Genomic DNA, 55,823 nt, shown 5'->3' on the forward strand with positions numbered 1-55,823 from the left:
GTCGGCGCAGTCTGCTGAAGACCTTGCCAGTGCCAACAGTATCAGTCTGTCTGTGGCCGAAGACAGGGCAGGCGTGAAGAGCCAGATCAAGGCGTTTGTCGATGCCTATAACAAGCTTAATGAAACTGTTGCCTCGCTGACCAATGTGACCAGCGTGGGCGGAGATTCCGGCAGGCCGGTCACTGGCGCTCTGGTCGGTGACGCTACCGTGCGTACCTTTATGTCTGGCTTGCGTAATCAGCTGGTTGCGCCAACTGCCGGAAGCGAGGGCGTCCGTATACTTGCAGACCTGGGTGTAACTACTCAGAAAGACGGTTCGCTGAAGATTGACGATGCCCGGTTGGACAAGGCGCTTGATGACAACTTTGCCCAGGTATCAGGCTTTTTGACGGGCGATCAGGGGCTGATGAGCCGGCTGGATAGCGTAGCCAAGCCACTTACTGAAACGGGTGGCGTGCTGGATTCGCGGACCAAAGCCCTGCAAACCACCCTGCGCGGTGTAGATCAGCAACGTGAAGATCTGGCGCGCCGGGTTACCCAGCTCGAGGCGCGTCTGTTTGCCCAGTTCAATGCCATGGACCAACTGGTCGGGCAACTCAGCCAGACCAGCCAGTACCTCGAAGGCCAGTTGGCCAATCTGCCCGGTGTGGTCAGACAAGACAGGAGGCGATAAACATGCCCAATCCGATTGATACCTATGCCAAGGTCAGTATTTCGCAGGAGGTATCGCAGTACCGTGCGGTGCAGTTGTTGCTGTCCGGTGCCATAGAGCGTGTGCGACTGGCACGGCTGGCCATGCAGACCGGTGATACCGAGCGGCGCGGCACGGCGGTTGGCAGCACCATCAGCATCGTCGGCGCCTTGCAGGCGGCACTCGATCGCGAGCAGGGCGGGGCTATTGCCGAGAATCTGGATTCGCTCTACGACTACATCACCCGCAAGCTGGCCGGGGTGGCGCTGGACGATACGCCGCGTTCGCTGGATGAGGTGGAAACGCTGCTGGTACAGATCAAGGAAGGCTGGGACGAGATAGCGCCGGCCGGCTGATAGCCCTCTTGTGCATTGGGAAGAACCCGCTGTGATTCAGGCTACAGCGGGTTTTTTATTGCCGGTCACAATCCCGGCCCGCAGCTGCGGATGCTGGCGCGTTGTAGCTGCTTGCCGGTCGCATCCTCCAGCCAAAGCTGCGGATCGCGGCCCAGACGGCGGGCGCGGATGTGGTAGTGGTTGCCGGCCTGCAGGCTGACTGGTGGCAGTTGCATGATACAGGTGCGCCAGTGGGATTCACCGAAGCCGCCGGAACGGCGCCAGCCGGGGATTTCATAGTGCATGCGCACTTCCAGCCGGTGCTCGCCGGCCTGTAATGGCGGGAAACGCAACTGGCGCTGCGCCTGACCGTTGATGCGCCAGGCGCGCAGCTCGATACCGGTACTGTTATGCAGTTGCAGGGTGACGTCGCTGCCCGGGCTGCTGGCCAGCGTTATGCTGCAGACCAGCAGCCCGAGCAGCAGTACGGTGATGCGGTATGTCAGGCAGAGGCGGTGCATGGCAGGCTCCGGAACCAAGGGCTGGGGCCAAGATGCCTGAAGGGGCATTGTTTGCGCAATGCCTCTGGATTTATTCCGGCTGGCTGGCCAGTTGCATGGCCTGCTCGATGCCCAGTCCGACAATCAGTACACCAATTACTTCTGCGGTGTCGGGGTCGCGCAGGCGGTTGCTGATGTGCACCTGAAAGTGCCGGGTGGACTCGTCATAGTCCAGTTGGCCAACTACCGGCTCGCCGTTCTCGGAAAAAAAGCTCATGGAAAACTTTTCCTCGTCACCCTGCCAGTAGTCGGTGGTGATTTCGCTGACGGCGGCATTCAGGCCGAAGCGGTCGGTCAGTATGATCTCGGTGACCAGTCCGTCACTGGCTTGCTGCTGTTCGACCAGCCAGTGCGAGGCGGGGTTGCTCAGCACCGAGGTGATCAGTGGGCGGCGCGGCTGGCTGCTTTCGAGTACCCATTGCTGGTCCAGCTCCAGTATGCGTTGCAACCCCATGCCGCGGTGCTGGCGGTTCTGCTCGCGTACGCGCTCGATCAGCAGCGGATGGCTGGCCCAGCCGGCAAAGCGGTTTTGGTAGAGCGTGCCAATCAGCAGGCGTTCAGCATCGTTGAGCTTTGGCTGTTCACGCAGGCAGCCGAAAATATGGTGATCGAAATTGTCGAGAAACCCCTGTCGGCGCTCCAGAAAGTGCTTGCCGAAATACACGCCTAGCGTGCTGTATTTGAGAAAGTGCTGGTGATCCGGGCGCAGATTGCCGGGTAGCTGCGTCATTTTCATACGCAAGGTGCGCTGGTCGGCAATAAAGGCGTCAATGCGCTCCAGTTGCAGCAGTTTCAGCAGTTGTTCGTGATTGCCCACCTGCGATACCACGTTATAGCCATTCTGCTCCAGCCAGACCTGCTGGTTGCTGCCGCGCAGTGCGCCGATGCGCAACCTCTGGCGGTTTTCCTGTAGCCCCGGAGCGGCAGGCTGGTTGCTGTACCAGTACCATTTTTCCAGCGCCAGGGGGGCGGAAAGGCGGGCGAAGCTGTCTATCTGGCTGATGCGGGTGGCAGAGAAAAAGCCGTCGGCGCGTTGCTGTTGTACATCGTGAATGGCCCGTTGCAGCGGTAACACGCGGATTTCGTAGGGTTGCTGCATGGCGCGAAAGATGCAGTCCAGCGCATTGACCGAGCTGCCGCCGAGCTGTTCGCCTTCGCGTACCTGATAGGGCGGCAGTATGTCGGTGTTCAGGCGCAGCACGTCGCTGGCGGTGGCAGCCGTTGCGAGAAGGCAGAGCAGGGCGGCTATCAGTCTGGTCAGCATGGTGATCCTCCGTGAGCATTGGCTGTTGTGTCATGACTATAGTTGCTGTGTGGATGATGTGCCCTGGCGTCAGAGCATAAGGCGAGCCGGGGTTGTCCGATCAGCCTGGCCGATAGCACTGGCGCCCGGGCGACGCTGCCGGCATGCTGGCGGGCGAATTGGCAGCGGCGTGCGCTGCCCGGTATTGATGATCAAGGGAGCAAATCCATGCGTGAACTGAACGGCAAGGTGGCGGCAATTACCGGTGGTGGCAGCGGTCTGGGGCGTGAGCTGGCGCTGTGCTGCGCGGCCCGCGGAATGAAGCTGGTGCTTGGTGATGTCGACGAGAAGGGCATGCAGGAAACCCTGCGGCTGGTCGAGCAGGCCCATCCGGGCACCGAGTCCGCCAGCATGCGCCTGGACGTTTCCAGCCTGGAACAGGTGCAGGCCTTTGCCGATCTGTGCAAGAGCCGCTTCGGCAGTGCGCATGTGGTGTTCAACAATGCCGGCGTCAGCGTCGGAGGCCCGGCCTGGGAAAACACCGTGGCTGACTGGGAATGGGTAATGGGCGTTAACCTGTATGGGGTGGCCTGGGGCGTCAAGGTGTTCACCCCGATGCTGATCGCCCAGGGTGAAGGGCATATCGTCAATACCGCCTCGGCGGCCGGCTGGCTGAATGGCCCGAGCATGGCCATTTACAACGTGACCAAGCATTCGGTGGTGGCGCTGTCGGAAACCCTGGCGCTGGATCTGCGTGATGCCGGGGCAAATGTCGGCGTGACCTGCCTGTGCCCGGCGTTCTTCCCCACGGCGATCCACGAGTCGGCGCGTAACCGTCCGGCGGACAAGGCCGAGACCGTGCAGTTGAGTGGTGAGAAGGCGGCGATGCGCTCGGAAATGATCAAGCAGGCGGTGGAGAAGGGCAAGATTTCCGCCGCCGAGATTGCCGAGATGACCATGAAGGCGGTGGAAGAAGATCGATTCTATGTGTTCCCGCATAACAAGATCCCGCACCTGATCAGGATGCGCGCCGACGCGGCTGCGCGTCAGGGCGAGGTGTTCGATTCGATGAACCCGCAGTAACGCCTGGCGCCGGGGTTGCGTTGGCGCCCCGGCAGCTGTTTGATCCCGGCTGGCCGTGTTGCTCTGCGGTTCAGCGGGGGTTTGGGTTACACTGCCTCCCTTTGCCCCAGGCGGTTCCCCCCATGGCTCTGCAAGCAACGCCCTACAAGGTCAATCTGAATCTCACCGACACCGATCGCGGTGTCTACGAAAACCTGCGCCTTACGGTGGCCCGGCATCCCTCTGAAAACGCCCAGCGGCTTTGTACCCGGCTGCTGGCCTATGCCCTGTGGTATGGCGAGGATCTGGCCTTCGGTCGCGGGTTGTCGGATGTCGACGAGCCCGCGCTGTGGCAGAAGAGTCTGGATGGGCGCGTGCTGCACTGGATCGAGGTCGGCCTGCCGGATGCCGAGCGGCTGACCTGGTGTTCGCGGCGCGCCGAGCGGGTGTCGCTGCTGGCCTATGGCAATAGCCGGGTGTGGGCCGGACGGGTGCTGCCGGCGGTATCCGGGCTGGCCAACCTGTCGGTTGCCGCGCTGCCATCCGAGGCGCTGGATGCGCTGGCACAGGATCTGCCGCGCACTATCGACTGGTCGGTGATGATCACTGACGGCGTGCTCTATGTCAGCGACCAGCGCGGACAGTGCGAGTTGCAGCCGGAGTGGCTGCAGGGCGGGCGCTGAGTCCATGTTACGGATTGTCAGTCGCCCGTTGCCCGGGCAGTTACCCGACCTGGGACCGATACCGCCACTGCTCACGCGCCTGTATGCGGCGCGCGGGGTGGCCTCGGTGCAGGAGCTGGACCGCAGCCTGAAGTCGCTGCTGCCGGTCGAGCTGTTCAAGGGCATGCCCGAGGCCACCGCGCTGCTGGTCGAGGCGCTGGAGCAGCAGCAGTCGATTCTGGTGGTCGGCGATTTCGATGCCGATGGTGCCACCGCCAGCAGTGTCGCGCTGCTCGGGCTGCGGGCGCTGGGCGCGGCGCAGGTCGACTATCTGGTCCCCAACCGCTTTGAATACGGCTACGGTCTGACCCCGGAGATTGTCGAGGTGGCGCTACAGCGCCACCCGGATCTGCTGATTACCGTGGACAACGGCATTTCCAGTGTCGATGGCGTGGCAGCGGCGCGGGCCGCCGGGTTGCGCGTGCTGGTTACCGATCACCATCTGCCCGGTGAGCAGTTGCCGGCGGCGGATGCCATCGTCAATCCCAATCAGCCTGGTTGCGGTTTTCCGAGCAAGGGCATTGCCGGGGTCGGGGTGATCTTCTATGTGCTGCTGGCGCTGCGTGCGGCGCTGCGCGAGCGGGGCTGGTTTGCCGGGCGCAGTGAGCCGAATCTGGGTGAGCTGCTGGATCTGGTGGCGCTGGGTACGGTGGCCGATGTGGTGCCGCTGGATGCCAATAACCGGATTCTGGTGCATCAGGGGCTGGCGCGCATTCGTGCCGGGCGCTGCCGGCCGGGTATCCGTGCGCTGCTGGAGGTGGCCGGGCGCGAGCCGCAGCGGCTGGTGGCGTCTGATCTGGGCTTTATTGTCGGCCCACGGCTGAATGCCGCCGGACGGCTGGATGACATGAGTCTGGGTATCGAGTGTCTGCTCAGCAATGATCCCGAGCAGGCGCTGGAGCTGGCCCGCGAACTGGACAGCATGAACCGCGAGCGTCAGCAGATCGAGCGCGAGATGCAGCAGCAGGCGCTGCAGACGCTGGCTGGCATGGCGCTGGAGCAGGAGCGCATGCCCTTTGGTCTGTGCCTGTTCGACGCCGACTGGCACCAGGGGGTGATCGGCATCCTCGCTTCCCGCCTGAAGGAGCGCTATCACCGTCCGGTGATTGCTTTTGCCGATGCCGGCAACGGCCAGATCAAGGGTTCGGCGCGCTCGATTCCGGGGCTGCATATCCGCGATGCGCTGGATGCGGTGGCGGCACACAATCCCGGGCTGATCAGCAAGTTTGGCGGGCATGCCATGGCCGCCGGGCTGTCGTTGCAGTGCGAGCAGTATCCGCGCTTTGCCGAGGCCTTTGATCAGGAGGTGCGCCGCCAGTTGAGTGCTGATGACCTCAGCGGGCGGCTGCTCACCGATGGCGAGCTGGCCGAGCATGAGTTCCGTCTGGAGCTGGCCAACAGCCTGCGCGAGGCCGGTCCCTGGGGCCAGCATTTCCCCGAACCGGTGTTCCATGGTGACTTTGAGTTGATCCAGCAGCGCATCGTTGGCGAGCGCCATCTGAAACTGGTGCTGCAGCCGCCCGGCAGTGGCCGCCTGCTGGATGCGATCGCCTTCAATATCGATCCGAAACAGTGGCCCAATCACCGTGCTGCGCGGGTACGACTGGCCTATGTGCTGGACGTCAACGAGTTTCGCGGGCGACAGAACCTGCAATTGCTGGTGCGTCACCTGGAGCCGCTGGCCGAGGCGCCGTGAGGCACCGCTCACGGTGACGAGCGGCGCCGGCTGCCATACAATGGGCGGCAATTTCCCTCCCCTGTCTCGATGGAATCAGCATGCGTGAAAAGGTGACCAATGCCCGCCGTTGGGTGGTGAAGATCGGCAGTGCCCTGTTGACCAGCGATGGTCGGGGGCTGGACCGCGAGTCGATGGCGGTGTGGGTCGAGCAACTGGTGGCGCTGCGCAAGAGCGGCGCCGATCTGGTGCTGGTGTCCTCCGGGGCGGTGGCGGCGGGCATGAGCCGGCTAGGCTGGAGCGAACGGCCAAAGACCATTCACCAGTTGCAGGCAGCGGCGGCGATTGGCCAGATGGGGCTGGTGCAGGCCTGGGAGTCGAGTTTTCAGGCGCACGGGCTGTCCACCGCCCAGGTGTTGCTGACCCATGATGACCTGTCCGACCGCAAGCGCTACCTGAATGCCCGCAGCACCCTGCGTGCACTGCTGGATCTGGGCGTGATTCCGGTGATCAACGAGAACGATACGGTGGTCACCGACGAGATCCGCTTCGGTGACAATGACACCCTCGGGGCGCTGGTGGCCAATCTGGTCGAGGCCGATCTGCTGGTGATCCTGACAGACCGTGATGGCCTGTTCACTGCCGATCCGCGCAGCAATCCGCAGGCCGAGCTGATCAGTCAGGCGATGGCCGATGATCCCAAGCTGGACGCCATGGCCGGCGGCAGTGCCGGCGCGCTGGGGCGTGGCGGCATGCTGACCAAGCTGCGTGCGGCGCGCCTGGCGGCCCGCTCCGGTGCCGGTACGGTGATCGTTGGCGGACGCATCGAACGGGTGATCGAACGCCTGCAGGGCGGCGAGGCGCTGGGCACCCTGTTGCTGCCGGAAAAGGGCATGCTGGCGGCACGCAAGCAATGGCTGGCCGGCCACCTGCAGACCCGTGGTCGGCTGCTGCTCGATCAGGGCGCGGTGAATGCCCTGACTGCCGGTCGTCGCAGCCTGCTGCCGGTTGGTGTGAAGGGCGTCGAGGGCAATTTCCGCCGTGGCGAGATGGTGGTCTGCGTGGCCCCGGACGGCACTGAAGTGGCCCGAGGCCTGGTTAACTACAGCGCCCAGGATGCGGTTCGCATCATCGGCCAGCCGACCGAGTCGATTGCGCGTATTCTTGGCTTTATCGACGATCCCGAGCTGATTCACCGCGACAATATGGTGCTGGTGTAGCGGGTTGCCCGGCGACAACCGAGCCGCCCCGTGCTGAACGGCCGGGGCGGTATTGTTGCAGGCAACATTGCAGACAACAAAAAACCGGCTGTAAGGCCGGTTTTTTGTGTGTCAACGCTGCGGCAAGGTTCAGGCGGCGGTGGCCATGTCCTTGATGTGCGCGTTCAGGCGGCTCTTGTGGCGAGCGGCCTTGTTCTTGCTGATGATGCCCTTGTCAGCCATGCGGTCGATGACCGGAACGGCTGCGGTGTAGGCAGTCTTGGCCTTGTCGAGGTCCTTGGCATCAATCGCCTTGACGACGTTCTTGATGTAGGTACGGACCATGGAGCGCAGGCTGGCATTGTGGCTGCGGCGCTTCTCGGCCTGCTTGGCGCGTTTCTTGGCTTGAGGTGAGTTGGCCACCGTCGTGCTCCTCAGAAAAAACAGATGAATTAGGTGCAAATAAGGTCGCGTACTATGCCGAGCGCTTGTCTGATTGTCAATAGCTGCATTGCGTCGGGTGACGGTGTTTTTGGCATCAGGCTGGTGGATGCGCAGACATGCCTTCGCGCAGGGTGCCGGTGGTATGATCGCGCTTTTCGCCGCGAAGCGCTGCCATGACCGATACCCCTACCCCCGCCACCCCTGAACCCAAGGCCCCCGGCCTGTTGCGCTCGGGCATGGTGGTCAGTGTGATGACCCTGCTGTCGCGGGTGCTGGGCCTGGTGCGTGATGTGGTGGTGGCCAGCTATTTCGGCTCGAAGTCCGAGGCGGATGCGTTTTTTATCGCCTTCAAGATCCCCAACTTCCTGCGCCGGCTGTTTGCCGAGGGTGCCTTTGCCCAGGCCTTTGTGCCGGTGCTGTCGGAGTACCGCGCGCGGCGCAGTCTGGCCGAGGTCAAGTTGCTGGTGGACAAGGTAGCCGGCACCCTGGGGCTGACGCTAGTGGCGATTACCGCGCTGGGGGTGGCTGGTGCGCCCTTGCTGATTACCCTGTTTGCTCCCGGCTTTCATGGTGATGACTACAAGCTGGGGTTGGCCGCTGACATGCTGCGGATTACCTTCCCTTACCTGTTGCTGATTTCCCTGACGGCCTTCTGCGGCTCAATCCTCAACAGTTACAACCGTTTTGCCGTGCCGGCCTTTACCCCGGTGCTGCTGAACCTCAGCATGATTGGCGCGACCCTGTGCCTGACGCCGTATTTTGATCAGCCGATCATGGCGCTGGCCTGGGGGGTATTTATTGCCGGGGTGGTGCAGTTGCTGTTCCAGTTGCCGTTTCTGGCGCAGATCCGTCTGTTGCCGGTGCCGCGCCCGGACCGCAAGCATGAGGGCGTCAAACGCATCATGACGCTGATGGTGCCAGCACTGTTCGGGGTGTCGGTCAGCCAGATCAATCTGCTGCTGGATACGGTGCTGGCGTCCTTTCTGCAAACCGGCAGCATTTCCTGGCTGTACTACGCTGACCGCCTGTCGGAGTTGCCCCTGGGGGCCTTCGGTATTGCCATTGGTACGGTGATTCTGCCGGCGTTGTCGCGCCAGCATGCCGGTGACAACCCGCAGGCGTTTTCCGCCACTCTGGACTGGGCGGTGCGCATGGTGCTGCTGATTGGTGTGCCGGCGGCGCTGGCGCTGTTGCTGCTGGCCGAGCCGCTGATTGCCACGCTGTTCCACTACGGGGCAATGACCGACCGCGATGTGCTGCAGGCGGCGGCGGCGCTGCGTGCCTACGCGCTGGGGGTGATGACCTTTATGCTGATCAAGGTGCTGGCCCCCGGCTATTTTGCCCGCCAGGACACCAAGACCCCGGTGAAGATCGCGGTGGTCTGCATGGTCGTCAATATGGGGCTGAACCTGATCCTGATCTGGCCGCTGGCGCACGTCGGCCTGGCGCTGGCTACCTCGTTGGCGGCGCTGTTGAATGCCGGGCTTCTGTGGTGGGGGCTGCGCAAGATCGGGGTATACCAGACACAGCCGGGCTGGGGGCTGTTCTGGCTGCGCCTGTTAGTGGCTTGCGCGGCGCTCTGTGCGGTGCTGCTGTGGCTGGCGTCGGATGTTGACAGCTGGCTGGCCTGGGGCTGGCAGCAGCGGGTCTGGCAGATGAGCCTGCTGGTTGGCGCTGGTATCCTTGCCTATCTGGCCAGTTTACTGGCTTGTGGTCTGCGCCTCAGGGATATCCGCCGCTGAGGCTTCAGATGCCGCGCGGCAGTTGTTCGAGGATGCCCGGGGCGTGGTATTCGCCTTCCGGCAACTGGGCGGTTTCTGCCAGCGGCTGGGTCACCCACTGCAGGATCTCGTGGTAGCGGCGGATGTTCTGCACATAGTGCACCGGCTCGTTGCCACGCGCATAACCGTAGCGGGTCTGGCTGTACCACTGTTTCTTTGACAGCAGTGGCAGGTGGTCCTTGACGTCGATCCAGCGGTTCGGGTCGCGGCCATTACCGCTGGTCAGCTTGCGCGCGTCGTCCAGATGGCCGAGGCCGACGTTGTAGGCGGCCAGGGCAAACCAGGTGCGGTCTGGCTCGGGGATCTCGGTGGACAACTGGTCGCGCACCCAGACCAGGTAGCGGGCGCCGCCAAAAATGCTCTGTTGCGGGTCGATGCGGTTGGTCACGCCGACAAATTTGGCGGTTGGCAGGGTCAGCATCATCAGCCCGCGCACGCCGGTGGGTGAGCGTGCATCCGGGTCCCATAGGGATTCCTGGTAGCCCATCGCGGCCAGCAGCCGCCAGTCCAGTCCGTACTGGTCGCCGGCCTGACGGAACCATTGCTCGTAACGTGGCAGGCGCTGTTGCATGTGCCGGGCGAAGGCGCGTGCGCCGACGTAATCGAGCACGTCGGAGTGCCCGTAGAAGCGCTCGATCAACTGATCCAGCGTACCGTCAGAGCGTACCTGCTGGAAAAAGTCGTTGACCGCCCGCAGCAGGCTGTCATCACGGGTGCCGGCCAGTGCCCAGGCCATCGGCCGGGGATTGCCCAGGTCGAAGCCGATGTGTACCGCCGGATAAAAGGCTTGGTTGACGCTGACTTCGTTGGAGTAGACCAGGGCATGGTCAATTTCGCCATCGTTGACCATGCGCAGCAGGTCGACTACTTCCAGTGAGTCGGACTCCTCGAACACCAGATCGGGATGCTCGGTCTGCAACTCGCGCAGCAATTCGGCCAGTGCGCTACCGCGCAGAACCAGAATGCGCTTGTCGTAGAGATCTTCCATTTGGCGTGGCTGACGATTGCCGCGGCGATAGACCACCTGCGGGGTGACTTCCAGGTAGGGGTCGGTATAGCGCAGTTGCTCTTCGCGCTGCGGGTTGACCGTCAGTCCGGCGGCGGCCAGATGGGGCCCCTGAGGGCTGCCCAGTTGCTGGTAGAGTTGGTCGAGTGTGTCGGCGGTACTCATGTCCAGGCGCACGCCCAGACTGTCGGCAAAACGCCGGCTCAGTTCGTACTCCAGACCGGTATGGCCGTGGCGGTCCTGGTAGAAGGTTGTCGGGGTGTTGCGGGTGATGACGCGCAATTCACCCTGGTCGCGAATCTGGCCGAGCTGGTCGGGTTGTTCGCAACCGCCAAGCAGCAGGGCCAGCAGCAGAGCCGGCAGGGGGCGGGGCAGTCGTTGGAATGCGTGCATGCCCGCAGTATAGGGAAAAGGCGCTGACGGCAATAGCGTTGCCGTGTCACTGATGCACGGCATGGCCCCGGGCGGCCGCTTGGGGTATTCTATGTGCCTTCAATTTCGCCCCGGGATGCCACGCGCATTCCCCCTTTCCGACCGAGGCCTTACCGACATGCATTGCCTGCGTGGAGCCCCCGCCCTTTCCGTTTTCCGTCGTGACAAGCTGCTGGCCAGACTGCAGGCCAGTGTGCCGGCGGTGACCGGCCTGTATGCCGAGTTCATGCACTTTGCCGAACTGGATGCCGAGCTGGATGATAGCCAGCAGGCGGTGCTTGAGCGCCTGTTGCGTTACGGCCCGTCGGTGCCGGTGGAGGAGCCGGCTGGCAAGCTGCTGCTGGTGGTGCCGCGTTTTGGCACTATCTCGCCCTGGTCGAGCAAGGCCACCGATATTGCGCGCAACTGCGGCCTGGGTATGATCCGCCGGCTGGAGCGCGGCATTGCCTACTACGTTGATGGCAAGCTCGGGCCCAAGCGGCTGGAGCAGGTGCGTGCGCTGCTGCACGACCGCATGACCGAACTGGTACTGGATTCGCTGGAGGCTGCCGGCCTGTTTGCGCATACCGAGCCGAAGCCGTTCAACCGCGTAGACATCCTCAAGGGTGGTCGCAAGGCACTGGTCAAGGCGAATGTCGAACTGGGCCTGGCGCTGGCCGATGACGAAATCGACTATCTGGTGAAGAGCTTCAAGGGTCTCAAGCGCAACCCCAGCGATGTTGAGTTGATGATGTTCGCCCAGGCCAACTCCGAGCACTGCCGGCACAAGATCTTCAATGCCAGCTGGGACATCGACGGTCAGGCGCAGGACAAGAGCCTGTTTGGCATGATCAAGAACACCTACCAGATGCACAGCGAAGGCGTGCTGTCGGCCTATAAGGATAACGCGGCGGTGATCGAGGGCAGCGTCGCCGGGCGTTTCTTCCCGCAGCCGGACAGCAACGAGTACCGCGCGGTTGAAGAGCCGGTACACATTCTGATGAAGGTCGAGACGCACAACCACCCGACCGCCATCGCGCCGTTCCCCGGCGCCTCCACCGGCTCCGGTGGCGAGATCCGCGACGAAGGCGCGACCGGTCGTGGCGGCAAGCCGAAGGCCGGCCTGACCGGCTTTACCGTGTCCAACCTGCGGATTCCCGGTTTCGAGCAGCCCTGGGAAGAGGACAACGGCAAGCCCGGCCGTATCGTCACCCCGCTGCAGATCATGATCGAAGGCCCGCTGGGTGGCGCGGCCTTCAACAACGAATTCGGTCGCCCCAACCTGACCGGCTATTTCCGTACCTTCGAGCAGACCCTGGCCTCGCCGCGCGGTCCGGAAGTGCGTGGCTACCACAAGCCGATCATGCTGGCGGGCGGTATGGGTAACATCCGCGCCGAGCACGTGGAAAAGAACGAGATTCCGGTCGGTGCGAAGCTGATCGTGCTCGGCGGCCCGGCCATGCTGATCGGTCTGGGTGGTGGTGCGGCCTCGTCGATGGCCACCGGTTCCAGTGCCGAGGACCTGGACTTTGCCTCGGTGCAGCGTGACAACCCGGAAATGGAACGGCGCTGTCAGGAAGTGATCGACCGTTGCTGGCAACTCGGTGAGAAGAACCCGATTGCCTTTATCCACGATGTCGGTGCCGGCGGCCTGTCGAATGCCTTCCCCGAACTGGTCAACGACGGCGAGCGTGGCGGACGTTTCGAGCTGCGCAATGTGCCGAATGACGAGCCGGGCATGAGCCCGCTGGAAATCTGGTCCAACGAATCCCAGGAGCGCTATGTGCTGGCAGTGGCGGAGCAGGACTTCGAGCGCTTCCAGGCCATCTGCGAGCGCGAGCGCTGCCCCTTTGCCGTGGTCGGCGAAGCTACCGAAGAGCGCCATCTGCTGCTGAATGACAGCCACTTCGACAACCAGCCGGTCGACATGCCGCTGTCGGTATTGCTCGGCAAACCGCCGCGCATGCACCGCAGTGTCACTCGTGAAGCTGAGCTGGGCGACGACTTCAGTGCCGACATGCCGCTGGAAGAGGCCGCCCTGCGCGTGCTGCGCCTGCCGGCAGTGGCCAGCAAGAGCTTTCTGATCACCATCGGTGACCGCTCGATTACCGGTCTGGTGGCGCGTGACCAGTTTGTCGGTCCCTGGCAGGTGCCGGTGGCTGATTGCGCAGTGACCGCTGCCAGCTTTGATGTCTACACCGGCGAAGCCATGGCGATGGGTGAACGCACCCCGCTGGCGCTGCTGGATGCGGCGGCCTCCGGGCGCATGGCGGTGGCTGAAACCGTCACCAACCTGGCCGCTGCGCGGATCGGCAAGCTGTCGGATATCCGCCTGTCAGCCAACTGGATGGCCGCCGCCGGCCACCCCGGTGAGGATGCACGGCTGTACGATGCGGTGCAGGCGGTGGGCATGGAGCTGTGCCCGCAGCTGGGCATCACCATCCCGGTGGGCAAGGACTCGATGTCGATGAAGACCCGCTGGAACGATGGGGGCAGCGAGAAGAGCGTTACCTCGCCGATGTCGCTGATCGTTACCGGTTTTGCCCCGGTGCAGGATGTGCGCGCTACCCTGACCCCGCAACTGCGCCTCGACCAGGGCGAGTCCGACCTGATCCTGATCGATCTGGGGCGTGGCCAGAACCGCCTTGGCGGCTCGGCGCTGGCCCAGGTCTACAACCGCATTGGCCAGACGGGTCCGGATCTGGATGACGCTGAAGACCTGAAGGCCTTCTTTGCGGTGATTCAGGGGCTGAACAACGATGCTCAGCTGCTGGCCTACCACGACCGCTCCGACGGCGGCCTGCTGGCAACCCTGGCAGAAATGGCCTTTGCCGGTCACTGTGGCCTGAGCGTCAGCCTTGACGTGCTGGCCGATAGCGACGCCGAGCTGCCCGCCGTACTGTTCAACGAGGAACTGGGTGCGGTGATTCAGGTGCGTCAGGCCGATACCGAAGCGGTTCTGGCCCAGCTGTCCGCCGCCGGCCTTGGCGACTGCAGCGCGGTGATCGGTCAGCCGCAGCGCGAGCAGTTGCTGGACTTCGGCTTCAATGGCAACAGTGTGCTGAGTGGCAGTCGTGCCAACTGGCAGCAAGTGTGGAGCGAAACCAGCTGGCAGATCCAGCGCCTGCGTGACAACGTCGAGTGCGCCGATCAGGAGTTTGAGATTCTGAGCGATGACGCCAACCCGGGCCTGAACGCGCTGCTCAGCTTCGACATCAACGAAGATGTGGCAGCGCCACTGATCAATACCGGCGTGCGCCCGCGGGTGGCGATCCTGCGCGAGCAGGGCGTCAACGGTCAGGTGGAAATGGCCGCCGCCTTTACCCGCGCCGGCTTTACCGCGATCGACGTGCACATGAGCGACATTCTGGCTGGTCGCGTGGATCTGGCTGAGTTCCGTGGACTGGTCGCCTGTGGCGGCTTCTCCTACGGTGACGTGCTGGGTGCCGGCGAAGGCTGGGCCAAGTCGATCCTGTTCAACGCCCAGGCCCGCGACGCCTTCAGCGCCTTCTTCCAGCGCCCGGATACCTTCGCCCTGGGTGTGTGCAACGGCTGCCAGATGCTCTCCAACCTGCGCGAGCTGATCCCCGGCAGCGACCACTGGCCGCGCTTTGTACGCAACCGCTCGGAGCAATTCGAGGCGCGTGTGGCGATGGTCGAAGTGCAGGCCTCGCCGTCGATCTTCCTCAGCGGCATGGTCGGCTCGCGTCTGCCGATCGCCATTGCCCACGGCGAAGGTCATGCCGAGTTTGCCGACAGCTGTGCGGTGGATGCCTGCGAGGCCAGCAACAGCGTGGCACTGCGTTACATCGATAACCGTGGCCGCATGACCGAGCGCTACCCGGCCAACCCCAACGGCTCACCGCGTGGCATTACTGGTCTGACTACCCGTGATGGTCGCGTGACCATCATGATGCCGCACCCCGAGCGGGTGTTCCGTGCCGTGCAGAACTCCTGGCACCCGGATGACTGGAGCGAGGACGGCGGCTGGATGCGCATGTTCCGCAACGCACGGGTCTGGGTCGGCTGAACAGGTTTTCAGGCATCCCCTTTACCCCGGCCCTGTGCCGGGGTATTTGTTTCTGCAACCGCACACGTATTCGAGGGCTGCTGATGAACAAGCTCAATCCGGCCAAGCTGGCCAACAGCAAGTGGACGGCACTGAAGCCGGTGAACCGGGAGAAGCATTTTCTGGTCACCGAGGTCGAGTATGACGAGGAGGGCGTAGTGCAGTCCTGCACGCTGGAGGCGGTGATTTCCCGGCGCGAATATCCGATCGACTGAACCGAGTTGAAAGACAGCGCTGTCTGGGGGCAGGGCTGGAAGTAGCCGCTCGGTCGCAGCCGCAGCTCAGTCATGGGGCAAGGCAGGCCTTACGACAAATTGCAGGACTCGATCAAACGGGAGGCCGGCATGAGAGCACTATTGCTGACGGGGTGTTTGCTGAGGCTGGGTCGAGGCGGCGAAGGTGCGTGGCTTTGACACTGAAAAGCTGATTATCGTAGGGCACTGAGGCGTTCAATCTGTATTTTTGTATTGTTTGGTTGCTTATTTGGCGATTGACGCAAAAAGATTTCCCTCGGCATTGTTGCGTTGTGCGCTGTCTGTCAGTTGGCCTTCAGTGGTGGCGGTCCGAGTATCCTGCTGGTCAGCTTCACATACCAGGCGGCCGCCTGAACCTGGACGATATAGGCCAGGGCAATCAGCAGCGCCGCGCTCAAAAACAGTTTGCCGATCAGGTAGCGCTGCGTCAGATTGCCCAGCAGCAAGGGCAGAAAGACGATAAGGACTATCTGCATAAAGACCGAGGTGAGGGGTATGTCGATCACTGTCCCCAGCAGGCCTTTCAGGTACAGCGGTGCCAGCAGAGAACCGGCCAGCAGGCCGGTCAGCAGCAGGGCCAGGCGCACAAAGGGCTGGTTGGGGAAGAACAGCAAGCCGGCAGCGTAGCCGATGGCGGACACCACTACAAAGTTGATCAGCTGGATAACCCACAACAACTTGCCACTGCCACGCCTGACCAGTTGCTGCATGGCGCGCTCCCTGATCAGACCCTGGAATGTGAATGACGTGAGGCAAGCCTACTACCAACAGGCGGCCCTGCTCAGTGACCTGGGTCACCAAGCAGATGCGGTTGCTGCAGGCTTCAGTTGACCGGTTTTTCCTGCTTGAGGCCGATTTTTTTCAACATGACCATCGCCGGACACCACTTGGTGAAAGCTGACTGGATCAGGTTGAGTGCGATAAAGCCGGTGAACAGCAGCCAGGCCGGGTTGACGAAGTGCGCCAGCAGGATGGAAATCAGGATAAACACGCCAGCCATCAGGCGAAGGCCTTCGTTGATTGTCATGGAAGTGACTCCTTCATGGGGGTTGTTCTTATACTCTACCCTGTATTTCAGGTTTTGCCATGATGCTGATCAGTTGGAGAGGTTTGAATTCATTTTGTTTGATGTTCGCGGGCTGGATTCGGCATTGTCAGGTTGCCGTGCCTTGCGGCGCCCGGACATAAATGACAAGGCCCCGGCCATTGCTGGTCGGGGCCTTGTGCATCACGCCTGCTGTATCAGTTCTTTTCGAACGGCACCGGACGCGGTGTGGCGTTGGTAGAAGGCGGCAGGATCGGCATGGCGAAGCTCGGCTGCTCACCGGTCAGGGTCTTGAGGAAGGCCGTGATATTGCCGATTTCCTCATCGCTCAGCTGGCGGCCAAGTTGCAGGCGGGCCATCACATCAACCGCCTTTTCCAGCTCCCAGTAGGCACCATCGTGGAAGTAGGGGTAGGTCAGTTCGACGTTGCGCAGGGTCGGTACCTTGAAGTTGAAGCGGTCGCGGTCATCACCGGTGACCGATACGCGGCCTTCTGCCGGGTTGTCAGTGACATAGGGCTCGACAACCCCCATGCGCTGGAACGAGGTGCCACCCGCTGCCGGGCCGTTGTGGCAGGCGGTGCAGCCGATTTCCTTGAACTTGTTATAGCCGGCCAGTTCCTGGGTATTCAGGGCGCTGTCATCCCCCTTGAGCCACAGGTCGAAGCGCGAGTTCGGGGTAACCAGGGTTTCCTCGAACACCGCGATGGCGTCGGTGACGTGGTCAATGGTGATATCTTCGGTGCCGTAGATGGCCGCAAATTCCTGGCGGTACTGCGGAATCGAGCGCAGTACATCAATCGCCAATACGTGGCTGGAGGCCATTTCCATCGGGTTGGCGATCGGACCACCGGCCTGCTCCTGCAGGTTGGCGGCGCGGCCATCCCAGAACTGCGCGACACTCAAGCTGGAGTTGAGTACGGTTGGCGAGTTGATCGGGCCTTCCTGCCAGTTGTGACCGATCGAGGTCGGCAGGTTGTCACTGCCACCCATGCTCAGGTTGTGGCAGGAGTTGCAGGAAATGAAGCCCGAGCGCGACAGGCGCGGATCAAAGAACAGCTTCTTGCCCAGTTCGGCTTTGGCCGGCTCGGTGATCACGGCGGGCTCAATGGGCTTGATCAGTTCGCTGGCAACACGGTCGGCCATGGCGGGCATGGCCATGCTGGCAGCGATGATGGCGGTAGCAATCAACGGATATTTCATGGGATCTCTCCTGGTCCTGGATAAGGCAAGTGTTCGCAGGGCGTTTTTGATTTTATTGTTCTGTTTGAGACAATTGTCACTAATAACAATGACCAAAACGTTGACTTTGGTCATGGAAACCCCTTGAAACGTACAAGTCCTTCCAGTTTGTATGGTTATGCATGTAACAAATTGTGTTGCTATCGCAGGCGCTGCCTGCCGATCTTGCAGCAGTGCCGAGGATTGGCTAGAGTTGTCGAAGATTTTCTGGAGATTCGCATGACCAACGCATCCACCCCGCTTGTATCGCCCCGGCACATGCTGCAGGCAAGCGCGGTTGTGTCTGTGGTTTCTGTGTTCTTCTTTGGGTACTGGTATCGCCACAGGCGCGCCTGAGTACCCGCAGGCGCCCGGATTCGAGGGTCGCCACCATGTTCATATAAACCCCGGTCGGCAACCCGACCGGGGTTTTTTATTGTCGATTGATTTGTTGTTTTCCAAGGAGCTTGCCATGTATCGCTACGTCACCCGCTGCTTTTCGTATGTCTGGTTGTCTGGCTGTTTTGCCCGGTTGTCCAGCGAGCGCTGTATCTGTCGAACCACCAGTTGATGCCGCAGCGTGTTGCGCGCGGCCGAGGATGATTGCCCATGAATGCTTCCGTTATGCCCTTGTCTGTTACCGTTGCCCGTCCAGTGCGGCAACGTACCCACAAATCCCTGCCGACACCTGCTGAAGTGCAGCAGCAACTCCCCGTGTCCGCGCCCCTGTCTGCGCGTATTGCTGCCCAGCGTGACCAGGTGAGGGCAGTGGTAGGCGGCCGTGACCCGCGCTTTTTGGTCGTGCTGGGGCCGTGCTCGCTGCACGACCCGCAGGCCGCACTGGTGTATGCCGAGCGGCTGTTGCACTTGCAGGAGAGGGTCAAGGATCAGTTGTTGTTGGTGATGCGTGCCTACGTGGAGAAGCCGCGCACTACGGTGGGTTGGAAGGGCATGCTGTACGATCCGCATCTGGATGGCAGCGATGATCTGGCTGAAGGCCTGCACCGCTCCCGTGCGCTCTGGCTGCAGTTGGCTGAACTGGGATTGCCGCTGGCTACCGAGTGGTTGCAGCCGTTGGTAGCCGGCTACCTGGATGACTTGCCAAGCTGGGCGGCTATAGGTGCGCGCACCAGCGAGTCGCAGGTGCATCGCGAACTGGTCAGTGGGCTGGATATGGCGGTGGGCTTCAAGAACGGCACCGATGGCAGCCTGGCAATAGCGTTGGATGCCATGCGCTCGGCCGCCCATCCCCACCGGCATTTCGGTATGGATGCGCAGGGCTGTCCGGCGTTGGTGAGCACGCTGGGTAACCGGCATACCCAGTTGGTATTGCGTGGCGGTCACTCGGGGCCGAACTTCCACGCAGGGGCTGTCAGCGCGGCACGTGAGGCCATGCAGGCACAGGGTCTGGAGCCCAGCATTATGGTCGATTGCAGTCATGCCAACAGCGCCAAACAGCCGGAACGTCAGCCACAGGTACTTGCGCAGGTGTTGCAGCAGCGCCGTGCCGGTGAGCGTGCTCTGCGCGGGGTAATGCTGGAGAGCCATTTGCAGGGCGGCAGTCAGGCGTTGTCGGAGAACCTGCAGTTTGGTGTATCCATTACCGATGCCTGTCTGGGCTGGGAGGTCAGCGCTGCCTGTGTGCTGGAGGCCGCCGAACAGTTGGCCGGGTGAGTCTGCGGTATTGCTCTGCTACGGGCTGTGCCTGCTATGCTTGATGCCCCCGACGCAGCAGGCCTGATTTGCCCTGCTACTGGATTTTCCGGCAACAAGGACCTTGCATGAGCGCAGCCCGGTTGGCACCCAAACGCGAGATTTTCGGCTGGGCGATGTTCGATTTCGCCAATCAGGGCTACACGCTGCTGATCATTACGGTGATCTTCGGCGATCTGTTTACCCGGGTGATTGTCGGTGATGCACCGGACTACCGGCTTGGCAACCTGTTGTGGAGTCTGGCACTGGCGGCCAGCTACCTGCTGGTGGTGGTGGCCAATCCGTTGTGCGGAGCCATCATGGATTACACCGCCAGCCGCAAGCGTTTCCTGTTTGCCAGTTACCTGCTGACGGTGGTGGCCACCGCGCTGCTGTATCTGGTGGAGCCGGGCTGGATTACCCTGGCCGTGGTGCTGCTGGTGATTTCCAATTTTGCCTATGCCATAGGTGAAGGCTTTATCGCCAGCTTTCTGCCTGACCTTGGTCCGCGCCGGGCGCTGGGCTGGATTTCCGGGCTGGGTTGGGGGCTGGGCTATATTGGCGGTCTGCTGGCGGCGGCCTTTGCCTTGCTGTTCCTGGGCGAGGTGTCGCTGGAGAACTATGACACCATCCGCTGGGTCGGCCCCTTTGCGGCGGTGTTCTTTCTGCTGGCAGCGATCCCGACCTTTTTCTGGTTGCGCGAGCGCGGTGAGCCGCGGCCCATGCCGACCGGTCAGAACCTGTTGCAGCTGGGGCTTGGGCGGCTGCTGACTACCTGGCGCGAGTCTGCGCGGTTTCAGGATCTGCGCTGGCTGCTATTGTCGGTGTTCTTTGCCATGGCGGGTGTGTACATCATCATCGCCTTTGCCTTTATCTACGGCGCCCAGGTGATCGGTTGGGATGAAAATGTACGGGTGCTGATGTTTATCACCGTGCAGATCACCGCGACCATCGGTGCCTTGGGCTTTGGCTGGCTGCAGAGCCGCATCGGCACCCGTACCACCTACCTGCTGACCCTCGGTCTGTGGCTGTTGGCGATTCTGGCGATCTGGCAGACCCAGGGGCTGACCGCACTGCTGGCCAGTTGGCTGGGCGTGAGCTGGGAAGCGCAGTATGTGTTTCTGGTGGCCGGGGTGCTGGCCGGTGCCAGTCTGGGTTCATCGCAGTCTGCCGGTCGTGCGCTGGTGGGGGTGTTGACACCGGCCGGTAAGCAGGCGGAGTTCTTCGGCCTGTGGGGCATGGCTTCGAAGCTGGCGGCGGTGTTCGGCATGTTCGGTCTGGGGCTGATCCAGTGGGGCATTGGCCTGGCCGATGCGATCCTGTTCTGCCTGCTGCTGTTCGGGCTGGCCATGCTTTGTGTGCTGCCGCTGGATGAACGGCGTGGCGAGGCGGTGGCAGAGAGCTGGCGGGATTGAGTGATGTGCTACTATTCATAACGATTAATTATGAATAACGCCTTCAGCAAGGCCGGTTTTTTGGCCTGCCTATCCCACGAAAGCCTGCTGCCGTTCGCAGCACAGGAGTAACCACTATGGCTGTCACCGGTAAAACCCGATCAGTTACTGCTCACGTCCCTGTCGAGCTGGCCGAACGTGTTGATGAGATTGCCGAGCGCCTGGAACGCTCGAAGAACTGGATCGTCAAGCAAGCCCTGTCGGCCTGGCTCGATCAGGAGGAAGAGCGCAGCCGCTTGACCCGCGAAGCGCTGGCCGATGTGGATGCCGGTCGCGTGATTGACCATCAGGCCGTGCAGGCCTGGGCTGAAAGCCTGAGCACTGATACGCCGCTACCGGTGCCGCACTGATGGAGTTGAAGTGGACGAGCAAGTCGCTGTCCGATCTGGCACGCCTCTATGAGTTCCTGGCGGCGGTGAACCAACCGGCTGCCGTGCGCACAGTGCAACAGCTCACGGCAGCGCCGATGACGCTGCTGACCAATCCGCGTCTGGGCGAGCGGCTGGAAGAGTTCGATCCGCGTGACGTGCGGCGGATTCTGGTCGGGCACTACGAGATGCGCTACGAAATCGCTGACGCCACTATTTACCTGCTGCGCCTGTGGCACACCCGCCAGGATCGCTGACATCCCACCAGCCAGCCTCCTCAAATTAAAATTATTCTGCACAGCAATGCGCGCAGGCTCTGCGCATTGATCAGCGCTTGCGATTACGCAGCTGCTGCACCAGCGCCTTGGGCGGGTGGCGGATCACCAGGGCGTCGTCGCCTTCATCGTATTCCACACGTTCGCCGAGCAGGTGTGCTTCAAAGCTGATCGACAGGCCGTCGGCCTTGCCGTAGAAACGCATAAAGTTGTTCACCGTCTTGCGATCCGGCGGGATCTCCGGGGACAGTCCGTAATCCTTGTGGCGGATGTAGTCGAAGAAGGCGCGCGGGTGCTCCTCGTCGATCAGCCCGGACAACTCCTCCAGCGCGACCTGCTCACCCTGGCGGGCCTGACTGCTGACGTAGCCGCTCAGCGCCTTGGTCTTCTGCTTTAGCGCATCGGGTTCCAGCTCGGCCTCGCCGACATAGTCACTGAAGGCCTGCAGTAGGGTGGTGGTGTCTTCTTCCGGATTGGAGCCTTCGATACAACCGATAAAGTCGCGGAAGTAGTCGGACACCCGCTTGCCGCTGCGCCCGCGAATAAATGAAATGTAATTCTGTGCCGTCGCGTTCTGCTTCCACTCGGTCAGGTTGATGCGTGCGGCCATGTTCAGGTTGGCCAGATCCAGATGCCGCGCCGAGGCGACTTCCAGCTGGTCGGTGACGGTGACACCCTCGGTGTGGTGCAGCAGGGCAATCACCAGAAAGGCGGTCATGCCCTGGCGGTAGCGGATAAACAGCACATGCCCGCCCATCGCCAGGTTGGAGCTTTCCATCAGGCTTTTCAGCTGTTCGCTGGCCCTGGCGGAAAAGCCGACAAAATCCAGCTCGCCATCCACCAGTTGTTGCAGCCAGCCGCTGAACGGGTAGGCACCGCTTTCCGGGTGGAAGTGGCCCCAGGCCTTGTTCGGCTTGCTGTTGTATACGTCGATCAGCCCGGCCAGCAGTTGCTCCAGCGCCTCATTGGCGGGCAGCTCGGCATCGCGCAGGCTGAGGCTGGCCGGCTGGCCATCGGGCTTCTTGTGGATCTGGTGAACGATGCTGTTGTCGATTGGCATGGCGGGCGTCCGTGGTCAAAGCGGAGCAGAACGTTAAAGCAGATGGTGATTTAGCGCAAATGAACCGCTGGTTATTTGTTCGCAGATTGGTTCAAGAACAGCGGACATCGTGGCCAGGTTGCCGGCGCCCGGTTCCGGACCGTGCCCAGCCAGGGAAGGCTGGGCGCGAGCCTACAGGGATGTACTTGCGGCGTGTCCGGAACCGGGTGCCGGCAATCAGGCTGGCACATGGGATGTCTGGTTTTGGTAAACCATCAAACCACGAACATCAGCATATAAGTCCCGGCACCCGACAGATAACCGATCAGCGCCAGCCAGCTGATCTTTTTCAGGTACCAGATAAAGTTGATGCGTTCCATGCCCATGGCGGCAACGCCGGCGGCCGAGCCGATGATCAGGCAGCTGCCGCCGGTGCCGGCGCAATAGGCCAGCAGTTCCCAGAACTCGCCGTTGACCACGAACTTCGACAGCCAGTCGCTGTTGGCACCGGCAGCGGCGAGAACGTCGGCACTGACCAGCGGATACATCTTCATCGCACCGGCGACCAGCGGCACGTTGTCGACCACCGAGGACAGCAGACCAATGGCCAGGTTGATTGCATAGATATTGCCGAGACCATCCTTCAGCCAGGTGGCGACCTGCACCAGATGCCCGGCGGTGGAGAGACTGGACACCGCCAGCAGGATGCCAAGGAAGAACAGCACGCTGGGCGTGTCGACCCGGCGCAGTACGCCGATCACCGACAGCGGGTGCTTGTCCTCCTCGTTCTTGCTGCGGTGCAGAATTTCCGTCACCACCCAGAGGATACCGAGGCCGAGGAAGATGCCCATAAAGGGCGGCAGGTGGGTCAGGGTCTTGAATACCGGCACAAACAGCAGGGCGCTGATGCCGAGGATAAAGACCAGGTTGCGCTCGAAGGCGGTGGTCGGGTCCTTGCGCTCGGACTTGCTCTGCGTTTGCTTTGGCCGCTCGAATTCGCCCTTCATCGACAGGCTGAGGACCGCCAGCGGAACCAGCAGGCAGACCAGGCTGGGGATGAACAGCTGGGTGACAATGCCGCTGGCGGTAATCTGGTTGCCGATCCACAGCATGGTGGTGGTGACGTCACCGATCGGTGACCAGGCGCCGCCGGCATTCGCCGCGATTACCACAATGCCGGCATAGAACCAGCGCTCATGCTGTTCGCGGACCAGCTGGCGCAGCAGCGAGACCATTACGATGGTGGTGGTCAGGTTGTCCAGCGCGGCGGACAGGAAGAAGGTGATCAGGCCAACCATCCACAGCAATTGCAGGCGCTTGGTGGTCCGGATGCGGTCGGTGATGACCTTGAAGCCCTCATGGGCGTCGATCAGCTCGACAATGGTCATGGCACCGAGCAGGAAGAACAGGATCTCGGAGATTTCGCCGAGGTGGTGGCGCAGTTCGGTGTTGATGTCATGCCCGCCGGCTTCATGCACAGCCGGCAGAATGCTGTCGGCGCCAATCACCAGCAGGGTCCAGCAGGCCACCGCCGTGAGGATCGCCGAGGCGGCCTTGTCGATTTTCAGTGGGTGTTCAAGGGCAATACTCAGATAGCCGATGGCAAATACCACGGCCATAAGGGCGTAGGCATACATGGATGCAGTGCTCCATAAGTAGGGGGGTGGGAGGTTTGAAATATTTGGAAAAATTTTACCTAGAATGCGCCTGCGACAGTCTGTCGCGCAATGGGGTGGACTGTAAAAATTTGTAGGTATGGACCTGCAGCTGAAAGGCTGGCTGCCGCTGTTCCAGGCGGGCGATGCGCGGCGAAGTTTTTGATATCAGAGCGGGAACAGCAGCGGCACCAGCACAATGCTGACCAGCAGTATCAGCAAGGTAAAGGGCACGCCAATGCGCAGGAAGTCGGTGAACCGGTAGCCGCCGGGATCCAGTACCAGTGTGTTGACCGGAGAGGAAACCGGGGTCATGAAGGCTGCCGAGGCGGCCAGGGCCACGACCATGGCAAAGGGGTAGGGGGAGGCACCCACCGCCTGCGCAGTCGCTACCGCCACCGGCGCCATCAATACGGCGGTGGCGGTGTTGGAAATGAACAGGCCGATCAGTGCGGTGGCGATAAACAAGGCGGCCAGCAGCGCACGCGGGCCAGCCTCGCCGAAGCTGTCCAGCAACAGGCCTACTGCCAGATCGATACCGCCGGTTTCCTCAAGCGCCAGGGCAAAGGGCAGCATGCCGATGATCAACAGCAGACTGGGTCAGTGGATCGCCTTGTAGGCTGAATCCATGCTGATACAGCCGAACAGGCCCATCAGCAGACAGCCGATCAGTACGGCCATCAGGTTGGGTACCAGTCCGCTGACCATCAGGGCGACCATCACGCCCAGACTGAGCAGGGCAAAGGGTGCCCGGTCCCTGGCAGGCGCCACCTCATCGATTTCTGCCGGCAGGTTGAACAGCATGAAGTCGCGACTTTGCCCATACAGCTTGTTGATATTTTCCCAGCTGCCGGCCACCAGCAGGGTGTCGGCGGCCTTCAGCGGCTCGTCCACCAGCAGGCCGGGCAAGGCTTTGCCCTGACGCCGCAGGCCGACCACATTGAGACGGTAGCGGCTACGAAAGCCGAGCTCCTGAATGGTCTTGCCGGGCAGGGTGGACTCCGGTGGCAGGGCTACCTCGGCCAGGCCCATCTGCGGGGCATGAATGCGGTAATAGGAAATCGGTAACGGGCGTTGTTCCAGTCCCAGCTCCTGATAGGCGCCCGCCAGAGCAATGGCCGGGCTGGCCAGGTCAACCAGCAGGGTGTCTCCGGCGCGTATCTGGCTGTGACGGGTGGCCAGCTCCAGCACCCGGCGAAACTTGCGTGGCCGCTCAATGGCAATCACGTTAATGCCGTATTGCTGACGCAACGCCAGTTCGTCCAGTGGGCGGTTGGCAACCGGGGAATGGGGCAGTACCAGCAGGCGGCGCTCGCGGTCGGTCAGTCCGTAGGCGTCGGCCAGCTCCGACAGGCTGTTGCGGGTAGTATCCTGGTTGGCTTGCTTGTTACCGCCCAGCCAGCGGCGTACCAGCAGCATGTAGATGATTCCCAGTGCCAGTAGCAACAGGCCAATCGGGGTGAAGCTGAAAAAGCCGAAGCCCTGCAGACCATTGCGAACCAGTTCGGCGCTGACGACCAGATTGGGTGGTGTGGCAACCAGCGTCAGGGTGCCGCCGATCAACGCAGCAAAGCTCAGCGGCATCAGCAGGGTGGCCGGTGAGATTTTCAGGCGCTTGGCGATGGTCAGTACGATGGGGATGAAGATGGCGACCACACCGGTAGAACTCATGATCGAGCTGAGCAGAGCGACTGACACCATGAGAAATACCAGCAGGCGTACTTCGCTGGTGGCCGCGTGCTTGACGATCAGATCGCCCAGTTGATAGGCAATGCCGGTGCGGACCAGGCCATGGCCGATGACGAACAGGCTGGCGATCAGCAATACGGCGGGGTTGCTGAAGCCGGCGACACTCTGTTCCAGGCTGAGGATGCCGGCCAGTGGCAGGCCAATGATCACCAGCAGGGCAACCACATCCATACGTGGTCGCCCCCAGATAAACAGGCCCATGCTGACAGCCAGCATGAGCAGCACAAGCGCCAGTTCCGGGTTCATGCGCGCAGTCTAGCGCAGATTGCCTAGAGTCCGGCGATATGTGCGCGCTGCTCGCTGAGCTGTGTCAGGGCTTTCTCGGCCTCGTCCAGCTTGGCGCGTTCCTTGTCGATCACCGCTGGCGGGGCCTTGTCGACAAAGCCGGGGTTGCCGAGCTTGCCGCCAATGCGCTGGACTTCGCCTTGCAGACGGGCAATTTCCTTGTCCAGACGCGCCAGCTCGGCGGTCTTGTCGATCAGCCCGGCCATCGGCACCAGCACCTCCAGCTCACCGACCAGCGCAGTGGCGGCCAGCGGCGCTTCCTCGCCGTCGGCTAGCACGCGGATGCTGTCGAGCTTGGCCAGTTTCTTCAGGAACGCCTCATTGTCCTGCAGACGGCGCTGATCCTCGCTGCCGGCCTTGCGCAGCAATACCTCCAGCGCCTTGCCCGGCGCGACGTTCATCTCGCCACGGATATTGCGCACGCCCAGAATCATCGCCTTGAGCCACTCGATATCACCTTCGGCAGCGGCATCGATACGGCTGTCATCGGTTTCCGGCCACGGCTGCAGCATGATGGTCGGGCCGCTCTTGCCAGCCAGCGGAGCGATCTTCTGCCAGATTTCCTCGGTGATAAAGGGCATGAAGGGATGCGCCAGACGCAGCGCCGCTTCCAGTACCCGCACCAAGGTGCGGCGGGTGCCGCGCTGGCGCTCGGCCGGTGCGTTGTCGTCCCACAGCACCGGTTTGGACAGCTCCAGATACCAGTCGCAGTACTGGTTCCAGATAAACTCGTAGAGTGCGGTGGCGGCCAGGTCAAAGCGGAACTGATCCAGTTGGCGGGTCACTTCGGCCTCGGTGCGCTGCAACTGCGAGATGATCCAGCGATCGGCCAGCGTCAGCTCCACCTGCTCTCCGGCTGTACCACAGTCCTTGTCCTCGCACTGCATCATCACATAGCGCGCGGCGTTCCAGATCTTGTTGCAGAAGTTGCGGTAGCCCTCAACCCGGCCCATATCGAACTTGATATCGCGTCCGGTGGAGGCCAGCGAGCAGTTGGTAAAGCGCAGCGCGTCGGTGCCGTAGGCGGCGATGCCGTCGGGGAATTCGGCGCGGGTCTGCTTTTCGATCTTTTCTGCCAGCTTGGGCTGCATCATGCCGCTGGTGCGTTTCTGTACCAGGGATTCCAGATCGATACCGTCGATGATATCCAGCGGGTCGAGCACGTTGCCCTTGGACTTGGACATCTTCTGGCCCTGGCCATCGCGCACCAGACCGTGCACATAGACGGTCTTGAACGGAATCTGCGCGCTGCCATCGTCATGCTTCATCAGGTGCATGGTCAGCATGATCATGCGCGCGACCCAGAAGAAGATGATGTCGAAGCCGGTAACCAGCACATCGGTGGGGTGGAAGGTTTTCAACGCTTCAGTCTGTTCCGGCCAGCCGAGGGTGGAGAAGGTCCACAGGCCGGAGCTGAACCAGGTATCCAGCACATCGTCGTCCTGGCGCAGGGGGGCATCGCCCAGACTGTGCCTGGCACGGACTTCCGCCTCGTCACGGCCGACGTAGACATTGCCGGCTTCGTCATACCAGGCCGGAATGCGGTGGCCCCACCAGAGCTGGCGCGAGATGCACCAGTCCTGAATGTCGCGCATCCAGCTGAAATACATGTTTTCGTACTGCTTGGGTACGAACTGGATACGGCCGTCTTCCACGGCGGCAATCGCCTGTTCGGCCAGCGGTTTGGTCGAGACGTACCACTGGTCGGTCAGCCAGGGCTCGATCACCACGCCGGAGCGGTCGCCCTTGGGTACCTTGAGTGCGTGGGGTTCGATCTTTTCCAGCAGGCCGGCGGCCTCGAAGTCGGCGACGATCTGCTTGCGCGCCGCGAAGCGGTCCAGCCCGGCATAGGTGGCCGGCAGGCTGGTGTCCAGCTCGCTGTTGACGCTGCCGTCGATATTGAATACCTGGGCGCTGGCGAGAATCGCGGCGTCCTTGTCCAGCACGTTGATCAGCGGCAGGGCGTGGCGCTTGCCGACCTCGTAGTCATTGAAGTCATGCGCCGGGGTGATCTTCACGCAGCCGGTACCGAACTCCGGATCACAGTAGTCATCAGCGATGATCGGGATGCGCCGACCGACCAGCGGCAGCTCAACAAACTTGCCGATCAGCGCCTGATAGCGCTCGTCGTTCGGGTTCACCGCCACGGCGCTGTCGCCCAGCATGGTTTCCGGACGGGTGGTGGCGACCACCAGGTAGTCCTTGCCCTCGGCGGTGGTGGCGCCGTCGGCCAGCGGGTAGCGCAGGTTCCACAGCGAGCCGGTCTCGTCGTGGTTTTCCACTTCCAGGTCGGAGATCGCCGTGTGCAGTTTCGGGTCCCAGTTGACCAGTCGCTTGCCACGATAGATCAGACCGTCTTCGTGCAGGCGCACGAAGGCTTCCTTGACCGCTTCGGACAGGCCCTCGTCCATGGTGAAGCGCTCGCGGCTCCAGTCCACCGAGCTGCCCAGGCGGCGGATCTGCCGGGTGATGGTGCCGCCGGATTCTTCCTTCCATTCCCAGACTTTCTGCAGGAACTTCTCGCGGCCCAGATCATGGCGGCTGACACCCTGCGCACCCAGTTGGCGCTCTACCACCATCTGGGTGGCGATGCCGGCGTGGTCGGTGCCCGGCTGCCACAGGGTGTTGCGACCCTGCATGCGGCGAAAGCGGATCAGCGCATCCATGATCGCATTGTTGAAACCATGGCCCATGTGCAGGCTGCCGGTGACGTTCGGCGGCGGCAGGGCAATGGTGTAGGACGCGCCCGCGCCCTGGGGGGCAAAATAGTTGTTTTGCTCCCAGGTCTGGTACCAGGAGGTTTCAATGGCGTGCGGCTGGTAGGTCTTGTCCATGGGTGTCTGGTGTTCCGAATGGGATGACGGCAGCCATAGCTGCGCAGGAAAACGGGCATTATAACGGTCTGACGGGCTACCGGCACCCGTTGGCAGTGACTGGAGTGTCAGTCGCGTTGCTGGTCGATTTGCTGGTCAATCAGCTGGTCGAGCCGGGTTTTCAGTCGCTGGCGCAGGGCCGCCTCAAGGCTGGGCATCAGTTCGTCAATGACTTCCTGCAGTACCAGTTCGGCTTCATCGCGCAGGCGTCGGCGGATAACACCGCTGCGCAGTTTGACCGGTTCTTCGACCGGGACGGGTTCGTTGCGTGAAGGCGGTGGCGGGGCTATGGGGCCGAGCAGCTGTTCCAGCTGGTGGCGTTCCTCGGCCAGGCGGGCCAGTGAGGCATAGGGCAGGAAGGGGTTTCGTGCTTCCTCGGTGGTGATTCTGGGGTCTGGTGATGGCAGTTGCTCGTCGGCAATCACATCGCGCAGCAAGGGAATGGCTTTGCCCTCCGCTTCATCGAGCAATGAGCGAATGGATTCGAGATCTTCCAGCAGTTGGGACGGGTTTTCCGGGTCCTGGGAATCCATGGGCGTGTCTGTCAGTCGATGGCGTGCTTTTGCGGATCATAGCCTTGTTTGCGGTACTGGCGAAACCGTTCCCGACCGGGGGCCAGGGTGTCTTCATGGTTGTGCAGTATTTCCGCCAGGCTGGCGTAGTCAGCGGCGTTGAACGCCATGCTGTCGGTCAGGTTGATCAGCAGGTCGCAACGCCCGGCGGTCGGCACATTCCAGCCGCAGATGACGTTTTCCTGCTGCACCTGGTCCTCGCGGGCGTTCGGCATGAACGCGTTCGGCAAGTCCCATAGTTGCTGGTTCAGGGTATGCGCCTGAGCCTGATCCCGGCACAACAGCCAGACCCGCAGGCCCTGTCGCCAGGCCTTCAGCGCCAGACGGCAGGCAAAGGCCTCCCGCGCCTCGGCGGCGGGGGAGGACAGCGTGTAGAAGATGATGCGTGGCATCAGCCTGCCTGATCCAGCAGGTACTGCACCAGCATGGGTACCGGACGGCCGGTGGCGCCCTTGTCCTTTCCTCCACTTACCCAGGCGGTGCCGGCAATATCCAGGTGCGCCCAGGGGTAGGCCTTGGCAAAGCGCGACAGGAAGCAACCGGCGGTAATGGTGCCGGCCTTGGGGCCACCAATGTTGGCCATGTCGGCAAACGGGCTGTCGAGCTGCTCCTGATACTCATCGAACAGTGGCAGTTGCCAGGCACGGTCATCGGCCTGCTTGCCAGCAGCCAGCAGCTTGCCGATCAGTTCCTCGTTGTTGCCCATCAGGCCGGAGACATTGCTGCCCAGCGCCACAATGCAGGCGCCGGTGAGGGTGGCGATATCGACCACGCTGGCCGGCTTGAAGCGCTCGGCGTAGGTCAGCGCGTCACACAGCACCAGACGGCCCTCGGCGTCGGTGTTGAGGATTTCGATGGTCTGGCCGGACATGCTGGTAACAATGTCGCCCGGTTTGGTGGCGGTGCCGCTGGGCATGTTCTCGGCGGCGGCGATCAGCCCGACCAGATTGATCGGCAGCTTCAGGCTGACCACCGCCTTGATCACACCGAATACGGTGGCCGCGCCGCACATGTCGTATTTCATTTCGTCCATGTTCAGGCCGGGCTTGAGGCTGATGCCGCCGGTATCGAAGGTGATGCCCTTGCCGACCAGTACATGCGGCTTGTCCTTGGCCTTGCCGCCCTTGTAGCTGAAGCGGATCAGTTTCGCCGGTTCGGCACTGCCGGCACTGACCGACAACAGCGAGCCCATGCCGAGCTCCTTCATGGCCTTCTCGTCCAGCACTTCCACGTCGAGCTCCGGGTGTGCCTTGGCCAGTGCGCGGGCTTCCTTGGCCAGATAGCTTGGGGTGCAGATATTGCCTGGCAGGTTGCCCAGGTCGCGGGTCAGGCTCATGCCGCTGCTGATGGCGCTGCCGTGGCTGATGGCATGTTCGAGGCTGGTGGTATCGGCCTTGTCGACGCTCCATAACAGGCATTTTTTCAGTTTCGGCGCGTCGGCTTTCTTGCTCTTGAACTGGTCGAAGCGGTACAGGCTGTCGAGCAGGGTTTCCACCAGCAGGCGGCTGCGTGCATACAGGTCGCGGTCCTTGACCGGCAGCTCCGGCAGGGTCAGCAGGGCGTCGCTGGCGGCGCCATCTTTCAGGCAACTGGCGGCTTTTTGTACCAGCTTGCGGAAGGCGCGGTTATCCAATTCGTCGAGCTTGCCACAGCCGAGCAGCAATACCCGCTGCGCGCTGATGCCCGGCAGGCCCAGCAGCAGCAGGCTCTGGCCGGCCTTGCCGGTAATGTCGCCATGTTTGATGGCGGCGGCGATCTGCCCGCCACAGGCCTTGTCCAGTGCGGCTGCGGCACCGCTGAGTTTGCGCGATTCGTCGATCGCTACGACCAGGCAGCCGCTCTTGATGGTTTCCAGTGTGCCGTGCTTGACGTTGAACTCCATGGTACTCCCCAAGACAAATCAGGTGGTTTGGCCGATAATGGCGCCCATCACTCTGCCCGTGGCGACGGGCAGTCTCAATTGCTGCATTCTGGCCCATCTGCGGGGCGGGAGCCAAGGACACACGCGTGATTGTTTTCCGTTATCTGAGCCGTCAGGTGTTATTGACGCTGGCTGCGGTCAGCGGCGTGCTGCTGCTGATCATCATGAGCGGCCGCTTTATCAAATATCTGGCGCAGGCGGCGGCGGGCCAGCTGGATCCGTCGGTGCTGTTTTTGATCATGGGCTACCGGTTGCCGGGCTTCATGTTGCTGATCGTGCCGCTGGGCCTGTTCCTCGGGATTCTGCTGGCCTACGGGCGCATGTACCTTGAGAGTGAAATGACTGTGCTGAGTGCCACCGGCATGAGTGACCGGCGCCTGTTGCTATATACCCAGGGGCCGGCGTTGCTGGTGATGGTGCTGGTGGCCGCTTTGAGTTTCTGGCTGGCCCCCTTGGGTGTGTACCAGACCCAGCAGTTGTTCAATCAGCAGGACGCTGTGACCGAATTCGATACGCTGGCGGCAGGCCGCTTCCAGTCGGTAGGGCGCAGTGCCAGCCGGGTGACCTATGCCGGTGGTTTGTCAGAGGATCGCTCGGAGTTGCATGATGTGTTTATTGCCGAGCGCAGCAATGCGCGCGCCCAGGCCAGTATCGGGGTGCTGCTGGCCGAAGGTGGCCGCCAGCAGATGAATGCCGACGGCAGTCGCTATCTGGTGCTCTACAACGGTTACCGCTACGACGGTCATCCCGGTCATGCCGACTTTCGCCTGGTGCGCTACGACACCTATGGTGTGCTGTTGCCGCAGCCGGAGGCAGCAACCGAAGTGACCGATCGCGAGGCAATGCCAACGCGTGAACTCTTTGGTCAGTCCGACCCGCGCCTGCGTGCCGAGCTGCAGTGGCGGATTGCAATTCCTTTGCTGGTACCCATTGTGGCCTTCTTTGCCGTGCCCCTGGCGCGGGTCAATCCGCGCCAGGGGCGCTTCCTCAAGTTGTTGCCGGCGATTCTGCTGTATATGAGCTATCTGGCCATGCTGATTACCGCGCGCGGCTGGCTCGAGTCAGGGCGCCAGCCGGACTGGCTTGGATTGTGGTGGGTGCATGCCGTGTTCCTGATGGCCGGTGTGCTGCTCAATTGGCAGGCGCTCAGGCCTCTGCGTCTGCGGGAGGTGCAGCATGCGTCTGCTTGACGGATACATTGGGCGCAGTGTGCTGCTGACCATCGTGGTGGTGGCACTGATCATTCTTGGCCTGGATCTGCTGTTTGCCTTTATCAACGAGCTGGACGGGCTCAAGGGGCAGTATGGAGCCCAGCAGGCGCTGCAATATGTTCTGCTGACGGCGCCGCGCCGCTTCTACGACATGCTGCCGCTGTCGGCGCTGGTGGGTTGTCTGATCGGCCTGGGCGCGCTGGCCAGCCATTCCGAGCTGACCATCATGCGGGCTGCCGGTGTATCCATCCGGCGGATTATCTGGGCGGTAATGAAGCCTTTGCTGGTGCTGATGCTGTGTGGCGGTCTGGTTGGTGAATACCTTGCGCCCTACACTGAAAACATGGCCGAAAGCCGGCGGGCGCTGGCCCAGGGCAGTGGCGAGGCAATCAAGGCTCGGGGTTTGTGGCATCGTGAGGGTAATGATTTTATCCATATCAACGCCATTCAGCCCAATGGTGTGCTGCACGGGGTAACCCGTTACCGGTTCAATGAGCAGCGGCACTTGCTGGAAGCATCCTTTGCCCGCCGGGCTACCGTGCTTGAGTCAGGGTGGGTGGTAGAGGATGTGCAGACCTCGGTGATCGAGGATATGCGCACGGCGCGGGTCGACGAGCACGTGCAACAGCACTGGGATGTCGGGCTGTCTACCGATTTGCTGCGGGTGGTACAGCTGGATCCGGACGTGCTGCCATTGAGCGGGCTATGGCATTACCAGGATTACCTGCAACAGCAGGGGCTGAACAACAGTCTGTACCGGCTGGCATTCTGGAAGAAACTGCTGCAGCCGGCCGCCACAGCGGCGCTGGTGTTTGTGGCGATCTCCTTTATCTTTGGCCCGCTGCGTTCGGTGACCCTGGGTCAGCGGGTGTTTACCGGGGTGCTGGTCGGTTTCGGTTTCCGTATCCTGCAGGACCTGCTGGGCCCCTCCAGTCTGGTGTTCGGTTTTTCTCCGTTGATTGCTGTGCTGGCTCCCTTGCTGGTGTTGCTGGTCATGGGGAGCTGGCTGCTGCGCCGGGCCGGATGACGCCTGTTATCGGTAGTTGCGCTGCCAGACATCGTCGCCCATGGCACTGATCTGATCGTTGATCAGTGCTTCGAATGGGCGTAACAGCCGTTCCCGCTCAAATCCAGGCTCCAGCGTCGCCAGTGCCTCGGCCGCTGCCTCAATGGTCGAGAGTGCGCCTGCTTCGCTGGCCTTGCGCAGCCGGTAACGGCTGGTTGGCGGGTTGTCCAGCAGCACCGCCGGTAATTGCTGCAGCAGCGGATTCACATGCAGCAACTTGCGCGCCTTGCGCCAGGTGCCATCGAGCAGTACCAGCCGTAGTGGGGCCGGGCAACTGCGGCTGTCCAGCGGCTGTGCATCGGGGCGGGGAAACAACAGTCGTGTTTGCCAGTGCGGATCTGTCAGCCACGCCTGCCATTCTGGCGGCAGCTCCTCGCATACCAGCAATTGGGCGTTGTCCAGCCCCAGTGTCAGCAGGCGCGCCGTGTTCAGGGCATGGCGGCTTTCATCGGGGTGCTGGATCACCAGCAGTTGGGTGGCGCTTGGCTGCGGGCTGATCAGTGGGCACAGGCAGTGGCTTGTAGGGCGGTTGCAGTCAGGGCAGCGCGGACGGGGTGTGTTTGCCTGCATCGGCTCAGGGGCGGATTTCAATCAGGGTTCCATCCGGCACCAGCTTCCACAGCTCGCGCATGTCGTCGTTTTGCAACGCGATACAGCCGTTGGTCCAGTCCAGCCCCTTGAAATACCACTCGGGGAATTCCTCATCAATTGGCGTGCCGTGGATCATGATCATGCTGCCGGGGTCGACGCCGCGCTGCATGGCGCTGATGCGGTCCTTCAGATTGGGGTAGTCGATATGGATGCTCAGGTTGAACTGCTCGCTGTGCTGGCGCCAGTCCAGGGTATAAATGCCCTCCGGGGTGCGCTGGTCACCGCGTTGCTGCTTGTGGCCGATCGGTTGACGGCCCAGCGCGATGCGGTAGCTGCGCACCACCTGATCGCCACTGAGTAGTTCCAGCCGCCGTTCGTGCTTGTGTACCAGCACCTTGTCTACCGTCGGCCCGGCAGCTAGTGGCAGGCTGGCAAGCAGTAGCAGAATCAATACCAGTCGGCGGATCATTGCGGCCTCCGTGGTTGCCAGAGAATATCCTGCATGCGTACCGGAAAGGCCTGCTGCTGACGGTCGCTGAAGTAGTGGCGCAGGGTCTTGCCGATGGTCGGGAAGGCCAGCTGCTCCCAGGGGATTTCCTCCTCGTCAAACAGCCGCACTTCCAGGCTTTCCTCGCCGGGACCGAAGTCCAGGTCGCACAGCTCGGCGCGGAAGAACATATAGACCTGATTGATGTGCGGCAGATTGAACAGTGTATAGAGCTGCTGCTCGCGCACCCGTGCCTGGGCCTCTTCCCAGGTTTCACGCAGGGCGGCCTGCTCGATGGTCTCACCATTCTCCATAAAGCCCGCTGGCAGGGTCCAGAAGCCCTGGCGTGGCTCGATCGCGCGGCGGCACAGCAGCACCTGCTGGCGGTACACCGGCAGGCAGCCGGCAACAATGCGCGGGTTCTGGTAGTGCACGGTGTTGCATTGGTCGCAAACGAAACGCGGGCGGTCGTCGCCGACGGGAATGCGCTCGCTGACCGGATGACCGCAGTGGCTGCAGAACTTCATGGGGAAACCTGTGGCTGAATTCCTGCCGGCTATCTTGGTTGGCTTTGCCGGCGACGGCAAGCCTGTAGCCTGTGAACTTCAGATAGGCAGCCAGAGCAGGCAAACAAGGCACTGGGCGCATATACAACGGATCATAAATGCGTCAGGTGTTTCGATAGAATATTGACGCTTGCTCTGTCATATATCTGTCTATGTCAAAAAAGCATTGAGCGTCAAGTGATATTTAATTAATATGTGCGCGCTTATTTAATTGGCGTTAATTTGTCAAACAATAAATATTATCCGATGTCAATTGGTAGGTTGCAGGAATTGTGACGCACTTCACATTCAGGCAATAAAGTTTATTTCGGCATATGGCTGTCAAGCGATATGGCACTGGATTGCATTGAATATTCGTGCCCGGCTGTCATCACGCAAGGCACGGTCAATTGTTGAGGTTTTCCTGGTTTTAAAAGGATCCCGGATCTGATCCCGGAGCAACTGCAAATGGAGCGAAATGCCATGAAATTCCCCAAACCAACACTGCTTGCAACCATTATCAGTACCACTGTCATGAGCGGCATGCTGCACGCAGCCTCTTCGCTGGATATGGTGGTCGTCATTGATGAATCCGGCTCGATGTCCGGTGAGCACAATGCATTTATCGGTACCTACGTACAGAATCTGGACAGACTGCTGAACGAGCAGAATGTCACCCTTAACCAATATGGCCTTGTCGGTTTTGGTGCCAGTACCTGGGGTTCACCCGCTGCCAATGAAGCGGGGCGTGAAAATGGCACTGACCTGTACCGGCATTTCTACCTCGGGCTCGATCCGGATCGGGTTTGGGGTTCCGCCGATGAGTTCCATGCGGTGACGCCGCAGCTTGAAGTCTCTGGCGGCTTCGAGGATGGTTATCGGGCGATTGATTACACGTTCCGCAATTATGATTTTCGCGCTACGGCGGGCTCGGCAATCATGCTGATTACCGACGAAGACCGCGACAATGATACCCGCAACCTGGTAACAGACCATTTGCCTGCTGGCATGTCCTCCATCACCAAGGAGTACATCCAGGACCAACTGGCCCTGCACAAGACAGTAGTGCATGCGGTGGTCCAGCAGCGATTCACTGACAAGGATGGCAATAACGCAATTGCCGTGGTTGGTGCTGATCCGGATACCGGTTTTGCCTATGTGCGTGACGCCAATGGTGTGATCACCAAGGTGCAGGGCTATGTGCTGCAGCCAACCTGGGATACCACCCAGGCTGACTACACCGAGCTGGCACTGGCCAGTGGTGGTACCGCAATGGATATCGACGGGCTGCGCAGCGTCTATACCGATGCGGCCGCCCTCGCGGCACTGAGTGGCGAACTGGCCAAGCTGGTGGCCGATATTGCAGTGGGCCAGGTGCCGGTAATCGGCATTGATTGTGGCGTCGCCCAGGGTGTAGCAGCACAGATCTGCTCGGCCATTGCGTCGTCGAACAATGCAGGCTTGCAACAGATTGGCCAGCAGATCAACTCGCCGGCCCAGTACGGTCAACTGACCCAGTATCAGGTCAATCAGATGCTGCAGAGCGCAGTGTCCAATACCCGCAATGTGCGTCGTGTGGTATTGAACCGTCTGGCGGATATGCGCCGTGCCGGGTTTGCCTCGAATGACATCAATCTGGTGAATTTTGCCAATGCCAATGTCTCCCTGTCACCGGAAATGGTTGAGGCCATGCGCATTGCACGGGGCGGTGCGGCCTCGGCTGATCAGGGTGATGCCGGCTTCTTTATCCGTGGTATCTATACCCGTGGTGACTACGACTCCACCGCTGTCGCCAATGGCTATGAAAGCACCACCTATACCTTTGTTGCCGGTATCGACAAGTACCTGAGTGACGCAGCCCAGGTTGGTGCGGCAATCAGTTATGCGACTACCGATTCGGATTTCTCCCGGGTTGCAGGCGGTACCGAAGCCAAGACCTATGGTCTGACCGCATACGGTTCCTACCAGTTGGCACCTGAGTTGTTCCTGGAAGGTAGTGCCGGCTACAGCCGCGCCGATTTTGATACCAGCCGCGACACTGGCTTTGGCATTGTCAAGGGCGATACCAAGGGCGATATCTGGAATGTCTCAGTGGGCGCTCTGAAAAATATCCAGGCCGGTAGTGTGTTGCTGCAACCCTTTGCCTACTTGCATTACACCGATGTAACCATCAATGGCTTCACCGAACAGGGCGGCGCTGCCGCGCTGCGCGTTGGCTCCAGCAATATGGACTCGCTGGTCTCCGAGCTGGGTGTAACTAGCGCCATACAACTGACCGACAGCCTGACCGCTGACCTGCGTCTGGCCTGGGAGCATGAGTTCAACAACTCAGGAACATCCATTGCTTCCTCCTTCGTCAGTGCCCCCGGCAACGTGTTCCGCAGCCGGACGCCTTCGCAAACCGCTGACTACGGACGTGTCGGACTGGGCCTGACCAAGGGTCTGGGTCAAAACAGAAGCCTGGCGCTGCGCGGCGAAACCCTGGTCGGACACAACCGCTATGACGAGTACTCGCTGGAAATCCGCTATCGCCAGGCCTTCTGAGTGATAGCTGTCAATCACGCCTGATGTACAGGAAATTGACGCTGACCTGCGGGTCATCAGCCAGTCTGGTGACTCGCAGCATTGTTGCAATCGGCATGCTTGTCATGCTCGGTTGTGCCAGTGGTACGCAATCCCTTGCGCAACGAATAGACGATGACGTTACCGGCGCTGTCGCCCTGACATTGCCGGCCGGCGACTTTGTCCTGCAGGCGGTTGAGCGTTCCGGAGCCGGTGAGGAAGCCTGGGTATTTATTGAAGGTGATGGCCGCCCCTGGCGTGCTGGCGGGCAAGTCATTGCCGAAAACCCGACGCCGCAGAAAACCCCGATGCTGGACTGGATGCTGCAGACACAGGGTCCATCACTGTATCTGGGGCGCCCCTGTTACCACCAGCCGCGCATTGAGAAGCCATGTAATCCACTGCTGTGGACCTACCTTCGCTATTCCGAGACGGTGGTCGCGGCGATGCAAACAGCCTTGTCAGCCTGGCTGGAGAGCCAGCCGCAGGTGAGCAGGGTCACGCTGGTTGGCCATTCCGGGGGAGGGGTGCTGGCGTTGCTGCTGGCGGAGCGCATGCCGAGCGCACACAGGGTTATAGCCATGGCTGCGCCGCTGGACATTGACCGCTGGGCTGACTTGCATGGCTATGGCCGCCTGGTTGGCTCAATCAACCCCGCGCAGCTGAATCAGTGGCGCGGCGATACAAGGCGTTATCTGTTGTTCGGACAGGATGATGCACAGGTGCCTGCCTCCGCATTTCAGCAGGTGGCCAGGGATATTCCGGGTGCCCGGGTAATGCTGCTTGAGGGCGCTCGACATGATTGTTGCACAGCCTATATCTGTGCGCTTTTGGGACCAGGAAAGGGAAATGATCCGACCAGTATTGATAGCGGGATGTCTGCTGTGCTTCAGCACTATTCAGGTGCATGCCCAGGCGTTGCCCGGTGACAGGGACCTGATACGAGAGCGTCAGGAGCGCGTGCTGGAGGAGCAAAGGCGGCGATTGCAAGAATTGCAACAACTGCCCGGCGAGTCGCCGGCCCTGCCATTACAGGAAAGTGAGGCTGAGGCGCGTTGCTTTGATATTCAGCGTATCAGCCTGACCGGCGCCAGTCTGATAGCCCAGGAAGATCAGGACAGATTGCTGGCCCCCTTTGTCGGTCGCTGCCTTGGCAGCGCCGACCTGAACAACGTGCTCAAGACGATTACAGGCTTTTATCTGGATCGTGGCTATGTGACCTCGCGCGCCTACCTGCCACAGCAGGATATCAGTGACGGCGACCTCGAAGTGCTGGTTATTGAAGGATACCTTGAGGGTCTCGACAGTTCTGAACTGGCCACTGACAGAGAGCTGGGCATGAGCTTTCCCGGACGGGAAGGTGCGCTTCTGAGTCTCCGTGAGCTTGAGCAACTGGTAGATCAACTGGGACGTTTGCCGTCCCGCCAGGTCCAGCTTGAATTGTTGCCGGGCGAACAGCCCGGAGGCAGCCGGGTACGCCTGCAAGGGCAGCGCAGCAAGGCCTGGCGGGCATCGCTTGCCCGGCACAATGACGGTCAGCAGAGCACCGGCGAACAACAGTGGGGCGTCGGTCTGGACTGGGACAGCCCGCTGGGACTGGCAGATCAGTTGCGCTTGCGCGCAAACAAGGATGCCGTCAGTGATCATTGGCGGCATTCCGCAAGCCAGAGCCTGAACTATGGCATTCCATTCGGCTGGTGGAACCTGGGATACAGCTACAGCCAGAGTTACTACCGTACCCGGGCCAGCACGGCAGGCCTGACGTATCACAGTAACGGTGAGAGCAAGCGCCATCAGCTTGATGCCGAGCGAGTCCTGCACCGGGACAGTCTGGGCAAAACGGCAGTCAAGTTGGGACTGGGGCACTTACGCACACGCAATTATCTGGAAAATGTATTGCTTGGCAGCTCGAGTCATCGACTCAGTGAGTTTCAGCTGGGTGCTAACCATGGGCGCAGAATAGGCAACGCCTTCGCCAATATCGATTTTGGCTGGCAACGGGGCATCGGGGCCTTTGATGCCCAAACGAATGGCAGTCCACAGGGTAGCCAGCCGGTTGCCCGTTACGACAAATACAGCCTGACGGCCAGTTATCTACAGCCATTCACCCTGGGTAATCAGCAATTCAGTCTGGATAGTCTGGTCAGTGGGCAGCACAGTGATGATGTGCTGTTCGGGCCGCAGCGCATTAGCTTGGGTGGTCTTGCCTCAATAAGGGGGTTCAAGGATCAGTCGTTGAGCGGTGACAGCGGCTTCTATTGGCGTAGCAACCTGCGCTGGCGCAAGGCCGTCAGCAACCCATGGCTGCACGAGCTGGGTATTGCCCTGGGTTATGACATCGGCGCTATCAGCGGAACCCGCTACAACGCCAGCCAGCATGGTCGCATGAGTGGCAATGCTTTGGAATTCTCAGCCCGAGGACGACATGCAGCGGCCAGTGTCACTCTGGCCCGATCCCTGTCGCGACCGGATGTGATTGACCGTGGTGAAAGCCCGGTTTACTTCCGTTTTGACCTGTTTTTCTGATTTGTGACCAAGGAATGAAGACCATGGATGTGCACAGCCCCCTGTTCAAGAACATCGCCACCCTGTTGATTGGTGTACTGACGCTCAACCCGCTGGTCAGCCTGGCGGCGGATCTGGCTGTAGATGGCGCAGCCGCAGGTAATACAGGCTTGGGGCAGGCCGGAAACGGTGTACCGGTGATCAATATTGCCACGCCAAACGCCGGTGGTTTGTCGCACAACCGCTTCATTGAATACAACGTAGGTCAGCAAGGCCTGATTCTCAACAATGCCAGAGATGTTCAGGCTACGCAGCTGGGGGGGTATATCCACGCCAACCCGAACCTGGCTGGCAGTGCCGCAGGGCTTATTCTGAATGAGGTGACAGGCAGCAACCCCAGTCAACTCAAAGGCTATACCGAGGTTGCCGGGCAGCGTGCCGGTGTGATCGTGGCCAACCCCCACGGCATAACCTGTGACGGTTGCGGCTTCATCAATACCCCCCGTGCTGTTTTGAGTACCGGTAAACCCGTCATTGAAGATGGGCAGTTGCGCCGTTTTGATGTGGATCAGGGCGAGATTGTCATTGATGGCGCTGGAATCAATGCCACCAACGTTGATCAGTTCGACCTGATTACCCGCAGTGCCAAAATCAATGCAGAACTGCACGCCAACCAGTTGAACGTCGTTGCCGGACGCAACGAGGTGGATGCTGACACGCTGGTTGCGACACCCAAGGCTGCAGATGGTAGCGACAAGCCGTTGTTGGCTGTTGATAGTTCGGCACTTGGCGGCATGTATGCAGGCAGCATTCGCCTGGTGGGAACCGAGCATGGTGTGGGCGTGCGGTTGGCCGGCGATATGGCCGCCAGCGCAGGCGATATGCACATCGATGCCAATGGCCAGTTGAGTCTTGGCCGCCTGGCCACCCTGGGCGATCTGCATCTGAGTGGGCAGGCTATCAACCTGGCTCAGGGGTATGCCGAGGGCAAGGCAGAACTGCATGCCAGCGAACAAGTTAATGTCACGGGAAGTCTTGTCAGTGGCGCTGGACTGCTTGTTCAGGCTGACCAGCTGTACAACCATGGAGTGATCGAGACCGGCATCGCCCTGGACGGCAGTCGCCAGCCGCAGGCGGACATGGAAATTAAAACGCAACACCTTGGCAATGCCGGGCTGATGATGGCCTCTGGCACGCTGGATGTTGAAACGCAGACGCTGGACAACCGCAGTGCCACCATGGCCTCTGTCTCGGCATTACGGATTACCACCGAACAGCTGGATAACCATGACGGGCAATTGATATCCGAGGCAGGACTGAGCCTGCAGGCAACAGCAGCAAGCAATGCGGAAGGCCTGGTCAGTGCCGGTCAGGATGCGCGATTGGTTGTTGTCGATGCGTTTGACAACCGCGAAGGGCTGATCGTCAGCAATGCACAGGTAGATGTCCAGGCCGACAAGCTGGACAACCGGGGCGGCCAGATTGGTGCCGCCCAGCAGCTGAACGTCAGCGCCACCCGGCTGGACAACAGCAACCTGGGAACACTCTCTAGCCAGGGCGCAATGGCACTGAACGTCACTGGCCGGCTGGCTAACCATGATCAGGGAGCTTTGATCAGCACGACTGACATGCAGGTACGCGCCGGGCAACTGGACAACAGTGAAGACGGCGTTGTGGTTGCCAGTGGCAGCCTTGAATTGCAGATTGGCAACGATATCGACAACCGTAACGGCACCCTCGTGGCCAGTCACGACCTGAAGTTGCAGGCGGCGGAACTGGACAATCGCGATGGCGATCTGAGTGCGGGTAATACCTTGCAAGCCAAGGTGTCGAGTCAGCTGGATAACCGCCAAGGCATGCTCGCCAGTAGCGGTTTGCTTGATCTGGAAGTCGGCAGTCTCGACAACACCAGCCAGGGACAGCTTGTCAGCCAGGGCGATATCACGCTGCGCGCGGACCAGCTTGATAATGCCGATGGCGTGCTCTATGCGCAGGGCAATGCCGTATTACGAGTCCAGAACCAACTGGACAATCGTGGTGGCGTACTTCTGGCCGACGCAGGCCTGACTCTCAATGCGGGCGAACTGCTCAATCATCAGGGAACAGTCCAGGCCACCAGTGGCGCGCTGGTGCTGGGGCTGGATGGCAGCCTGGATAACACCGATGGATTGCTGCTGGCCGGCGATGGCCTGCTTGAGGTCAATGCAGACCGAATAAGCAACCAGGGTGGTGTGATTACCAGCCTGAAAGGGATGGTCAGCAGTGTCAGTCGCCTGTTCAGCAACCTCACCGGCGTGGTGCAGGCGGATGATGTCACTCTGCAAGTCGCCGAGACGCTGAATAACGATCTTGGGCACATAGCGGCGGTCAATGGCAATCTTCAGGTCGACACGCAACGGCTCAGCAATATGCACGGCGCCTTATTCGCCCGAGAGTTGCTGAGCATCAATGCCGAACAGCTGAATAACAACGACAGCCTGCTGGAGCTGTTCACCAGCATGGACAGCACCTATAGCCAGCAGGAGTGGATAGACTTTTATCGGCAGATGATCCAGACCAATTGGGATGGGTTTGTTGCGGATGCCATAGCCCAGGGGCTGGAGCCCTTTCTGGGGGATACCGGGGTAACCCGCAAGCAGGAGCTTCTGGCGCTGCTGGATGCTATCGAGCAGGATCCGCAGGCCTTGCAGCAAGGCAGCCTGATCCACGCCAAGCGCATCAACCTGGATGTCGACAGGCTCAGCCAAACGGTTACCAGCCAGATTCTTGCTGAGCAGCAACTTGCCGGAACCGGGCAGGACTGGACCAACCATGGTTTTATGGCCAGTGATGGCACCCTTGATCTACATCTGACCGGGCATTACGGCAGCTACGGCACACTGGCCAGTGTCGGCCAACTGGATTTGCATGCGGGCAGTCTTGGGCTTGAGCTGGGTAATGAGGACATTGGCGGGATACTGGGCGGCAGCGACGTATCCGTGTCAGTGGATGGACAGCTCAGCAACTCCGGGCAACTGACCGCCATGGGGGATCTCCAGGTTGAGGCGACGGATATTGCCAATCTGGGGGTGCTCGGCGCCGCTGATCAACTGCAGATAACCAGCGCCAAACTCTATAACCACCTTGGGCTGGTTTTCAGTGGGAATAACATGTTCCTGCAAATTGACCAGTTGGCCAACCATGACGCGGATATCTACAGCCTGGCAGGGCTGCGCCTGACCGGACAGGATCCGGCCCGGCGGGCTCAGCAACTGGATAATATTTCAGGCACTATCGAATCGGCCGGCAACATGCAGTTGAATGTTGATCAGTTGAACAACCGCAAGGAGGTCTTTCGAGAGGAGCAGGTGCAGCTTGAGGGTGCGATGACAGTTCGTTGCTATGACTGCAGCGGTGATCATCACAATGTTGACTATATTGGCCGCGAAGTATTCGAGAGCCGGGTGCTCGAGGACTCGCCAGCAGCCTTGCTGCACAGTGGTGGCCAGCTGAGTATTCAGGCAACCGATATTGCCAACCGGTTCAGCACCCTGTCCGCCAGTGGCGACCTGCTGATTCAGGCAGACAATTTGCAGAACCTTGGTGCAGTTGGTGCCCGCACCGAACGCACACGCACCTGGAACACCGGGCGCACCACGGATGGAACTGATTCGCGATTCCGCAGGGACTACATCAACCCCTACAACCTCGCCGCGCTACCCAAGCAGCTGCCGCTCGAGGCCCTGGCTCGCTATCGCGAAGTCAGCGACGTTTCCATAGTCACGCCACTTGATGCCAACGCCCCGGCGGTCATTCAGGCCGGCGGCAACCTGATCATTGAAGCCCGGCAGCAACTCGAAAACAGCCGGGTTGTCGGCAATGACCTGCCAGCCTGGCATGATGATCCTACGCGCAATGACATTGCTGCAGCCCTGCAGGACATCATCAAGGTACAGGTCAATGCACAACTACCGCCGGACCTGCAGCAGCAACAGGTAAACCCGCTTGGGTTGCCTGCCTTCAGTTTGCCAAGTGGCCAGCAAGGGCTGTTCCGCCTGGTGCAAACCCCCGCCGGCAGTGCGCCTGGCCCAGTGCTGCCGGGCAGCGTCAATGCCCCAACGCCTGGCGGCCATCGGTATTTGATCGAAACCAACCCGGCCCTGACCAATTTGGGTCAGTTCCTTGGTTCGGAGTACCTGCTGGGTCAGCTTGGTCTTGATCCGAATCAGACGCTCAAGCGTCTGGGCGACGGACTCTATGAACAGCACCTGATCCGTCAGGCGGTCACAGCACGAACCGGTGCGCGCTACCTGGCTGGGTTGACCAGTGATGAGGCGATGTATCGCTACCTGATGGACAATGCGCTGGCCAGCAAGGATGCCCTTGGCCTGACCCTTGGTGTCACCCTGACAGCCGAGCAGGTGGCCGCCCTGACCCACGACATTGTCTGGCTGGAAGAGCATGAGGTGATGGGCGAGCGGGTGCTGGTGCCGGTACTCTATCTTGCCCAGGCTGAAGGCAGGTTGGCCCCCAGCGGCGCCTTGCTGCAGGGCCAGGATGTAGTGCTGATCAGTGGCGCTGACCTGCGCAACCAGGGCACCCTGCGGGCCGCTGCCAATCTCGGGATCATCGCCGAGAACATTGACAACAGCGGCTTGCTGCAGGCGCATGAACGCGTCCAGTTGATTGCCCAGGACAGCATTCGCAATGCCCAGGGCGGCATCATCACGGGCCGGGATGTGTCCCTGAACGCGGGCGGCGATATCATCAATGAGCGCACAGCAACCTACTATGAAAGCAGCAGTCAGCCGGCTGGGCTGTCTGGCATCAAAGCACTGGCCGGCATATCCAGTCTGCTTCGTGGAATAGGCGGCAGCGCCAGCGACAGTGGTACGGTGCTGGACAATGCCGCGCGCATTGAAGCCACCAATGACCTGGACATGCACGCGGGTGGCAACCTGATCAATCAGGGTGCCGTACTACAGGCCGACGGGGATGCCCGCCTCAGCGCCGGACAGGATCTGGTGATAGGCGCGGTTGAAGAAACCAGCAGCTCGCTGCGCAAGGATCGCCGTCACCACTGGGAAAGCAGCCAGACCACCCAGCACGGCAGTGAAGTGACGGTTGGCGGGGATCTGCAGGCGCAGGCGGGTAACGATCTGGCCGTGATTGCCAGCCGCATCGACGTCGGCGGCGACGCAAGCTTGAATGCCGCAGGCGATGTCACACTCATCAGCGCAGCCAACGAACAGCACAACGTTTATCGCTACCGCCGCAGTGACAAGAAAGTCACCCGCGAGAACAGCCTGGTTGAGCAGCAGGGTGCTGAGGTGTTGGCGGGAGGTGATGTTGTTGTGGCCTCTGGACAAGATATGACACTGGTAGCCAGCCGCATTCAGGCTGCAGGTGATGTTGGTCTGTATGCTGACGGTGACATCAACCTGTTGTCCGGGTTGGACGAGCAATCGTCCTACTACATGAAGCAGGAAAAGAAATCCTTCGGCCGCAGTTCTGCCCGCCAATCTGAAAGCTATACCAGCACCAACGTCGCAACCCAGGTCGAGGCTGGCGGTAATCTGCTGGTGAATGTCAGTCTGGAAGATCAGGGCAGGGTCATTCTCGAAGGTGGGCAAAACGTCACTATCATTGGCAGTCAGCTTACTGCAGGTGAGGACCTGGCGGTTGGAGCGCTTGGCAACGTCACTGTCTTGTCCGGTGTTGAGGAACATGGCAGTTATTCCAAGAAAAGCGATTCCGGTTTCCTCGGTTTGTCCAGGAGCGGCAGAAGTGAATTGCGGACACAGGCGACCCAGGTTGCCAGCGAACTGCAGGCTGATAATGATGTGCTGGTACTGGCGGGCAACGATGTGCGGTTGCGGGCCAGTAACCTGACTGCAGGCAACGACTCGGAGATTCGCGCAGGCCTGATTACCGAAATCGGGGACATCAATCTGGTCTCCGCTCAGGACCAGGCCTACAGTCTGCGTGAGTCCTATCGCAGCAAGGTTGGGCTTTCCAGTTCGGGCAGCAGCATTTCGGTTGCATCCGCACGCAAGGCAGGCGATGAGGCAATCAGCAGTACCGCTGTAGGCAGTCAGGTACTGGCTGAACAAGATGCCCTGCTGGTTGCAGAACGCGATATCAATCTTGAAGGCAGTCGTATTGCCGCCGGTCGAAACGTCTCGCTGGATGCGGGTCGTGACGTGACTATTCTTGCGGCCAATAACCAAAGCGGAGACCGAGCCTGGGAGCAAAAAAGCCAAGTGGGCCTGAGCTGGGCAAGCGACGATAACTCAGTCAGCGTCTTTGCGGGCAAGGAATCCGAGCAGTCTCGCCAACTGCAAACCACCAGCACGGCGGCGGGTAGTCAGGTTGTGGCCGGGCAGGATGTGATGATTGATGCAGGGCGGGCTATCAATCAGGTTGGGTCAGGCGTGTTTGGATCACGTGACGTGGACCTTCAAGCCGGGCGCAATATCAAGATTGATGCTGCTCAAGATACGCTCTCACAGGAACAGCATTATTCGGAGTCACGGCAGGGACTCGGGGTAAGTGTGAATCATAACTTCGGTCAAACCAAGGATGCGCTCGGCAACGCGGGGAGCGGTGATAACAGTGCAAGCCAAGGGTCAAGCATCTTAAGAGCCGTAGATAGTACTAGCCAGTTCTTCGCTGGCCCCTCATCTGACGTTAGATTGGGCAGTTCCAGTGCAAGTTTTTCTCAGCAGTATACGGCTGAGACAAATCGATCATCCACTTTGGGCGCAGGGAATAATCTCACCTTAACCGCGAACAATGATTTGAGTGTTAATGGTTCCTATCTCGACGCCGGGCGTGATATCAGCCTTAAAGGCCAGGATGTGACTCTCGGCACAGCTCAAGGCAGTTATAGCGATAGCTATCAGCAGAGCCAGAGCTGGGGGGGCGTTCATGGCGGCACCAGTGGAGGTATTAAAGCAGGCATCGGTGGTAATCGAGGTGTTTCCGATGGAGAGGGTACAGAGGGCACGATTTCAGCAACCCATTTGAACGCGGGGCGCAACATCAATCTGGAAGCAAGCAATAATCTGAGCCTGATCAGCACCCAGGCCCAGGCAAGCAACAACATTGATTTAAGGGCCGGTAATGACATCGAAATTCGTGCATCACAGACATCAAGCAGCAGCGATAGTGATAGACGGAGCGCGGGTGGCGGTGTTGGTTTGGCGCTGGGCTCCGAGGGTGTTGGCGTCTACTTCAATGTAAACGTTGGTATAGGTAACCAGCAGAGGGAGGGTATCCAGCATCAGGAGGCCTACCTGTATGCCGGAAACCAGCTCAATTTCAGCAGCGGCCGTGATACCGTCATAGCTGGCGCGCAACTTCGCGGTGAGAATGTGACAGGCCGTGTTGGTCGTGATTTGCTGGTCAGCTCCGTAGTTGATACCGGTAGTGTAAGCGGTGAGGAGTTCGATCTGAGTGCCACGGTAGTTATAGGCCCTGGTTCAAGTGTCAGCGGTGCGGTGGGTGCGGGTCGCTCCAGCGGTGAGACAAACTGGGTACAACAACAGACCAGCATCACTTCAGCAGATCAAATGGATATTCGTACGGAAAACCACACCCAGCTTGATGCTGCATTGATCGCGTCTGACACAGGTAACCTCAAATTGGATACCGGTACGCTCGGGTTCAGTGACATTCACGGCCGGGATAAAGAGGATTCTTATTACCTCAACATAGGCGGCTCCTATGGCCTTTCCAATGGAAGCACCCAGCAGGATTCAAGCCAGGTAGGTAAGGGCGATGAAGGTGTCAGTGGGTGGAGTCTGGAAGGCCACGAATATACAAGGGACCGTGAGCAAATCGTCCGCGCCACTGTTGGTGAAGGTGAAGTCCTTGTACGCAACGATGCAGGAACCGGCGAGGACTCCACCGCTGGACTGAACAGGGATGTAAGCAGGGCCTTTGAGATTACAAAGGATGAGGAAGAGCGCACTGATCTTTATGTGACCAAGTCCTCGGTGGAAGCCGTTGCCAGTCCGCGGGAGACGATGAGAACCTGGCAGGAAAATGCTGAGAACTATGGTCGTCACTCAGTCGAGGCTTTCACCAATCTGGAGATATTAAAAACTGCGGCACAATCGGAAGCAGAGCATAACCAGTTGGTTGCAGCGCTGGCCTGGGCGCCAGCACTCTTGGTAGATGCCATGGATGCCATGGATACTGCAACATTGTCTTTAGGCGTTTTCCCGGGCGTAGCGAACCATGGCGGGCTGATAACTCAATTACCGGTAATGGTAACAGGCGACTTGCGGCCAATGCGTGTAACGGGAACGTTCAAGACAGATGAAGACGGTCAGTTGGTACTGGTTGAAGGGAAACCGGTGCTTGAGGACGGCGCGACAGTGGAATATTTCACAGGCTTTAGCGAAGAAGTAGACAAGATTTTTACCAACGGCATCATGAACAGCATGGAAGAAGCTGTGGTCAATGGTTTGATGCAAACAGGTCACAACAACGGTGAGTTCAGTTTTGTACTGGCCTACAACCCGACGCATGGGTTGATAGGTGATGCGATTGAGACAATGTTTGATAACAATATGCAGGGGGCGGTTCTGTCAGGGACTGCAAGAAATCTCAATAGCCTGTATCGGAGCGCCTTGGATGCAGGCCCCAATACGCTGCATATTTATGGGCATAGTCAGGGTGCTGTGTTGACCTGGGTAGCTATCAAAGGCTTGGATTTTTCTCAGGATGGGCGCATAGATGTTTCGCTTAATACTATCCAGCTTTCGGGGGCGCCAATTGATGCGATGCAATTTCATAGAGATGCGGATAAGGCAGGCTTTAAGGATGAAGAAAATAGGGTGTTCCAGGTTAATCGCCCGGATGAGACAGTGTTCTTCGGCCTTTTACCCAAGACCGATACGGTTTCGGATCTGCCCCTGTATTTAGGCGGTAATGCGCAATATTCGGATGATCCGCTGGCTCGTACGCTTGGCGCATTGTTTACTATAACCAGTCTGTTTGGCGAAGGCAGTCCGCATAGCAATTACTCCTGCGTAACCTGCGGCCTCCCAGTACCCGGTAGCGTGAATTCACAGGTTCGCGAGATAGTAATCAAACCGACTTTGATTGATAGCCAAGGAAATGCTGGGAGACTGGAATGAACAGGTCTCTGTTCGCCGCTTTTATAGCGTTGGTTTTTCTGGGAGGCTGTGCGAGCCATAAAATGGAATATGGCGTAGTGGAAAGGGGGAGTGTTTTCTACCCTTTGTGTGAAAAAGCTCAGCAGCGCATTACCGATATGCAGCGTATCAGTTTCGAATTGCCACCCTTGTTCAAGCAGGCGCCTTGCCGAAACTGGCCGGACTATAGCTATGATCTGCGATCTGATCGTCTCAATGTGGTAATTCCTGGCGTTATAGCTAATGAATCGCAGATGTCAGTGGGCGGCGTCCATTCCATGTCCTTTTTTGCAGGGCTGCGCAGGGAGTACTTTTTATCCCCCGAAGGTTTTTTTGAGGATTACAGCGACTATCTGAGTGAGCGCAGGGAGATTGCCGCGCTGGTGACGGCCAGTTGGGTTGACTGGTCGGGCGGGCGTTGTGCGCGCTTTTACTCGGAAGCTGATACTGGCATTTTTCTGCGCCGGATACTCGAGTACACCTGCTGGGAGTCCGTCAGTGGCTCAAGCTTTCCTATCCATATAAAGGCCAATGAAAATCTACCTTACGGCTACACCCCAACGAATCTTGATAGAGAGATGATCGAGCCGGTGCTGACCAGTTTGCAGATCCACCCTGTACCGGCTGAGCGTTTGGCCTTCTGGGCCGGTGAAAAGGCTGAATTTTGTTCAGCCCTTAAAGCCAACTTCGATGAGAAAAAGGCGTTGAGAATGGGCGATCGTCCTGACCGGCGTCGATCAGTGCGTTTCTTGCGCGAGTGTGGCTATGAGGTACCTGACCCGGTTGGTGTAGGGAGCTGGGGCGAGTTGTTCAAACCTGGCGGCCGCTTGATTGGTCGGGCGGATGGCGAGGAGTCACTGCGCCGACTGAGCCCGGAGCAGTTTGCTGAATTGGAGGCTCGTCTTATGTCCTTGCTGCCCGCGCCAGGCGTGCGACCTGAGATCAGGGTTCAGACCTTTACAGCGGATCGTAAGGGGCTGGTAGAGTCCTACAGGGCGACCGGCCCTTATGCGGGTGACTGGTACCGCGTGCCGCCTTCATACAATGACCGCTATGGTTTCGGTATCCGCAACGACCCGTTGCTGGGCCGGGTGATCGATGTGCATCTAGGCTCGGGCGGGATGCCGCCAGGGCTGCGGATTGCGATTGAGTAGAGGCGGTCTGCCCCGAAGCTTGAAGTCTTGCCTTTTGCTTCCCACCGCGGTCAAGGCCTTGACCGCCATGGGTTTACTTATGCCCCACCCTCATTAAAGCCAACAAAACGAGCCACCTCATTCACCGGACGGCGCTTGGACACCACCGCATTGGCCGGAAAGTCCTCATCGGGGTAACCCAGGGCCACACAGATCATGATCACCTGATCGTCTGGAATGCCGGTATGTTTGCGCACTACCGGGGAATGCATGATGCCCTGACTGTTGACCACGCACCCCAGGCCGTGGGACCAGGCTGCATTCACCAGGCCATTGACCAGCGCGCCGCAATCGAATTGGGCGATGTCGCCGTCCTGCAGCACGCGGTCATAGGTCACCACAATCGACACGGGCGCATCAAACTGCCGAAAGCCGCGCAAAATCCAGTCCTGACGCTTTTCCTTGTCGTCACGGGCAATGCCCATGGCCTCAAAGAGCTGCACGGCAATCTCCACCTGACGCTGCCGGTGCGCACCTTCATAGCTACCAATGCCACGGCTCTCCTTGGACGGTGGTACGCCATTGAGCATGCGCTTGGTATTCTCGGCGCGTATCCGGTCCAGCGGCTCGCCAGTCAGCACATGCAGATGCCAGGGCTGGGTATTCATGGAGGAGGGTGCCCGGGCGGCCATTTCGATGACCTCTTCAAGCACTTTGCGCGGAACCGCCTGCTGCTTGAATGCGCGAATACTGCGACGACCAAACACCACGTCCTGGTAATTCACTGTTGATTTCCCCTTGGTCTCTTGCTATCTCTCTGCTATCGAGCTGCTTTCTTCCTGCTACTTCTTGGCTACCGTTGCCAGCGGTCGGGCCGCTGGCGAAGGACTTGACCCTCTGGCCGGTGTTGGCCCTTAAATCGGTGCGGTTTTCGCGGTGTGGGGTGGCCCTTAAACCCCGGTGATTCAGAGAAACCGGGGTCAGATGAAAGTTATTTCTGCTGACCTGGCCCTGCAGGCCGATGGCAACCTGATCATCACCTCCGCTGCCAATCAGGAACATAGCGAATACCGCTACCGGCGCAGCGACAAGAAGATCACCCGCGAAGACAGCATTATCGAGCAACAGGGTGCCGAGCTCCTGTCGGGCGGCGACATCAGCCTGATTGCCGGCAGTGATCTGGTCGCCGTCGCCAGCCGCATCGAAGCCACCCAGCAAGCCTACCTGATTGCCGGCAACCAGCTGGCCCTGCTGGCAGCGAAAGACCTGGATCACAGCTTTTACGAGAAAAAGGAAAAGGGCTCGTTCGGCCGTAAATCCTTCCGCAGCGACCAGGTCACCCGGGTTACCCAGCAAGGGACCGACATCACCAGCGGAGGCGATCTGGCGCTGATCAGCGGCGGCGACCAGACCTACCAGGCGGCGAACCTGCAAAGCGGCGAAGACCTGACCCTCAGCAGTGGCGGCAGCATCGCCTTTGAAGGGGTGATGGACCTGCATCAGGAAAGCCACGAAAAGAGCAAGAGCAGCTGGGCCTGGCAAAGCGCCAAGGGCAAGGGCAACACCGACGAAACGCTGATCCAGACGCAGATGCAGGCGCAGGGTGAGATGGTTATCCGGGCGGTGGAAGGGCTGCAGATTGATATTCGCGAGATCAACCAGCACAGCATCAGTCAGACCATCGATGCCATGGTCGCCGCACAGCCCGACCTGATGTGGATGAAAGAGCTGGAGCAGCGTGGCGATGTTGACTGGCGGCTGGTCAAGGAAATTCACGACAGCTTTAGCTACAGCCACTCCGGGCTGAGTGGTCCGGCGGCCATGGTTGTTGCCATTGTGGTGGCTTATTTTACTGCGGGTGCGGCGAGCGGCATGGTCGCGGGCATGGCAGGCGGCGCAGGGGCTACAGCCACGGCTGGAACCGCATGGGCTACGGCCACCGCCACAACTGCGGCGGGCTGGGCTAATGTCGCAGCTACAGCGGCTATAACCTCGGCCGCCAGTGGCGCCGCGATCAGCACGATCAATAACCGCGGCGATATCGGCGCAGTACTGAAGGACATCACCTCCAGCGATGCCTTGAAAGGCTATGTCGTGTCAGGCGTGACCGCCGGCTTCACCACCGGTGTGCTGGATCAGGCCTTTGGTGTTACCGGCGACAACATCAACCACGTCACCAAGGGCTTTGATCTGAGCAAGCCCGCCGAACTGATGCAGTTTGGTGCCTACCTTGGGGCGCAGGGCGGTGCCCAGGCGATGGCGCAAACTGCCCTGCTTGGGGGCAGCCTTGAGGAAAACCTGCAGGCGTCCCTGACCAGCCAGTTGCAGCACCTGCTGCAAGCCAGTGTATTCAATGCCGTGGGAGATTACGCGCAAGCCACCAATCTGGAGGATGGCAGTGCAGGGAAAATTGCTCTGCATGCCCTGGTGGGCGGCATGCTCAGCGAAGCCACGGGCGGCGACTTCACAACCGGAGCCCTGGCGGCCGGCGCCAATGAAGCGCTGATTGAGCAACTGTCGGGTGTTATCAAGGGTGACAAGTCGCTGGAACTGGCGGTGTCGCAGTTGATCGGCATCGCCGCCGCCACAGTCACCGGGGGTGATTATGCCAAGGCCGCGGAGCTGGCAAAGAATGCCACGGCGTATAACAGGCAGTTGCATATTGATGAAATTCGCTATGCCTCTGATGAGGAGCGTGTACAGCGGTATGCAGAACAGCAGGGGGTTTCGACGGATCAGGCGCGGCAGGAGCTGCTTAGAGCTGCGGCTGCCATGGTCGATCATGGTTGGACGGTATCACTGGATGAAGCCGGGGCGCTGAGCGCTGATGCACTGTACTTCTTGCAGGCAGAATTGCTTGTATCGCGCAATGACCTGTTCCAGGTGACAGAACAGGAATATTACAACGAACGGCTGGGCCTCAAGGAAATGCTTCACAGCCGTGAGGCTGTTGAAGCCTTGGTGCGCGATATAGCTCTGGTCGACCCTCTGGCCTATCGAACCAATCCTGAGTACTTCCATGAAGTGATGAATGCCAAGGGCGAAGGCAGTCAGGAAGGATTTGGCAATGTGGTTGGCGCGCCGGTTGACGCGGTAGTCTGGGCTGCTGGTGCGGTGATGTGCCCGAGCTGCGCCATGGACGATCTGTTGGCAGCCTGGGATGCGGTCAAGAATTTGCCGGAAGACCTGAGTTACAAGGGCTATCTGGATACGCTGCATATCATGCAGGGTGGTGGGGAAGAGGTTATCCGGCGCAATGCGGTGTCTTCGACAGAGCTGGGGATTGGCCTTGGGTTGGGCGCGTCTCCTGCGGGTGCACTTTCTGCCCGGGCGTTGATTCTGGAGAGGATAGAAAGGGGGGGCAGTTTTGTTGAGCTATACGGCCCGATGAATAAGGGGCCGCTGTCGGATGACATAGCAAAAACATTTCGTGGAGGAAGTTATCGAGAGATTATAACTACAGAGCCAGTTATTCTTTACCGGGTGATTAGTGATGATGGTAATCCAGAAGGAGGATACTGGACGAGAACTCAGCCGGCTGGCCCTGTGCAGTCTATTATCGATAGTGCCCTCGATCCAGTCTGGGGTAATACCGCTACGCGAGTCATAGAGATGGAAGTTCCGTCAGGTACTCGTTTGTTTGAAGGGGCCGCAGCGCCGCAGAGAGGATTGGTTGGAGGTGGTAATCAACTCTACTTTGATAAGGAAATAAATCCATTGGATCCAAACTGGATAAAAAAATGAGAAACTGTTGTGGCTGGGAGGAAATTATAGGTTTTCGGTCGCCTCGTGAGCATCAGGACTTTATTGCATGGATAGAAAGTCAGGTGGCTGACGGAGTTTGCGAAGAACTATGCGGTGTAGGTGACAACGTCACCGATAAGTGGAGGGACCGCCTGTTCAGATGTGTCGCCTCTGGCGATGTCTGGAAACTGTCATGTCCAGATCCGGGCTATTTTGCTGGCGCCTGGCGGCCTGTGGAATAACTCACAGGAGTCCGGCACTATCCTGGACAGCGCTGCGCATATCGAAGCGGCCAACGATCTCCACATGCGGGCTGGTGGCAATCTGGTCAATATGGGCAGCGTGCTGCAAGCAGGTGTCGACGCCCAACTCAGGGCAGGGCAGGATCTGATTGTCGCTGCCAGCAGTATCGATGCGGCGCAAGAGGCCTGGCTGGTGGCGGGTGGTCAACTGGCCCTGCTGTCTGCCGAAGACCTCGACTACAGCTTCTACGAGAAAAAGAAAAAGGGCTCGTTCGGCCGTAAATCCTTCCGCAGCGACCAGGTCACCCGCATCACCCAGCAGGGCACTGAGATCACCACCGGCGGTGACCTGGCGCTGATCAGCGGCGCTGACCAGACCTGCCAGGCTGCCAACCTGCAAAGCGGCGAAGACCTGACCCTCACCAGCGGCGGCGGCATCGACTTCGAAGGCGTCAAGGATCTGCACCAGGAGAGCCACGAAAAGAGCAGCAGCAACTGGGCGTGGCAAAGCGCTAAGGGCAAAGGCAACACCGACGAGACCCTGATCCAGACGCAGATGCGGGCCCAGGGTGAGCTGATTATCCAGAAATCGGCAGAAATCGGGGTCAGATGAGAATGGCACTAAGTTAAGCTGCTTTTGCACGATAGCGGTAGCGATGAGGGGCCTCGGTCATTTCATGTCTGTGCGTCGTCAATAAGCCATATGGCTTTGGCCTTCGTTTCACGCATCGGGGCTCGTGTCGTCCGGGTCGTTCTATAAGGAGATTTCCGATAATCGCCTCATACAGCGCAGCCATCAACCGACGCCTTTCTCTGGTACCCACATCTTGCCGACTCAGCGCTGGCTCCCATTGCCTCAGGGCTTGCACGCTCGCCTTGAAACTGATTTGACGTCTAGCGAGATTAGCTGACCTGCCTGCGTTGTTCATCAGCAGCCTGATCGCGTTGTAAGTAATGAGATACATCAGAATTTCTTTCGTAACCATGTCGG

Annotated in this window: 39 protein-coding genes and 5 pseudogenes (1 of these 44 only partly in view); 25 read left to right on the forward strand and 19 right to left on the reverse strand. The window is 60.2% G+C overall.

The features are described 5' to 3' along the window. Together fliD and fliS are read left to right on the forward strand one after the other, a co-directional pair. A protein-coding gene (gene fliD / locus BMZ23_RS07755) for a flagellar filament capping protein FliD (RefSeq protein ID WP_093475034.1) crosses the window boundary here: on the forward strand, window positions 1-673 show its end. The gene continues 800 nt to the left of window position 1, outside the view; the window shows 673 of its 1,473 coding nt (coding positions 801-1,473); the start codon falls outside the window, past its left edge; it ends in the stop codon at window positions 671-673. 2 nt (window positions 674-675) lie between these two features. Further along, a complete protein-coding gene (gene fliS / locus BMZ23_RS07760) occupies window positions 676-1,047 on the forward strand; it encodes a flagellar export chaperone FliS (RefSeq protein ID WP_093475037.1) in 372 nt (123 codons plus the stop codon). Between the two features lie 65 nt (window positions 1,048-1,112). Here the strand turns inward: fliS and BMZ23_RS07765 are convergent, their stop codons facing one another. Together BMZ23_RS07765 and BMZ23_RS07770 are read right to left on the reverse strand one after the other, a co-directional pair. After that, complete coding sequence (locus BMZ23_RS07765; protein WP_093475040.1) at window positions 1,113-1,547, reverse strand: PA0061/PA0062 family lipoprotein; 435 nt, start codon at window positions 1,545-1,547, stop codon at window positions 1,113-1,115. Between the two features lie 70 nt (window positions 1,548-1,617). Then, window positions 1,618-2,850: a type 2 periplasmic-binding domain-containing protein gene (locus BMZ23_RS07770; protein WP_093475043.1), complete on the reverse strand. Its 1,233-nt coding sequence runs from the start codon at window positions 2,848-2,850 to the stop codon at window positions 1,618-1,620. A gap of 207 nt (window positions 2,851-3,057) precedes the next feature. On the opposite strand from BMZ23_RS07770, the gene BMZ23_RS07775 reads away from it, so the two are divergent. The 4 genes from BMZ23_RS07775 to proB all read left to right on the forward strand — a co-directional run bounded on the left by BMZ23_RS07775 (window position 3,058) and on the right by proB (window position 7,508). Continuing rightward, entirely contained in the window at window positions 3,058-3,912 is an 855-nt protein-coding gene (locus tag BMZ23_RS07775) for an SDR family NAD(P)-dependent oxidoreductase (RefSeq protein ID WP_093475046.1), read from the forward strand. A gap of 122 nt (window positions 3,913-4,034) precedes the next feature. Beyond that, window positions 4,035-4,574, forward strand: coding sequence for a YaeQ family protein (locus BMZ23_RS07780; RefSeq protein WP_093475049.1), 540 nt, complete (start codon window positions 4,035-4,037; stop codon window positions 4,572-4,574). A gap of 4 nt (window positions 4,575-4,578) precedes the next feature. Further along, a complete protein-coding gene (gene recJ, locus BMZ23_RS07785) occupies window positions 4,579-6,309 on the forward strand; it encodes a single-stranded-DNA-specific exonuclease RecJ (RefSeq protein ID WP_093475052.1) in 1,731 nt (576 codons plus the stop codon). Between the two features lie 80 nt (window positions 6,310-6,389). Next, the gene (gene proB, locus BMZ23_RS07790) at window positions 6,390-7,508 is read left to right on the forward strand and encodes a glutamate 5-kinase (protein ID WP_093475055.1); all 1,119 of its coding nucleotides are present in this window, start codon (window positions 6,390-6,392) and stop codon (window positions 7,506-7,508) included. A 129-nt stretch (window positions 7,509-7,637) separates the two neighbouring features. Here proB and rpsT read toward each other — a convergent pair whose 3' ends face one another. Further along, complete coding sequence (gene rpsT / locus BMZ23_RS07795) at window positions 7,638-7,910, reverse strand: 30S ribosomal protein S20 (protein ID WP_093475058.1); 273 nt, start codon at window positions 7,908-7,910, stop codon at window positions 7,638-7,640. A 194-nt stretch (window positions 7,911-8,104) separates the two neighbouring features. On the opposite strand from rpsT, the gene murJ reads away from it, so the two are divergent. Beyond that, the gene (gene murJ / locus BMZ23_RS07800; RefSeq protein ID WP_093475061.1) at window positions 8,105-9,673 is read left to right on the forward strand and encodes a murein biosynthesis integral membrane protein MurJ; all 1,569 of its coding nucleotides are present in this window, start codon (window positions 8,105-8,107) and stop codon (window positions 9,671-9,673) included. A 4-nt stretch (window positions 9,674-9,677) separates the two neighbouring features. Here the strand turns inward: murJ and mltF are convergent, their stop codons facing one another. Further along, the gene (gene mltF / locus BMZ23_RS07805) at window positions 9,678-11,111 is read right to left on the reverse strand and encodes a membrane-bound lytic murein transglycosylase MltF (RefSeq protein WP_093475064.1); all 1,434 of its coding nucleotides are present in this window, start codon (window positions 11,109-11,111) and stop codon (window positions 9,678-9,680) included. Window positions 11,112-11,268: 157 nt separating this feature from the next. On the opposite strand from mltF, the gene purL reads away from it, so the two are divergent. Both purL and BMZ23_RS07815 read left to right on the forward strand, forming a co-directional pair. After that, window positions 11,269-15,159 (forward strand): phosphoribosylformylglycinamidine synthase, encoded by a 3,891-nt coding sequence (gene purL, locus BMZ23_RS07810; RefSeq protein WP_093475067.1) that lies wholly within the window; start codon window positions 11,269-11,271, stop codon window positions 15,157-15,159. Window positions 15,160-15,242: 83 nt separating this feature from the next. Continuing rightward, window positions 15,243-15,413 (forward strand): TIGR02450 family Trp-rich protein, encoded by a 171-nt coding sequence (locus tag BMZ23_RS07815; RefSeq protein ID WP_093475070.1) that lies wholly within the window; start codon window positions 15,243-15,245, stop codon window positions 15,411-15,413. Between the two features lie 323 nt (window positions 15,414-15,736). Here BMZ23_RS07815 and BMZ23_RS07820 read toward each other — a convergent pair whose 3' ends face one another. The 3 genes from BMZ23_RS07820 to BMZ23_RS07830 all read right to left on the reverse strand — a co-directional run bounded on the left by BMZ23_RS07820 (window position 15,737) and on the right by BMZ23_RS07830 (window position 17,657). Beyond that, the gene (locus BMZ23_RS07820; protein ID WP_177197244.1) at window positions 15,737-16,162 is read right to left on the reverse strand and encodes a hypothetical protein; all 426 of its coding nucleotides are present in this window, start codon (window positions 16,160-16,162) and stop codon (window positions 15,737-15,739) included. Window positions 16,163-16,275: 113 nt separating this feature from the next. Further along, window positions 16,276-16,479 (reverse strand): YgaP family membrane protein, encoded by a 204-nt coding sequence (locus BMZ23_RS07825; protein ID WP_093475072.1) that lies wholly within the window; start codon window positions 16,477-16,479, stop codon window positions 16,276-16,278. A 215-nt stretch (window positions 16,480-16,694) separates the two neighbouring features. After that, entirely contained in the window at window positions 16,695-17,657 is a 963-nt protein-coding gene (locus tag BMZ23_RS07830; protein ID WP_245748157.1) for a cytochrome-c peroxidase, read from the reverse strand. Window positions 17,658-18,326: 669 nt separating this feature from the next. Between BMZ23_RS07830 and BMZ23_RS07835 the strand changes: the two genes are divergently transcribed. From BMZ23_RS07835 to BMZ23_RS07850, 4 genes are all read left to right on the forward strand, one after another. Next, window positions 18,327-19,391: a 3-deoxy-7-phosphoheptulonate synthase gene (locus BMZ23_RS07835; RefSeq protein ID WP_093475078.1), complete on the forward strand. Its 1,065-nt coding sequence runs from the start codon at window positions 18,327-18,329 to the stop codon at window positions 19,389-19,391. 107 nt (window positions 19,392-19,498) lie between these two features. Continuing rightward, window positions 19,499-20,824: an MFS transporter gene (locus tag BMZ23_RS07840; protein WP_093475081.1), complete on the forward strand. Its 1,326-nt coding sequence runs from the start codon at window positions 19,499-19,501 to the stop codon at window positions 20,822-20,824. 116 nt (window positions 20,825-20,940) lie between these two features. After that, window positions 20,941-21,213: a CopG family ribbon-helix-helix protein gene (locus tag BMZ23_RS07845; RefSeq protein WP_093475084.1), complete on the forward strand. Its 273-nt coding sequence runs from the start codon at window positions 20,941-20,943 to the stop codon at window positions 21,211-21,213. Continuing rightward, window positions 21,213-21,488 carry a type II toxin-antitoxin system RelE/ParE family toxin gene (locus BMZ23_RS07850; RefSeq protein WP_093475087.1) on the forward strand — a complete coding sequence of 92 codons (276 nt, stop codon included), beginning with the start codon at window positions 21,213-21,215 and terminating at the stop codon, window positions 21,486-21,488. The genes BMZ23_RS07845 and BMZ23_RS07850 overlap by 1 nt, the downstream gene beginning before the upstream one ends. Window positions 21,489-21,558: 70 nt before the next feature. Here the strand turns inward: BMZ23_RS07850 and yejK are convergent, their stop codons facing one another. The 7 genes and pseudogenes from yejK to BMZ23_RS07885 all read right to left on the reverse strand — a co-directional run bounded on the left by yejK (window position 21,559) and on the right by BMZ23_RS07885 (window position 31,561). Further along, window positions 21,559-22,566 carry a nucleoid-associated protein YejK gene (gene yejK, locus BMZ23_RS07855; protein WP_093475090.1) on the reverse strand — a complete coding sequence of 336 codons (1,008 nt, stop codon included), beginning with the start codon at window positions 22,564-22,566 and terminating at the stop codon, window positions 21,559-21,561. Window positions 22,567-22,820: 254 nt separating this feature from the next. Then, window positions 22,821-24,182 carry a sodium:proton antiporter NhaD gene (nhaD, locus tag BMZ23_RS07860; protein ID WP_093475093.1) on the reverse strand — a complete coding sequence of 454 codons (1,362 nt, stop codon included), beginning with the start codon at window positions 24,180-24,182 and terminating at the stop codon, window positions 22,821-22,823. Between the two features lie 186 nt (window positions 24,183-24,368). After that, window positions 24,369-26,195, reverse strand: a pseudogene (locus tag BMZ23_RS07865) (SLC13 family permease). A gap of 23 nt (window positions 26,196-26,218) precedes the next feature. Beyond that, entirely contained in the window at window positions 26,219-29,068 is a 2,850-nt protein-coding gene (locus tag BMZ23_RS07870; protein ID WP_093475096.1) for a valine--tRNA ligase, read from the reverse strand. A 107-nt stretch (window positions 29,069-29,175) separates the two neighbouring features. After that, window positions 29,176-29,640 (reverse strand): hypothetical protein, encoded by a 465-nt coding sequence (locus tag BMZ23_RS07875; RefSeq protein ID WP_093475099.1) that lies wholly within the window; start codon window positions 29,638-29,640, stop codon window positions 29,176-29,178. A gap of 11 nt (window positions 29,641-29,651) precedes the next feature. Beyond that, window positions 29,652-30,071 (reverse strand): DNA polymerase III subunit chi, encoded by a 420-nt coding sequence (locus BMZ23_RS07880; protein ID WP_093475102.1) that lies wholly within the window; start codon window positions 30,069-30,071, stop codon window positions 29,652-29,654. Then, window positions 30,071-31,561 carry a leucyl aminopeptidase gene (locus BMZ23_RS07885; RefSeq protein ID WP_093475105.1) on the reverse strand — a complete coding sequence of 497 codons (1,491 nt, stop codon included), beginning with the start codon at window positions 31,559-31,561 and terminating at the stop codon, window positions 30,071-30,073. Before BMZ23_RS07885 ends, BMZ23_RS07880 begins: the two co-directional genes overlap by 1 nt. Before the next feature lie 125 nt (window positions 31,562-31,686). Between BMZ23_RS07885 and lptF the strand changes: the two genes are divergently transcribed. Together lptF and lptG are read left to right on the forward strand one after the other, a co-directional pair. Further along, window positions 31,687-32,790 (forward strand): LPS export ABC transporter permease LptF, encoded by a 1,104-nt coding sequence (gene lptF / locus BMZ23_RS07890; RefSeq protein ID WP_093475108.1) that lies wholly within the window; start codon window positions 31,687-31,689, stop codon window positions 32,788-32,790. Beyond that, window positions 32,777-33,838, forward strand: a complete 1,062-nt coding sequence (lptG, locus tag BMZ23_RS07895; protein ID WP_093475111.1) for an LPS export ABC transporter permease LptG — start codon at window positions 32,777-32,779, stop codon at window positions 33,836-33,838. Before lptF ends, lptG begins: the two co-directional genes overlap by 14 nt. A gap of 6 nt (window positions 33,839-33,844) precedes the next feature. On the opposite strand, the gene BMZ23_RS07900 is transcribed toward lptG, so the two are convergent. The 3 genes from BMZ23_RS07900 to BMZ23_RS07910 are packed head-to-tail and all read right to left on the reverse strand — an operon-like array spanning window position 33,845 to window position 35,482. After that, the gene (locus tag BMZ23_RS07900; protein ID WP_093475114.1) at window positions 33,845-34,447 is read right to left on the reverse strand and encodes a tRNA-uridine aminocarboxypropyltransferase; all 603 of its coding nucleotides are present in this window, start codon (window positions 34,445-34,447) and stop codon (window positions 33,845-33,847) included. A 4-nt stretch (window positions 34,448-34,451) separates the two neighbouring features. Continuing rightward, window positions 34,452-34,937: a L,D-transpeptidase family protein gene (locus BMZ23_RS07905; protein ID WP_093475117.1), complete on the reverse strand. Its 486-nt coding sequence runs from the start codon at window positions 34,935-34,937 to the stop codon at window positions 34,452-34,454. Continuing rightward, complete coding sequence (locus BMZ23_RS07910; protein WP_093475120.1) at window positions 34,934-35,482, reverse strand: NUDIX hydrolase; 549 nt, start codon at window positions 35,480-35,482, stop codon at window positions 34,934-34,936. The genes BMZ23_RS07905 and BMZ23_RS07910 overlap by 4 nt, the downstream gene beginning before the upstream one ends. Window positions 35,483-35,983: 501 nt before the next feature. On the opposite strand from BMZ23_RS07910, the gene BMZ23_RS07915 reads away from it, so the two are divergent. From BMZ23_RS07915 to BMZ23_RS07935, 7 genes and pseudogenes are all read left to right on the forward strand, one after another. Next, the gene (locus tag BMZ23_RS07915) at window positions 35,984-38,044 is read left to right on the forward strand and encodes an autotransporter outer membrane beta-barrel domain-containing protein (RefSeq protein ID WP_177197245.1); all 2,061 of its coding nucleotides are present in this window, start codon (window positions 35,984-35,986) and stop codon (window positions 38,042-38,044) included. Between the two features lie 95 nt (window positions 38,045-38,139). Further along, entirely contained in the window at window positions 38,140-38,991 is an 852-nt protein-coding gene (locus BMZ23_RS07920; protein ID WP_218143578.1) for an alpha/beta fold hydrolase, read from the forward strand. Further along, window positions 38,912-40,588 carry a ShlB/FhaC/HecB family hemolysin secretion/activation protein gene (locus tag BMZ23_RS07925; RefSeq protein ID WP_093475130.1) on the forward strand — a complete coding sequence of 559 codons (1,677 nt, stop codon included), beginning with the start codon at window positions 38,912-38,914 and terminating at the stop codon, window positions 40,586-40,588. Before BMZ23_RS07920 ends, BMZ23_RS07925 begins: the two co-directional genes overlap by 80 nt. A 23-nt stretch (window positions 40,589-40,611) precedes the next feature. After that, a pseudogene (locus tag BMZ23_RS15365) lies at window positions 40,612-41,493 on the forward strand (filamentous hemagglutinin N-terminal domain-containing protein); the annotation flags it as partial. Window positions 41,494-41,805: 312 nt separating this feature from the next. Then, window positions 41,806-42,594 (forward strand): annotated as a pseudogene (locus BMZ23_RS15370) (hypothetical protein); the annotation flags it as partial. A 21-nt stretch (window positions 42,595-42,615) separates the two neighbouring features. After that, window positions 42,616-49,695 (forward strand): hemagglutinin repeat-containing protein, encoded by a 7,080-nt coding sequence (locus BMZ23_RS07930; protein ID WP_425431676.1) that lies wholly within the window; start codon window positions 42,616-42,618, stop codon window positions 49,693-49,695. After that, window positions 49,692-50,867 (forward strand): hypothetical protein, encoded by a 1,176-nt coding sequence (locus BMZ23_RS07935; RefSeq protein WP_093475136.1) that lies wholly within the window; start codon window positions 49,692-49,694, stop codon window positions 50,865-50,867. Before BMZ23_RS07930 ends, BMZ23_RS07935 begins: the two co-directional genes overlap by 4 nt. A gap of 77 nt (window positions 50,868-50,944) precedes the next feature. Here the strand turns inward: BMZ23_RS07935 and BMZ23_RS07940 are convergent, their stop codons facing one another. Further along, window positions 50,945-51,631 (reverse strand): nitroreductase, encoded by a 687-nt coding sequence (locus BMZ23_RS07940; protein ID WP_093475139.1) that lies wholly within the window; start codon window positions 51,629-51,631, stop codon window positions 50,945-50,947. A gap of 199 nt (window positions 51,632-51,830) precedes the next feature. Here BMZ23_RS07940 and BMZ23_RS15375 point away from each other — a divergent pair. From BMZ23_RS15375 to BMZ23_RS07950, 3 genes and pseudogenes are all read left to right on the forward strand, one after another. Beyond that, window positions 51,831-52,331 (forward strand): annotated as a pseudogene (locus BMZ23_RS15375) (hemagglutinin repeat-containing protein); the annotation flags it as partial. A 3-nt stretch (window positions 52,332-52,334) separates the two neighbouring features. Further along, the gene (locus BMZ23_RS07945) at window positions 52,335-54,590 is read left to right on the forward strand and encodes a DUF637 domain-containing protein (RefSeq protein WP_245748153.1); all 2,256 of its coding nucleotides are present in this window, start codon (window positions 52,335-52,337) and stop codon (window positions 54,588-54,590) included. A gap of 177 nt (window positions 54,591-54,767) precedes the next feature. Further along, a complete protein-coding gene (locus BMZ23_RS07950) occupies window positions 54,768-55,445 on the forward strand; it encodes a hemagglutinin repeat-containing protein (protein WP_093475145.1) in 678 nt (225 codons plus the stop codon). A gap of 13 nt (window positions 55,446-55,458) precedes the next feature. Here BMZ23_RS07950 and BMZ23_RS15050 read toward each other — a convergent pair. After that, window positions 55,459-55,823 (reverse strand): annotated as a pseudogene (locus BMZ23_RS15050) (hypothetical protein); the annotation flags it as partial.

Origin of the sequence: Halopseudomonas yangmingensis (genome assembly GCF_900114825.1) — a bacterium.
GTDB classification, from domain to species: Bacteria; Pseudomonadota; Gammaproteobacteria; order Pseudomonadales; family Pseudomonadaceae; genus Halopseudomonas; species Halopseudomonas yangmingensis.

Bases quoted from the DNA above. Each gene is read 5' to 3' on its own strand.
- fliS (WP_093475037.1), top strand. From the start codon at position 676: ATGCCCAATCCGATTGATACCTATGCCAAGGTCAGTATTTCGCAGGAG.
- BMZ23_RS07765 (WP_093475040.1), bottom strand. From the start codon at position 1,547: ATGCACCGCCTCTGCCTGACATACCGCATCACCGTACTGCTGCTCGGG.
- BMZ23_RS07770 (WP_093475043.1), bottom strand. From the start codon at position 2,850: ATGCTGACCAGACTGATAGCCGCCCTGCTCTGCCTTCTCGCAACGGCT.
- BMZ23_RS07775 (WP_093475046.1), top strand. From the start codon at position 3,058: ATGCGTGAACTGAACGGCAAGGTGGCGGCAATTACCGGTGGTGGCAGC.
- BMZ23_RS07780 (WP_093475049.1), top strand. From the start codon at position 4,035: ATGGCTCTGCAAGCAACGCCCTACAAGGTCAATCTGAATCTCACCGAC.
- recJ (WP_093475052.1), top strand. From the start codon at position 4,579: ATGTTACGGATTGTCAGTCGCCCGTTGCCCGGGCAGTTACCCGACCTG.
- proB (WP_093475055.1), top strand. From the start codon at position 6,390: ATGCGTGAAAAGGTGACCAATGCCCGCCGTTGGGTGGTGAAGATCGGC.
- murJ (WP_093475061.1), top strand. From the start codon at position 8,105: ATGACCGATACCCCTACCCCCGCCACCCCTGAACCCAAGGCCCCCGGC.
- mltF (WP_093475064.1), bottom strand. From the start codon at position 11,111: ATGCACGCATTCCAACGACTGCCCCGCCCCCTGCCGGCTCTGCTGCTG.
- purL (WP_093475067.1), top strand. From the start codon at position 11,269: ATGCATTGCCTGCGTGGAGCCCCCGCCCTTTCCGTTTTCCGTCGTGAC.
- BMZ23_RS07815 (WP_093475070.1), top strand. From the start codon at position 15,243: ATGAACAAGCTCAATCCGGCCAAGCTGGCCAACAGCAAGTGGACGGCA.
- BMZ23_RS07820 (WP_177197244.1), bottom strand. From the start codon at position 16,162: ATGCAGCAACTGGTCAGGCGTGGCAGTGGCAAGTTGTTGTGGGTTATC.
- BMZ23_RS07825 (WP_093475072.1), bottom strand. From the start codon at position 16,479: ATGACAATCAACGAAGGCCTTCGCCTGATGGCTGGCGTGTTTATCCTG.
- BMZ23_RS07830 (WP_245748157.1), bottom strand. From the start codon at position 17,657: ATGGCCATGCCCGCCATGGCCGACCGTGTTGCCAGCGAACTGATCAAG.
- BMZ23_RS07835 (WP_093475078.1), top strand. From the start codon at position 18,327: ATGAATGCTTCCGTTATGCCCTTGTCTGTTACCGTTGCCCGTCCAGTG.
- BMZ23_RS07840 (WP_093475081.1), top strand. From the start codon at position 19,499: ATGAGCGCAGCCCGGTTGGCACCCAAACGCGAGATTTTCGGCTGGGCG.
- BMZ23_RS07845 (WP_093475084.1), top strand. From the start codon at position 20,941: ATGGCTGTCACCGGTAAAACCCGATCAGTTACTGCTCACGTCCCTGTC.
- BMZ23_RS07850 (WP_093475087.1), top strand. From the start codon at position 21,213: ATGGAGTTGAAGTGGACGAGCAAGTCGCTGTCCGATCTGGCACGCCTC.
- yejK (WP_093475090.1), bottom strand. From the start codon at position 22,566: ATGCCAATCGACAACAGCATCGTTCACCAGATCCACAAGAAGCCCGAT.
- nhaD (WP_093475093.1), bottom strand. From the start codon at position 24,182: ATGTATGCCTACGCCCTTATGGCCGTGGTATTTGCCATCGGCTATCTG.
- BMZ23_RS07870 (WP_093475096.1), bottom strand. From the start codon at position 29,068: ATGGACAAGACCTACCAGCCGCACGCCATTGAAACCTCCTGGTACCAG.
- BMZ23_RS07875 (WP_093475099.1), bottom strand. From the start codon at position 29,640: ATGGATTCCCAGGACCCGGAAAACCCGTCCCAACTGCTGGAAGATCTC.
- BMZ23_RS07880 (WP_093475102.1), bottom strand. From the start codon at position 30,071: ATGCCACGCATCATCTTCTACACGCTGTCCTCCCCCGCCGCCGAGGCG.
- BMZ23_RS07885 (WP_093475105.1), bottom strand. From the start codon at position 31,561: ATGGAGTTCAACGTCAAGCACGGCACACTGGAAACCATCAAGAGCGGC.
- lptG (WP_093475111.1), top strand. From the start codon at position 32,777: ATGCGTCTGCTTGACGGATACATTGGGCGCAGTGTGCTGCTGACCATC.
- BMZ23_RS07900 (WP_093475114.1), bottom strand. From the start codon at position 34,447: ATGCAGGCAAACACACCCCGTCCGCGCTGCCCTGACTGCAACCGCCCT.
- BMZ23_RS07905 (WP_093475117.1), bottom strand. From the start codon at position 34,937: ATGATCCGCCGACTGGTATTGATTCTGCTACTGCTTGCCAGCCTGCCA.
- BMZ23_RS07910 (WP_093475120.1), bottom strand. From the start codon at position 35,482: ATGAAGTTCTGCAGCCACTGCGGTCATCCGGTCAGCGAGCGCATTCCC.
- BMZ23_RS07915 (WP_177197245.1), top strand. From the start codon at position 35,984: ATGAAATTCCCCAAACCAACACTGCTTGCAACCATTATCAGTACCACT.
- BMZ23_RS07920 (WP_218143578.1), top strand. From the start codon at position 38,140: ATGCTTGTCATGCTCGGTTGTGCCAGTGGTACGCAATCCCTTGCGCAA.
- BMZ23_RS07925 (WP_093475130.1), top strand. From the start codon at position 38,912: ATGATCCGACCAGTATTGATAGCGGGATGTCTGCTGTGCTTCAGCACT.
- BMZ23_RS07935 (WP_093475136.1), top strand. From the start codon at position 49,692: ATGAACAGGTCTCTGTTCGCCGCTTTTATAGCGTTGGTTTTTCTGGGA.
- BMZ23_RS07945 (WP_245748153.1), top strand. From the start codon at position 52,335: ATGGACCTGCATCAGGAAAGCCACGAAAAGAGCAAGAGCAGCTGGGCC.
- BMZ23_RS07950 (WP_093475145.1), top strand. From the start codon at position 54,768: ATGTCTGGAAACTGTCATGTCCAGATCCGGGCTATTTTGCTGGCGCCT.